General features: G+C 59.4%; 52 protein-coding genes and 4 tRNA genes (1 of these 56 running past the window's edge). 32 read left to right on the top strand and 24 right to left on the bottom strand.

All coding sequences use genetic code 11. From position 1 onward, the window contains the following. Window positions 1-67, bottom strand: the 5' portion of a protein-coding gene (sfsA, locus tag ACYZT6_RS01015) for a DNA/RNA nuclease SfsA (RefSeq protein ID WP_462025366.1). 647 nt of this gene lie to the left of the window's left edge; the window shows 67 of its 714 coding nt (coding positions 1-67); it begins with the start codon at window positions 65-67; the stop codon falls past the left edge of the window. Next, on the bottom strand, window positions 67-1,239 hold the full coding sequence (locus ACYZT6_RS01010) for a pyridoxal phosphate-dependent aminotransferase (protein ID WP_462025365.1): 1,173 nt from the start codon (window positions 1,237-1,239) through the stop codon (window positions 67-69). Before ACYZT6_RS01010 ends, sfsA begins: the two co-directional genes overlap by 1 nt. Before the next feature lie 334 nt (window positions 1,240-1,573). On the opposite strand from ACYZT6_RS01010, the gene dksA reads away from it, so the two are divergent. From dksA to ACYZT6_RS00930, 16 genes are all read left to right on the top strand, one after another. Then, window positions 1,574-2,014, top strand: coding sequence for an RNA polymerase-binding protein DksA (gene dksA / locus ACYZT6_RS01005; protein ID WP_109634884.1), 441 nt, complete (start codon window positions 1,574-1,576; stop codon window positions 2,012-2,014). A gap of 208 nt (window positions 2,015-2,222) precedes the next feature. After that, window positions 2,223-3,119 (top strand): tRNA glutamyl-Q(34) synthetase GluQRS, encoded by an 897-nt coding sequence (gluQRS, locus tag ACYZT6_RS01000; RefSeq protein WP_462025364.1) that lies wholly within the window; start codon window positions 2,223-2,225, stop codon window positions 3,117-3,119. 77 nt (window positions 3,120-3,196) lie between these two features. After that, a complete protein-coding gene (locus ACYZT6_RS00995; RefSeq protein WP_003176118.1) occupies window positions 3,197-3,373 on the top strand; it encodes a hypothetical protein in 177 nt (58 codons plus the stop codon). After that, entirely contained in the window at window positions 3,357-6,311 is a 2,955-nt protein-coding gene (locus tag ACYZT6_RS00990; RefSeq protein ID WP_162556248.1) for a sensor histidine kinase, read from the top strand. Before ACYZT6_RS00995 ends, ACYZT6_RS00990 begins: the two co-directional genes overlap by 17 nt. A 22-nt stretch (window positions 6,312-6,333) precedes the next feature. Further along, window positions 6,334-7,770 carry a sigma-54-dependent transcriptional regulator gene (locus tag ACYZT6_RS00985; RefSeq protein WP_462025363.1) on the top strand — a complete coding sequence of 479 codons (1,437 nt, stop codon included), beginning with the start codon at window positions 6,334-6,336 and terminating at the stop codon, window positions 7,768-7,770. 894 nt (window positions 7,771-8,664) lie between these two features. Next, on the top strand, window positions 8,665-10,065 hold the full coding sequence (locus tag ACYZT6_RS00980; protein ID WP_461976826.1) for a polynucleotide adenylyltransferase PcnB: 1,401 nt from the start codon (window positions 8,665-8,667) through the stop codon (window positions 10,063-10,065). Window positions 10,066-10,068: 3 nt separating this feature from the next. Next, window positions 10,069-10,548, top strand: coding sequence for a 2-amino-4-hydroxy-6-hydroxymethyldihydropteridine diphosphokinase (gene folK / locus ACYZT6_RS00975; protein WP_462025362.1), 480 nt, complete (start codon window positions 10,069-10,071; stop codon window positions 10,546-10,548). Window positions 10,549-10,917: 369 nt separating this feature from the next. Next, window positions 10,918-11,718, top strand: coding sequence for a 3-methyl-2-oxobutanoate hydroxymethyltransferase (gene panB, locus ACYZT6_RS00970; RefSeq protein WP_462025361.1), 801 nt, complete (start codon window positions 10,918-10,920; stop codon window positions 11,716-11,718). After that, window positions 11,715-12,575 (top strand): pantoate--beta-alanine ligase, encoded by an 861-nt coding sequence (panC, locus tag ACYZT6_RS00965; protein WP_462025360.1) that lies wholly within the window; start codon window positions 11,715-11,717, stop codon window positions 12,573-12,575. Before panB ends, panC begins: the two co-directional genes overlap by 4 nt. A gap of 193 nt (window positions 12,576-12,768) precedes the next feature. Further along, the gene (panD, locus tag ACYZT6_RS00960) at window positions 12,769-13,149 is read left to right on the top strand and encodes an aspartate 1-decarboxylase (protein ID WP_003228271.1); all 381 of its coding nucleotides are present in this window, start codon (window positions 12,769-12,771) and stop codon (window positions 13,147-13,149) included. Window positions 13,150-13,374: 225 nt separating this feature from the next. Continuing rightward, a complete protein-coding gene (pgi, locus tag ACYZT6_RS00955; protein ID WP_462025359.1) occupies window positions 13,375-15,039 on the top strand; it encodes a glucose-6-phosphate isomerase in 1,665 nt (554 codons plus the stop codon). 170 nt (window positions 15,040-15,209) lie between these two features. Next, window positions 15,210-17,147 carry an acetate--CoA ligase gene (gene acs, locus ACYZT6_RS00950; RefSeq protein ID WP_462025358.1) on the top strand — a complete coding sequence of 646 codons (1,938 nt, stop codon included), beginning with the start codon at window positions 15,210-15,212 and terminating at the stop codon, window positions 17,145-17,147. Window positions 17,148-17,198: 51 nt separating this feature from the next. Beyond that, entirely contained in the window at window positions 17,199-18,071 is an 873-nt protein-coding gene (locus ACYZT6_RS00945) for an oxygenase MpaB family protein (protein WP_462025357.1), read from the top strand. 184 nt (window positions 18,072-18,255) lie between these two features. After that, the gene (locus tag ACYZT6_RS00940) at window positions 18,256-19,272 is read left to right on the top strand and encodes a class I SAM-dependent rRNA methyltransferase (protein WP_462025356.1); all 1,017 of its coding nucleotides are present in this window, start codon (window positions 18,256-18,258) and stop codon (window positions 19,270-19,272) included. Window positions 19,273-19,376: 104 nt separating this feature from the next. Then, a complete protein-coding gene (locus ACYZT6_RS00935) occupies window positions 19,377-22,328 on the top strand; it encodes a DUF748 domain-containing protein (RefSeq protein ID WP_462025355.1) in 2,952 nt (983 codons plus the stop codon). Further along, window positions 22,328-22,624 carry a DUF2845 domain-containing protein gene (locus ACYZT6_RS00930; RefSeq protein ID WP_462025354.1) on the top strand — a complete coding sequence of 99 codons (297 nt, stop codon included), beginning with the start codon at window positions 22,328-22,330 and terminating at the stop codon, window positions 22,622-22,624. The genes ACYZT6_RS00935 and ACYZT6_RS00930 overlap by 1 nt, the downstream gene beginning before the upstream one ends. 259 nt (window positions 22,625-22,883) lie before the next feature. Here ACYZT6_RS00930 and ACYZT6_RS00925 read toward each other — a convergent pair whose 3' ends face one another. Continuing rightward, entirely contained in the window at window positions 22,884-23,237 is a 354-nt protein-coding gene (locus tag ACYZT6_RS00925) for a BON domain-containing protein (protein ID WP_438659568.1), read from the bottom strand. A gap of 314 nt (window positions 23,238-23,551) precedes the next feature. Continuing rightward, complete coding sequence (locus tag ACYZT6_RS00920; RefSeq protein WP_462025353.1) at window positions 23,552-23,965, bottom strand: pilin; 414 nt, start codon at window positions 23,963-23,965, stop codon at window positions 23,552-23,554. A gap of 225 nt (window positions 23,966-24,190) precedes the next feature. Here ACYZT6_RS00920 and pilB point away from each other — a divergent pair, with 225 nt between their 5' ends. The 5 genes from pilB to yacG are packed head-to-tail and all read left to right on the top strand — an operon-like array spanning window position 24,191 to window position 28,802. Then, a complete protein-coding gene (gene pilB, locus ACYZT6_RS00915) occupies window positions 24,191-25,891 on the top strand; it encodes a type IV-A pilus assembly ATPase PilB (protein WP_462025352.1) in 1,701 nt (566 codons plus the stop codon). A gap of 2 nt (window positions 25,892-25,893) precedes the next feature. Next, the gene (locus ACYZT6_RS00910; RefSeq protein WP_462025351.1) at window positions 25,894-27,111 is read left to right on the top strand and encodes a type II secretion system F family protein; all 1,218 of its coding nucleotides are present in this window, start codon (window positions 25,894-25,896) and stop codon (window positions 27,109-27,111) included. 1 nt (window position 27,112) lies between these two features. Further along, a complete protein-coding gene (locus ACYZT6_RS00905; RefSeq protein ID WP_462025350.1) occupies window positions 27,113-27,985 on the top strand; it encodes a prepilin peptidase in 873 nt (290 codons plus the stop codon). Further along, window positions 27,982-28,605, top strand: coding sequence for a dephospho-CoA kinase (gene coaE, locus ACYZT6_RS00900; protein ID WP_131061762.1), 624 nt, complete (start codon window positions 27,982-27,984; stop codon window positions 28,603-28,605). The genes ACYZT6_RS00905 and coaE overlap by 4 nt, the downstream gene beginning before the upstream one ends. After that, complete coding sequence (yacG, locus tag ACYZT6_RS00895; protein WP_462025349.1) at window positions 28,602-28,802, top strand: DNA gyrase inhibitor YacG; 201 nt, start codon at window positions 28,602-28,604, stop codon at window positions 28,800-28,802. The genes coaE and yacG overlap by 4 nt, the downstream gene beginning before the upstream one ends. A 3-nt stretch (window positions 28,803-28,805) precedes the next feature. Here yacG and ACYZT6_RS00890 read toward each other — a convergent pair whose 3' ends face one another. Then, the gene (locus ACYZT6_RS00890) at window positions 28,806-29,021 is read right to left on the bottom strand and encodes a hypothetical protein (RefSeq protein ID WP_131061760.1); all 216 of its coding nucleotides are present in this window, start codon (window positions 29,019-29,021) and stop codon (window positions 28,806-28,808) included. 63 nt (window positions 29,022-29,084) lie between these two features. After that, window positions 29,085-29,774, bottom strand: a complete 690-nt coding sequence (locus tag ACYZT6_RS00885) for an energy-coupling factor ABC transporter permease (protein ID WP_462025348.1) — start codon at window positions 29,772-29,774, stop codon at window positions 29,085-29,087. A 783-nt stretch (window positions 29,775-30,557) separates the two neighbouring features. On the opposite strand from ACYZT6_RS00885, the gene ACYZT6_RS00880 reads away from it, so the two are divergent. Further along, the gene (locus ACYZT6_RS00880) at window positions 30,558-30,800 is read left to right on the top strand and encodes a DUF2790 domain-containing protein (protein WP_462025347.1); all 243 of its coding nucleotides are present in this window, start codon (window positions 30,558-30,560) and stop codon (window positions 30,798-30,800) included. 8 nt (window positions 30,801-30,808) lie between these two features. Here the strand turns inward: ACYZT6_RS00880 and ACYZT6_RS00875 are convergent, their stop codons facing one another. The 3 genes from ACYZT6_RS00875 to ACYZT6_RS00865 are packed head-to-tail and all read right to left on the bottom strand — an operon-like array spanning window position 30,809 to window position 34,675. After that, window positions 30,809-32,077, bottom strand: coding sequence for an OprD family porin (locus ACYZT6_RS00875; RefSeq protein ID WP_462025346.1), 1,269 nt, complete (start codon window positions 32,075-32,077; stop codon window positions 30,809-30,811). A gap of 16 nt (window positions 32,078-32,093) precedes the next feature. After that, window positions 32,094-33,314: a benzoate/H(+) symporter BenE family transporter gene (locus ACYZT6_RS00870; RefSeq protein ID WP_462025345.1), complete on the bottom strand. Its 1,221-nt coding sequence runs from the start codon at window positions 33,312-33,314 to the stop codon at window positions 32,094-32,096. Next, complete coding sequence (locus tag ACYZT6_RS00865) at window positions 33,311-34,675, bottom strand: aromatic acid/H+ symport family MFS transporter (RefSeq protein ID WP_462025344.1); 1,365 nt, start codon at window positions 34,673-34,675, stop codon at window positions 33,311-33,313. The genes ACYZT6_RS00870 and ACYZT6_RS00865 overlap by 4 nt, the downstream gene beginning before the upstream one ends. A gap of 251 nt (window positions 34,676-34,926) precedes the next feature. Here ACYZT6_RS00865 and ACYZT6_RS00860 point away from each other — a divergent pair, with 251 nt between their 5' ends. From ACYZT6_RS00860 to ACYZT6_RS00840, 5 genes are all read left to right on the top strand, one after another. Next, window positions 34,927-35,553, top strand: coding sequence for a DUF1780 domain-containing protein (locus tag ACYZT6_RS00860; protein ID WP_109634930.1), 627 nt, complete (start codon window positions 34,927-34,929; stop codon window positions 35,551-35,553). Beyond that, complete coding sequence (locus ACYZT6_RS00855) at window positions 35,550-36,077, top strand: MOSC domain-containing protein (protein ID WP_462025343.1); 528 nt, start codon at window positions 35,550-35,552, stop codon at window positions 36,075-36,077. The genes ACYZT6_RS00860 and ACYZT6_RS00855 overlap by 4 nt, the downstream gene beginning before the upstream one ends. Window positions 36,078-36,129: 52 nt before the next feature. Beyond that, the gene (locus ACYZT6_RS00850; protein WP_032833555.1) at window positions 36,130-36,303 is read left to right on the top strand and encodes a DUF3094 domain-containing protein; all 174 of its coding nucleotides are present in this window, start codon (window positions 36,130-36,132) and stop codon (window positions 36,301-36,303) included. A 60-nt stretch (window positions 36,304-36,363) separates the two neighbouring features. Further along, complete coding sequence (locus ACYZT6_RS00845; RefSeq protein WP_462025342.1) at window positions 36,364-37,662, top strand: NAD(P)/FAD-dependent oxidoreductase; 1,299 nt, start codon at window positions 36,364-36,366, stop codon at window positions 37,660-37,662. Window positions 37,663-37,995: 333 nt separating this feature from the next. After that, complete coding sequence (locus ACYZT6_RS00840) at window positions 37,996-38,394, top strand: HvfA family oxazolone/thioamide-modified RiPP metallophore (RefSeq protein ID WP_438659586.1); 399 nt, start codon at window positions 37,996-37,998, stop codon at window positions 38,392-38,394. A gap of 267 nt (window positions 38,395-38,661) precedes the next feature. Here the strand turns inward: ACYZT6_RS00840 and ACYZT6_RS00835 are convergent. From ACYZT6_RS00835 to rluD, 7 genes are all read right to left on the bottom strand, one after another. Continuing rightward, window positions 38,662-38,738, bottom strand: a tRNA-Pro gene (locus tag ACYZT6_RS00835). Window positions 38,739-38,834: 96 nt separating this feature from the next. Continuing rightward, a tRNA-Lys gene (locus ACYZT6_RS00830) sits at window positions 38,835-38,910 on the bottom strand. Window positions 38,911-38,915: 5 nt separating this feature from the next. Continuing rightward, window positions 38,916-38,992, bottom strand: a tRNA-Pro gene (locus ACYZT6_RS00825). A gap of 9 nt (window positions 38,993-39,001) precedes the next feature. Then, a tRNA-Asn gene (locus ACYZT6_RS00820) sits at window positions 39,002-39,077 on the bottom strand. Window positions 39,078-39,375: 298 nt separating this feature from the next. Further along, window positions 39,376-41,940 (bottom strand): ATP-dependent chaperone ClpB, encoded by a 2,565-nt coding sequence (clpB, locus tag ACYZT6_RS00815; protein WP_462025341.1) that lies wholly within the window; start codon window positions 41,938-41,940, stop codon window positions 39,376-39,378. A 130-nt stretch (window positions 41,941-42,070) separates the two neighbouring features. Then, a complete protein-coding gene (gene pgeF, locus ACYZT6_RS00810; protein ID WP_462025340.1) occupies window positions 42,071-42,796 on the bottom strand; it encodes a peptidoglycan editing factor PgeF in 726 nt (241 codons plus the stop codon). After that, window positions 42,793-43,755, bottom strand: coding sequence for a 23S rRNA pseudouridine(1911/1915/1917) synthase RluD (rluD, locus tag ACYZT6_RS00805; protein WP_007942311.1), 963 nt, complete (start codon window positions 43,753-43,755; stop codon window positions 42,793-42,795). The genes pgeF and rluD overlap by 4 nt, the downstream gene beginning before the upstream one ends. Window positions 43,756-43,906: 151 nt before the next feature. On the opposite strand from rluD, the gene ACYZT6_RS00800 reads away from it, so the two are divergent. The 4 genes from ACYZT6_RS00800 (at window position 43,907) to ACYZT6_RS00785 (ending at window position 48,270) form a co-directional block, all read left to right on the top strand. After that, window positions 43,907-44,929 carry an outer membrane protein assembly factor BamD gene (locus tag ACYZT6_RS00800; RefSeq protein WP_462025339.1) on the top strand — a complete coding sequence of 341 codons (1,023 nt, stop codon included), beginning with the start codon at window positions 43,907-43,909 and terminating at the stop codon, window positions 44,927-44,929. Window positions 44,930-45,114: 185 nt separating this feature from the next. Beyond that, complete coding sequence (locus ACYZT6_RS00795; protein WP_131061749.1) at window positions 45,115-45,348, top strand: PP0621 family protein; 234 nt, start codon at window positions 45,115-45,117, stop codon at window positions 45,346-45,348. Then, the gene (locus ACYZT6_RS00790; RefSeq protein ID WP_462029894.1) at window positions 45,338-46,927 is read left to right on the top strand and encodes a sensor histidine kinase; all 1,590 of its coding nucleotides are present in this window, start codon (window positions 45,338-45,340) and stop codon (window positions 46,925-46,927) included. The genes ACYZT6_RS00795 and ACYZT6_RS00790 overlap by 11 nt, the downstream gene beginning before the upstream one ends. Window positions 46,928-46,929: 2 nt before the next feature. Beyond that, window positions 46,930-48,270 carry a sigma-54-dependent transcriptional regulator gene (locus tag ACYZT6_RS00785; RefSeq protein ID WP_462025338.1) on the top strand — a complete coding sequence of 447 codons (1,341 nt, stop codon included), beginning with the start codon at window positions 46,930-46,932 and terminating at the stop codon, window positions 48,268-48,270. Window positions 48,271-48,398: 128 nt separating this feature from the next. Here the strand turns inward: ACYZT6_RS00785 and thiO are convergent, their stop codons facing one another. From thiO to ACYZT6_RS00750, 7 genes are read right to left on the bottom strand one after another with little or no spacing between them, the layout of a single operon-like run. Beyond that, a complete protein-coding gene (gene thiO / locus ACYZT6_RS00780; RefSeq protein WP_462025337.1) occupies window positions 48,399-49,499 on the bottom strand; it encodes a glycine oxidase ThiO in 1,101 nt (366 codons plus the stop codon). A 56-nt stretch (window positions 49,500-49,555) separates the two neighbouring features. Beyond that, the gene (locus ACYZT6_RS00775; RefSeq protein WP_462025336.1) at window positions 49,556-49,957 is read right to left on the bottom strand and encodes a type IV pilin protein; all 402 of its coding nucleotides are present in this window, start codon (window positions 49,955-49,957) and stop codon (window positions 49,556-49,558) included. Between the two features lie 14 nt (window positions 49,958-49,971). After that, window positions 49,972-53,079, bottom strand: coding sequence for a pilus assembly protein (locus tag ACYZT6_RS00770; RefSeq protein ID WP_462025335.1), 3,108 nt, complete (start codon window positions 53,077-53,079; stop codon window positions 49,972-49,974). Next, entirely contained in the window at window positions 53,066-53,536 is a 471-nt protein-coding gene (locus tag ACYZT6_RS00765) for a pilus assembly PilX family protein (RefSeq protein ID WP_462025334.1), read from the bottom strand. Before ACYZT6_RS00765 ends, ACYZT6_RS00770 begins: the two co-directional genes overlap by 14 nt. Beyond that, window positions 53,533-54,246: a PilW family protein gene (locus ACYZT6_RS00760; RefSeq protein WP_462025333.1), complete on the bottom strand. Its 714-nt coding sequence runs from the start codon at window positions 54,244-54,246 to the stop codon at window positions 53,533-53,535. Before ACYZT6_RS00760 ends, ACYZT6_RS00765 begins: the two co-directional genes overlap by 4 nt. Next, complete coding sequence (pilV, locus tag ACYZT6_RS00755) at window positions 54,243-54,692, bottom strand: type IV pilus modification protein PilV (protein WP_462025332.1); 450 nt, start codon at window positions 54,690-54,692, stop codon at window positions 54,243-54,245. Before pilV ends, ACYZT6_RS00760 begins: the two co-directional genes overlap by 4 nt. Next, window positions 54,689-55,162, bottom strand: coding sequence for a GspH/FimT family pseudopilin (locus ACYZT6_RS00750; RefSeq protein ID WP_462025331.1), 474 nt, complete (start codon window positions 55,160-55,162; stop codon window positions 54,689-54,691). The genes pilV and ACYZT6_RS00750 overlap by 4 nt, the downstream gene beginning before the upstream one ends. 131 nt (window positions 55,163-55,293) lie before the next feature. On the opposite strand from ACYZT6_RS00750, the gene ACYZT6_RS00745 reads away from it, so the two are divergent. Then, window positions 55,294-55,851, top strand: coding sequence for a GspH/FimT family pseudopilin (locus ACYZT6_RS00745; protein ID WP_462025330.1), 558 nt, complete (start codon window positions 55,294-55,296; stop codon window positions 55,849-55,851). Here the strand turns inward: ACYZT6_RS00745 and ispH are convergent. Next, window positions 55,820-56,767, bottom strand: a complete 948-nt coding sequence (gene ispH / locus ACYZT6_RS00740; protein ID WP_461955777.1) for a 4-hydroxy-3-methylbut-2-enyl diphosphate reductase — start codon at window positions 56,765-56,767, stop codon at window positions 55,820-55,822. The two genes, ACYZT6_RS00745 and ispH, sit on opposite strands and share 32 nt — an antisense overlap. Window positions 56,768-56,813: the final 46 nt, after the last annotated feature.

The following is a 56,813-nucleotide window of genomic DNA, read 5'->3' as shown; positions in this document are numbered from 1 at the left end:
TATCGGCGAGAAAACGCTTGTAGCGGCGGATCAAGCGACCTTCTTCGAGGGGAGGATGAAAACGCATCAGCCTTGCCAACTCCGCAATCCACGAGCGATCCGTTCGACCGCTTCTTCCAGGCGCGGCAGGCTTTGGGTGTACGCAAAACGCACGTGATGCCCGGCCTGATAGCGCCCGAAGTCCAGTCCCGGGGTAATTGCCACGTACTCGGTTTCGAGGAAATGTCGGCAGAACGCGAAGGCATCGCCGCCGAACTTGCTGATATCGGCGTACAAGTAGAACGCGCCTTCGGGCTCGACGGCGATACCGAATCCCAGTTCTCGCAGGGCCGGCAACAGGAAATCCCGACGACGCCCGAATTCGGCGCGACGCTCTTCCAGAATGCTGATCGTGGCCGGTTCGAAGCAGGCCAGTGCGGCGTGTTGGGCCATGCTCGGGGCGCTGATGTAGAGGTTTTGCGCGAGTTTTTCCAGTTCGCCGACGGCTGCTTCAGGCGCGACCAGCCAACCCAACCGCCAACCGGTCATGCCGAAATACTTTGAAAAACTATTCAGGACGAAAGCGCTGTCATCGACTTCCAGAACACTGGCGGCATCAGTGCCGTAAGTCAGGCCATGGTAAATCTCGTCCACCACCAGATGACCATGGCGCTCCTTGATCGCAGCCGACAAGCCCGCCAGCTCGTCGCGGGTCAGAATCGTCCCGGTCGGGTTAGCTGGCGAGGCCACTAAAGCTCCGACGCTGTCTTGATCCCAATGGCGCGCCACCAGATCCGGCGTCAGCTGATAACGCACATCCGGGCCGACCGGCACCAGTTGAGCCGCGCCTTCGACCAACCGCAGGAAATGCCGATTGCAAGGGTAACCCGGGTCCGCCAGCAGCCAGTGTTTGCCCGGATCGACCAGCAAGGCGCTGGCCAGCAACAGCGCACCGGAACCGCCGGGCGTGATGAGGATTCGCTGCGGATCAATGTTCAAACTGTAACGTTGTTGATAGAAATTCGAGATCGCTTCGCGTAACTCAGGGATGCCGCGCGCAGCGGTGTAACGGGTCTTCCCCGCCGTCAGTGCCGCCTGGCCGGCCTGGATGATCGGCTCGGCGGTGGTGAAGTCCGGCTCGCCGATTTCCAGGTGGATCACATCGTGACCCGCAGCCTGCAATTCATTGGCCCGAGCCAGCAGCGCCATGACATGGAAAGGTTCGATTGCGCGACTGCGGGCACTGTAGGACTGAGCCATTAGCCTTCCTTACAACGGAGAAAAGAATCGATTCTACCCAAGCGCCGGAACGAGCGAGAACCTAAAGCGGTCAGAGCCGTTATATCCCTGGCCACAAACGACTCAAGCGTGTACCCCAGGTTTGACTAAAATCAATAATTGATCAGGCCTCCAACGCCGCCAGACAAGGCTTTGCAATCATTTGCAAGCCCCTTGGGCCACTACCTCGACATCCGGGAGTAGCGCGGTCCGATTTGATCTGGTAAGTTCGCCCGCTTGCAGCCGCAGGGCCGGCAGGTGTCGGTGATGGAGCAATCCTGCGCAATGGATTACAAGAGTAGAGGCGGTCCATTTCATGCCCACCCAAGCAAAGCAGCAAAATACGTCGATCAGCGGCTTCGAACCCTACAAAGAAGTAAAGGGCGAGGAGTACATGGGCAAGCCCATGCGCGCTCACTTCACCAAGATCCTGAATAAGTGGAAACAGGACTTGATGCAGGAAGTCGACCGTACGGTTGATCACATGAAAGACGAAGCGGCCAACTTCCCTGACCCGGCAGACCGTGCCAGCCAGGAAGAAGAATTCAGCCTTGAACTGCGTGCCCGCGACCGCGAGCGCAAGTTGATCAAAAAGATCGACAAAACGCTGCAGCTGATCGAAGACGAAGAATATGGCTGGTGCGAGTCCTGCGGCGTCGAGATCGGCGTCAAGCGACTGGAAGCCCGCCCTACCGCCGACATGTGCGTTGACTGCAAGACCCTGGCGGAAATCAAGGAAAAGCAAGTCGGCAAGTAATCTCGACTTGAATGAACAACGGAGCGTGCGAACGCTCCGTTTTTGTTTCTGAAATTTGTTGCGTCTTCGGAATTGCCTTCGTCGGATCGCCGCCCGGAGCAAGCTTCGCTCCTACAAGGGCTGGCGCAATCTACTGTAGGAGCGAAGCTTGCTCGCGAAGGCGGCTTCAAGCCATGCTCAAAACGATTGGACTGCCTGACATCGCCTTATGACCGCCATCGCCTCACCCACCTACATCGGACGCTTCGCCCCCACGCCCAGTGGCCATCTGCATTTCGGTTCGCTGGTCGCCGCGCTGGCCTCGTACCTCGACGCGCGCGCGGTGGGCGGGCGCTGGTTGATGCGCATGGAAGATCTCGACCCGCCACGGGAAGAGCCCGGAGCCCAGGCAGCCATCTTGAGGGCCCTGGAAAGCTACGGTTTCGAGTGGGACGACGAAATGGTCCGCCAGAGCGACCGCCACGAGGCTTACGCCGAAGTGCTCAACCGCCTGTTCAATCACGGCCTCGCTTACGCCTGCACCTGTTCGCGCAAACAATTGGAGCCGTATCACGGCATTTACCCGGGACTGTGTCGAAATGCCGGCCACGGCACTGAAGACGCCGCGATTCGCCTGCGCGTGCCAGAGCTCGACTACCACTTCATCGACCGCGTGCAAGGCGAGTTCCGCCAGCATCTGGGCCGGGAAGTCGGCGATTTCGTGATCCGCCGCCGCGACGGGCTCTACGCCTATCAATTGGCGGTGGTGCTGGACGATGCCTGGCAAGGCATCACAGACATTGTGCGGGGCGCTGATCTGCTGGACTCCACGCCGCGCCAGCTCTACCTGCAAGAACTGCTTGGCCTGCGGCAACCGCGCTACCTGCACATCCCGCTGATTACCCAGCCCGATGGCAACAAGCTGGGCAAATCCTATCGCTCGCCGCCGCTGACCGAAGACCAGGCCACGCCTTTGTTACTGCGTGCGTTGCGCGCACTCGGGCAAAACCCGGGCAAGGAACTGGCCTATGCGACACCACGGGAAGTGCTGGATTGGGGGATCGCCCATTGGGATGCGTTATTAATCCCGCGCACACTGACCCTGCCCGAAGCACAACTACAGTGATCACACTTGCAGTGGCGCGCCCATCCGTTACCATCGCCGCACGTTTTCGGGCACGCGCATAAAAAAGAGAGGCCGGGATGTACATCTATCGCTTGGTCCTGCTCCTGGTAGTGGGGATTTATCTGTTCTCCCCGGCCATCATGGATTGGTGGATCGACGCCACTGGCGCCTGGTATCGCCCTTATCTGCTCTGGCTGATTCTGATCGTCGTGACCTTCATCCTGCAGAGCCAAAAAGATGCCGATGAGCTTTAGCCTGACCCAGATGATCCTGATCAGCGCCGCGTACCTGGCGGTGCTGTTCGGCGTCGCCTGGATCAGCGAACGGGGCATGATCCCCCGGGCGATCATTCGCCACCCGCTGACTTACACCCTGTCGCTGGGCGTGTATGCCAGTGCCTGGGCGTTTTACGGCACGGTGGGCCTGGCCTATCAGTACGGCTACGGGTTTCTGTCCAGTTACCTCGGGGTCTCCGGGGCGTTTTTGCTCGCGCCGGTGTTGCTGTACCCGATCCTGAAAATCACCCGCACGTATCAACTGTCGTCCCTTGCCGACCTGTTTGCCTTCCGTTTCCGCAGTACGTGGGCCGGGGCGCTGACCACGATTTTCATGTTGATCGGCGTGCTGCCATTACTGGCGTTGCAGATTCAGGCGGTGGCCGACTCAATCGGCATCCTGACCCGCGAGCCGGTGCAGCATCGCGTGGCCCTGAGTTTCTGCGCACTGATTACGCTGTTCACGATTTTCTTCGGTTCTCGCCACATCGCCACCCGCGAGAAACATGAAGGCCTGGTGTTCGCGATTGCCTTCGAGTCAGTGATCAAGCTCATCGCCATTGGCGGCGTCGGCCTCTATGCCCTTTATGGCGTGTTCGACGGCCCGCAACAGTTGGAACTGTGGCTGCTGCAAAATCAGACCGCCCTCGCCGCGTTGCACACGCCGTTGCAGGAAGGCCCGTGGCGGACGCTGCTGCTGGTGTTCTTCGCCTCGGCGATCGTGATGCCGCACATGTATCACATGACCTTCACCGAAAACCTGAACCCGCGTTCGCTGGTCAGTGCGAGCTGGGGCCTGCCGCTGTTCCTGCTGCTGATGAGCCTGGCGGTGCCGCTGATTCTCTGGGCTGGCCTGAAACTTGGCGCCACCACCAACCCTGAATATTTCACGCTGGGCATCGGCATCGCAGCCAATAGCAAGGCCCTGGCACTATTGGCCTATATCGGCGGCTTGTCGGCAGCCAGCGGGCTGATCATCGTCACCACCCTGGCGCTGTCCGGGATGGCGCTGAACCATTTGGTGCTGCCGCTCTATCAACCACCGGCCGAAGGCAACATCTACCGCTGGCTGAAATGGACCCGCCGAGCGTTGATCGTTGCGATCATCATGGCCGGTTACGGTTTCTACCTGTTGCTGGGCGCCGAACAGGACCTGGCCAACCTCGGCATCGTCGCGTTTGTGGCCACGCTGCAATTTCTTCCGGGCGTGCTGTCGGTCCTGTACTGGCCGACCGCCAACCGTCGCGGCTTCATTGCCGGTTTGCTGGCGGGGATTCTGGTGTGGCTGGTGACCATGCTGTTGCCACTGGTCGGCAATCTGCAGGGCTTTTACATTCCGCTGCTGAACATGATCTACGTGCTGGACGACACCAGTTGGCACATGGCCGCGATCGCGTCCCTGGCCGCCAACGTGCTGATGTTCACCCTGATCTCGCTGTTCACCAACGCCAGTCCCGAAGAGGCCAGCGCCGCCGAAGCCTGCGCCGTGGACAACGTGCGCCGGCCGCAACGCCGGGAATTGCACGCTGCCTCGCCCCAGGAATTCGCCACACAACTGGCCAAGCCGTTAGGCGCCAAAGCTGCGCAGAAAGAAGTCGAGCAAGCCCTGCGCGATCTCTATTTGCCGTTCGACGAGCGCCGGCCTTATGCCTTGCGCCGCCTGCGCGACCGGATCGAAGCCAACCTCTCCGGCCTGATGGGGCCAAGCGTGGCTCAGGACATGGTCGAGACTTTCCTGCCGTACAAGGCCGGCGGCGAAAACTACGTCACTGAAGACATTCACTTCATCGAAAGCCGCCTCGAGGACTACCACTCACGCCTCACTGGGCTTGCCGCCGAACTCGATGCCCTGCGCCGCTATCACCGCCAGACCTTGCAGGAATTGCCGATGGGCGTTTGTTCGCTGGCCAAGGATCAGGAAATCCTCATGTGGAACAAAGCCATGGAGGAGCTGACCGGGATTGCCGCGCAGCGGGTGGTCGGTTCGCGCCTGAGCACCATTGCCGATCCGTGGAAAGAACTGCTGCAAGGCTTCATCAATCTGCCGGACGAGCATTTGCACAAACAGCACCTGGCCCTTGATGGCCAGACCCGGTGGCTGAACCTGCACAAAGCGGCGATCGATGAACCGCTCGCGCCGGGTAACAGTGGCTTGGTGTTGCTGGTGGAAGACCTGACCGAAACCCAGATGCTCGAAGACAAACTGGTGCACTCCGAGCGCCTGGCCAGCATCGGCCGACTCGCCGCCGGCGTGGCCCATGAAATCGGCAACCCGATCACCGGCATCGCGTGCCTGGCGCAAAACCTGCGCGAAGAACGCGAAGACGATGGCGAGCTTAAGGAAATCAGTGGGCAGATCCTCGAGCAGACCAAACGCGTGTCGCGCATCGTTCAGTCGCTGATGAGTTTCGCCCACGCCGGCAGTCATCAGCACAGCGACGAGCCCGTCTGTCTGGCCGAGGTGGCTCAGGATGCCATCGGTTTGCTAGCCCTGAACCGACGCAATTTCGAAGTGCAGTTCTATAATCTGTGCGACCCCGATCACTGGGTCGAAGGCGATCCGCAGCGCCTCGCCCAGGTGTTGATCAACCTGCTCTCAAACGCCCGTGACGCCTCGCCTCCCGGCAGTGCGGTGCGGGTCAAAAGCGAAGCCGGCGAACACACGGTCGACTTGATCGTGGAAGACGAAGGCAGCGGAATTCCGAAGAACATCATGGACAGATTGTTCGAACCTTTCTTCACCACCAAGGATCCTGGCGAAGGCACCGGTCTGGGCCTTGCACTGGTCTATTCCATCGTTGAAGAGCATTATGGACAAATCACCATCGACAGCCCGGCTGATGTACAAAGCCAACGCGGCACCCGTATCCGGGTGACCTTGCCGCGTCATGTCGAAGCGACGTCCGCTGTGAACTGAGACCGTCGAGAGTATCGAATCAATGCCGCACATTTTGATCGTCGAAGACGAAACAATTATCCGCTCCGCCTTGCGCCGCCTGCTGGAACGTAACCAGTACCAGGTCAGCGAAGCCGGTTCAGTGCAGGAAGCACAAGAACGCTTCACTATTCCCACGTTCGACCTGATCGTCAGCGACTTGCGTCTGCCGGGCGCTCCGGGCACCGAGTTGATCAAACTCGGCCAGGGCACTCCGGTGTTGATCATGACCAGCTACGCCAGCCTGCGTTCGGCCGTTGACTCGATGAAGATGGGCGCGGTGGACTACATCGCCAAGCCTTTCGATCACGACGAAATGCTCCAGGCCGTCGCCCGTATCCTGCGTGACCGCCAATCGCTGCCAGCCAGCGGCGAACCGGTCACCGGCAAAGCCGGCAATGGCGCGGCGAAACCGGGTGTCGATAACAGCAACGGCGAAATCGGCATCATCGGCTCGTGCCCGCCGATGCAGGACCTGTACAGCAAGATCCGCAAAGTCGCGCCGACCGATTCCAATGTCCTGATCCAGGGCGAATCCGGTACCGGTAAAGAACTGGTGGCCCGCGCCCTGCACAACCTGTCCAAACGCGCCAAGGCGCCGATGATTTCGGTGAACTGCGCAGCCATTCCGGAAAGCCTGATCGAGTCCGAACTGTTCGGCCACGAAAAAGGCGCGTTCACCGGTGCCAGCGCCGGGCGTGCCGGCCTGGTGGAAGCAGCGGATGGCGGCACCTTGTTCCTCGACGAAATCGGCGAACTGCCGCTGGAAGCCCAGGCCCGCTTGCTGCGCGTGTTGCAGGAAGGTGAAATTCGCCGGGTCGGTTCGGTCCAGTCACAGAAAGTCGATGTGCGCCTGATCGCCGCGACTCACCGGGACCTCAAGAGCCTGGCGAAGATCGGTCAGTTCCGTGAAGACTTGTACTACCGCCTCCACGTGATCGCTTTGAAACTGCCAGCTCTGCGTGAGCGCGGTGCCGACGTGAATGAAATCGCCAATGCCTTCCTGGCGCGACAGAGCGCGCGGGTCAACCGCACCGACCTGAAGTTCGCCGCGGATGCCGAACAGGCGATTCGTCATTACTCCTGGCCGGGTAACGTGCGTGAACTGGAAAACGCGGTAGAGCGCGCCGTCATCCTGTGCGAGAGCCCGGAGATTTCCGCCGAGCTGCTGGGGATCGACATCGAACTGAGCGATCTGGAAGACGACGACTTCATCGGCCTGCCCCCGCAACAGGGCAACAGTACCAGCAACAACAATCATGAGCCGACCGAAGACCTGTCACTGGAAGACTACTTCCAGCACTTCGTGCTTGAGCATCAGGACCACATGACGGAAACCGAACTGGCCCGCAAACTCGGGGTGAGTCGCAAATGCCTGTGGGAACGTCGTCAGCGCCTGGGTATTCCGCGGCGCAAGACCGGGGTGGCCAGCGAGAGCTGAACCGCGCCTGCCTGATGTGTGGGTAACACGAGACTTTGTGAAAAAACTGTTACCTCACCTATTCACGTAACAGAAGCCGGGGCTTACGGTAACGAAGCCCCGGTTTTTTTTGGCCTCGAAAAACCCCACCAACCAGCCTACCCCCTTGTTTTACTGGGCCTCGCAAAAGTTGGCACGCACCCTGCTATATGTTCGGTACAAGAACAATAACAAGCAATGCACAAGACAATAAAAATAAGACGAATCGACTCACGCACAATAAAAACAAGACGGCGAGAGGCGCAGCTAACTGATTCTTTTGGAGAGGCGTTGTATTTGGGGCTTGCCCCACGACCAGGCCGAGAATAATAAAAAACTGTCATAAGACAGTGCCTGAACTGGTTGGATCGAAAGATCACTGCAGCACAGCGACCAAAGCAATCCGTTTGCTCTTGGCTCCCGATTGGGAGGGTCATGAAGGAAAAACTTCATGGCGAGGGCACTTAACAAAAACAAAAAGCCCGAATCAAAAATAAAAATAGAGCATGCAACTACTTTCTTGGGGAGCTTCGGCTCCCCTTGTAGTTTCTGGTGTTTGGCCTGTGCACCTCGGCTTTTTGTAGCAGCTGCCGAGCAGCGCGAGGCTGCGTTCGGTTGCGCAGCAGCCGCTATCACAGGCATCTGGTTTCTTCTGACACACCGCAATCTCTGGTTTTACGACGGCTTCGCCGTCGAACGCAGCCTCGCGCTGCTCGGCAGCTGCTACAGAGGCCGCTACCCAACAGTGCCCTCCAGACATGCCCTTCAAGCGCTTGCGCAGCTTCCTACACCATCCCCCGACTAAATGCTAGAATCCCCGCCCATCATGCGGTCATTCTTCGTTATGGCCGAACATTCCTTCAAACAGTGCATCCCATGCTGAAGAAGTTGTTCCAGTCATTCCGTTCTCCCAAGCGTCATACGCAACACATTCGCAGTACGCCTGAAGTGCTCAACAGCGGCCAACATTCGCTGCAAAAGGCCCAATTCAGCCGTTATGCGGTGAACATCGTCGAACGCCTGCAGAACGCCGGTTACCAGGCTTATCTGGTTGGCGGCTGTGTGCGAGACATGCTCCTGGGCATCACGCCGAAAGATTTCGACGTCGCCACCAGTGCCACACCTGAACAGGTTCGAGCTGAATTCCGCAACGCGCGGATCATCGGTCGCCGCTTCAAACTGGTGCATATCCACTTTGGCCGCGAAATCATCGAAGTCGCGACCTTCCGCGCCAATCACCCGCAAAACGACGAGGAAGAAGACAGCAACCAGTCTTCCCGTAACGAGAGCGGGCGCATCCTGCGCGACAACGTCTACGGCACGCTGGAAGAAGACGCGCAACGCCGCGACTTCACCATCAACGCCCTGTATTACGACCCGGTCAGCGAGCGCATTCTCGATTACGCCAACGGCGTACACGACATCCGCAATCACCTGATCCGCCTGATCGGCGATCCGAAGCAGCGCTACCAGGAAGACCCGGTACGGATGCTGCGAGCCGTGCGCTTCGCCGCCAAGCTGAATTTCGGCATCGAAAAGCACAGCGCCGCGCCAATCCGCGACCTGGCGCCGATGCTGCGCGAGATTCCGTCAGCCCGCCTGTTCGAAGAAGTGCTCAAGCTGTTCCTATCCGGCCATGCCGCGGACACCTTCGAGATGCTGGTCGACCTGCAGCTGTTCGACCCGCTGTTCCCGGCCAGTGCTGAGGCGCTGGAATACAACCCGACGTACACCCACACCTTGATCAGCGAAGCCCTGATCAACACCGACCTGCGGATTAAACAGAACAAACCGGTGACCCCGGCGTTCCTGTTTGCAGCCCTGCTGTGGCCTGCGTTGCCGGCCCGTGTACTGCGCCTGCAAGAACGGGGCATGCCACCGATTCCGGCGATGCAGGAAGCGGCTCACGAACTGATTGCCGAACAGTGCCAGCGGATCGCGATTCCAAAACGTTTCACCATGCCGATCCGCGAGATCTGGGACATGCAGGAGCGTCTGCCACGGCGCAGCGGCAAACGTGCCGATCTGTTGCTGGACAACCCGCGGTTCCGCGCCGGTTACGACTTCCTGCTGCTGCGTGAAAGCGCTGGCGAGCAGACCGATGGCCTGGGTGAATGGTGGACCGACTATCAGGACGCCAACGACAGCGAACGTCGGGACATGATCCGCGACCTCAGCGGCAAGGATGAAGGCACCGGCGCTCCGCGCAAACGTCGCCGCAGCGGTGGCGCCAAGCGCAAACGCGCGGCTGGCGCACCGAGTGCCACGGGCGAGTAATCCATGGAGCGCATCTACATCGGCATGGGCAGCAATCTGGCTGACCCCGCCGAACAATTGCGCAGCGCCGTCGAGGCGCTGGCGCAGTTGCCGCAGACCGAACTGGTCGGGGTGTCCGGGTTTTATCAAAGCGACTCGCTCCTGCCGGGCCAACCGCGTTACACCAACGCGGTCGCCGCCCTCGACAGCACGCTCGCGCCGCTGGACTTGCTCGATGCGCTGCAAGCCATCGAGAACGAACAAGGCCGCGAGCGTCTTGAGCGTTGGGGGCCACGTACGCTGGACCTCGACATCGTGCTGTTTGGCGATCGGCTGATCGACGAACCGCGCCTCAAGGTGCCTCACTACCATCTGCAGGAACGGGCCTTCGTTCTGTATCCACTGGCCGAACTGGCGCCTGCGGATCTGCGCCTGGCCGATGGGCGCAGCCTGACGGAATTACTTGCCGCCTGCCCGTTCGTCGGCCTGGAACGCCTCCCCTGACTTACGCAATCCCTCTGTAGGAGCGAAGCTTGCTCGCGAAAGCGGACTGACATTCAATATTTATGTCGACTGTCACACCGCTTTCGCGAGCAAGCTTCGCTCCTACAAAAATCCAGCGCCCTGCTAGATTGCAGCTGCTGAAACGCATCAGTTACCCCGGTAACACCCCGCGCGTAACAATGCGGTAACACATGCAATTGACTTCCCGAGTTCTCCTCACGACTATAGGCGTCCCGCTGCCGCCAACATGGCGTTGAAGGGCGCAATTCAGGCCTTAAAAGCACGACACCAGAGCGTGCGCCTGTATTTAACGAAGAATCACGCGCGTTACTCGCAGTAGTTTCCAAGCGCCTGAATGAGGAACTTTTCATGCCAGCCATCACCCTGACCACTCTGCAAGGTCTCAAGCAAAAAGGTGAAAAAATCACCATGCTGACCTGCTATGACGCGACCTTCGCCCACGCCTGTAATCAGGCTGGCGTCGAAGTGCTGCTGGTGGGCGACTCCCTCGGCATGGTTCTGCAAGGTCACGACAGCACCTTGCCGGTGACCACCGCGGAAATGGCTTACCACGTGGCAGCCGTCAAACGCGGCAACGCCGATGCGCTGATCCTCGCCGACCTGCCGTTCATGGCCTACGCCACCACCGAACAAGCCATGACCAACAGCGCACTGTTGATGCAGGCCGGTGCACACATGGTCAAGGTTGAAGGGGCATTGTGGCTCGCGGACTCGATCCGCCTGCTGGCCGAACGTGGTGTACCTGTGTGCGCGCACATGGGGCTGACGCCGCAATCGGTGAACATTCTGGGCGGTTACAAAGTCCAGGGCCGCAGCGAGAACCAGGCGCGACAGATGCGTGCCGACGCCATCGCCCTGGAACAGGCTGGTGCATCCATGTTGCTGCTCGAGTGCGTACCGAGCGAACTGGCTCAGGAAATCACCCAGGCAGTGGGCATTCCAGTGATCGGCATCGGCGCCGGCAGTGGCACTGATGGCCAGGTCCTGGTTCTGCACGACATGCTGGGCCTGTCCATTACCGGGCGCGTACCAAAATTCGTAAAGAACTTCATGAATGGCCAGACCAGCATTCACGCTGCACTCAGCGCCTATGTCACTGAAGTCAAAGCAGCCACTTTCCCTGGGATCGAACACGGATTCTCTGCATGAACACCGTAAAAACCGTACGCGAACTGCGGGCCGCCGTGGCCCGTGCCCGCAGCGAAGGCAAGCGCATCGGCTTCGTGCCGACCATGGGCAACCTGCACAGCGGCCATGTCGCGCTGATTACCAAAGCGACCCAACGGGTGGATTTCGTGGTCGCGAGCATTTTCGTCAACCCGCTGCAATTCGGCGCCGGCGAAGACCTCGACAAGTACCCGCGCACCCTGGCCGCTGACCAGGAGAAACTGCTCGAGGCCGGCTGCCACTTGCTGTTCGCGCCAGCCGTCGAAGAAATGTACCCCGACGGCATGGCCGGCCAGACCCGAGTCAGCGTCCCGCAACTCTCCGAAGGTCTGTGCGGTGCCAGCCGTCCCGGGCATTTCGAAGGGGTGGCGACGGTGGTCAGCAAGCTGTTCAACATGGTCCAGCCTGACCTGGCGATCTTCGGCCAGAAAGACTTCCAGCAACTGGCGGTGATCAAATCCCTGGTCCATGACCTGAACATGCCGGTCCAGATCATTGGCGAACCGACCGTGCGTGCGGCCGATGGTCTGGCGCTGTCGTCGCGCAACGGTTTCCTCAGCGAAGAACAACGGGCCGTGGCGCCCGTGGTGTATCGCGTCCTGAGCCAGATGGCCGAGGCGATCAAACAGGGTGAGCGTGATTTTCCTGCGTTGATCGATTCACAGATCAAGCAGCTCGAAGCGGCGGGTTTGCGCACCGATTACCTGGAGATTCGTCACGCGCAAACCTTGCGCCCGGCGACCCCGGAGGATCGGGATCTGGTGATTCTGGTAGCGGCGTTCCTGGGCACTACGCGGTTGATCGACAACCTGCACCTGAACCTCGACGCCACCGCCTGATAACGCAAAACCCTGTAGGAGCGAAGCTTGCTCGCGAAGAGGCAGTCACATTCGACATTTGCGTCGACTGATACGACGCGTTCGCGAGCAAGCTTCGCTCCTACAGGGTACTGCGCGGCTTCGCCCCTTATTGCTGGCCTTTAAGCCTTCGGGCAAACTGCCCGCCGTTCGATTCCGACCTGGGAAAACACTCATGCACGCCATCATGCTCAAAGCCAAGCTGCATCGCGCCGAAGTCACTCACGCAGTACTCGATTACGAAGGTTCTTGCGCCATCGACGGCGAATGGCTGGACTTGTCCGGCATCCGTGAATACGAACAGATCCAGATTTATAACGTCGACAACGGCGAACGCTTCACCACCTACGCGATTCGTGGCGAAGAAGGCTCGCGCATGATTTCGGTCAACGGCGCGGCCGCGCACAAGGCCAAGGTCGGTGATCGGGTGATCATCTGCGCTTACGCGCATTACAGCGAAGCCGAGTTGCTCAACTTCAAGCCACGCATGCTCTACATGGCGCCGGGCAATGAACTGAGCCACACCAGCAATGCCATTCCGGTCCAGGTCGCCTGATCGAACCGCCGCCCCTCCCGCTTGTCGAAACGTTCCCTGCTTTGTGTATAAAAAAGTACCGGGAACGTGTTAGACAAAGTCAAGACAGATCGCAGCGCGAGGTTTACTGTATTCGCCCTGTGTCATTGAAATCGTGTCGACGCAGTTGACCGGATGCCTGCCCACGGCGCTCCGGGATTTTCAGTGTTCAAAAAAGCCGTTCAAGTAAAAAGGAAACCCGCAGCGATGGCGTACTACCGCACTCCTCACGACGTTACCGCTCTGCCCGCCTGGCAAGCGCTGAATGACCACCGCCAAGCCATGCAGGATTTCAGCATGCGCGAAGCCTTCAATGCCGATCCGCAGCGCTTTACTCAATTCACCCTCAGCAGCTGCGGCCTGTTTCTCGACTACTCGAAGAACCTTATCAACGCCGAGACCCGCAATCTGCTGGTGGGCCTGGCCAATGAAGTCGACCTCAAGGGCGCGATCAAGTCGCTGTTCGAAGGCGAAATCGTCAACGCTTCCGAAGGTCGTCCGGCCCTGCACACCGCTCTGCGCCGCCCGGTAGGCGACAAGCTGTCGGTCAATGGCGTCAACGTGATGCCTGAAGTGCACAAAGTGCTGAACCAGATCACAGACCTCGTTGGCCGCATCCACGACGGTTTGTGGCGCGGTTACTCCGAGAAGCCGATCACTGACGTGGTGAACATCGGCATCGGTGGCTCGTTCCTCGGCCCTGAGCTGGTGTCTGAAGCGCTGCTGTCCTACGCCCATAAAGGCGTGCGTTGCCATTACCTGGCGAACATCGATGGCAGTGAGTTCCACGAACTGACCATGAAGCTGCGCGCCGAAACCACGCTGTTCATCGTTTCGTCGAAATCCTTCAATACCCTCGAAACCTTGAAAAATGCTCAGGCCGCTCGCGCCTGGTACCTGGCCCAAGGTGGCTCGGAAGCCGAGCTGTATCGTCACTTCATCGCCGTCTCCAGCAACAATGCAGCGGCCGTGGCGTTCGGTATCCGCGAAGAAAACATCTTCCCGATGTGGGACTGGGTCGGCGGCCGTTATTCGCTGTGGTCGGCCATCGGTTTGCCAATCGCCCTGGCCATCGGCATGTCGAACTTCAAGGAACTGCTGTCCGGTGCCTACACCATGGACCAGCACTTCCAGAGCGCGCCATTCGACCAGAACATGCCGGTGCTGCTGGCCTTGCTCGGCGTCTGGTACGGCAACTTCTGGGGCGCGCAAAGCCACGCGATCCTGCCGTACGACCATTACTTGCGCAACATCACCAAGCACTTGCAACAGCTGGACATGGAATCCAACGGCAAGAGCGTGCGCCATGACGGCACGCCTGTGTCCACCGACACCGGCCCGGTAATCTGGGGTGGCGTGGGTTGCAACGGTCAACACGCGTATCACCAGTTGCTGCACCAGGGCACCCAACTGATTCCGGCCGACTTCATCGTGCCAATTGTCAGCTTCAACCCGGTCTCCGACCACCATCAGTGGCTGTACGCCAACTGCCTGTCCCAAAGCCAGGCATTGATGCTCGGCAAGACCCTTGCCGAAGCCGAAACCGAGCTGCGTGACAAAGGCATGAGCGAAGAAGAGGTGCATAAACTCGCGCCGCACAAGGTGATCCCGGGCAACCGTCCGAGCAACACCCTGGTGGTCGAGCGCATCAGCCCGCGTCGTCTCGGTGCGCTGGTGGCGATGTACGAACACAAAGTCTTCGTGCAAAGCGTGGTCTGGGGCATCAACGCCTTCGACCAGTGGGGCGTGGAGCTGGGCAAAGAACTGGGCAAAGGCGTCTACAACCGTTTGGTCGGCAGCGAAGAAACCCCGGCTGACGATGCTTCAACCCAAGGCCTGATCAACTACTTCCGCGGTCGTCACCGCGGGTAACCTGACGCCATTCCTGCGGGGTACTAACCTTGTAGGAGCCGGCTTGCTGGCGATGGCGGTGTGTCATTGGACGTTTTTAGTCGACTGATACGCCGCCATCGCCAGCAAGCCGGCTCCTACGAGGGTCGCGCAGCTCCCCTCTTGTCGCAAAACAAGAATAAGGAACCGTCATGTTCGATATCAGCACATTCCCCAAAGCCGATGCCGTCCGCCGGGCTGCAAACCTAAGTCAAGACGACTACCACCGCCTCTACCGCCAATCCATCGACCACCCCAGCACCTTCTGGGCCGAGCAGGCCACCCGCTTTCTCGACTGGAGCACGCCGTGGGAAACCGTCCAGCGCTATAACCTGAAAACCGGCGAGGCCAGCTGGTTTGCCGGTGGCAAACTGAACGTCAGTTACAACTGCATCGACCGTCACCTGGAAACACGCGGCGATCAGATCGCAATCCTCTGGGAAGGCGACGACCCCGCCGAATCCGTGCAGATCACCTACAAAAAACTCCATCACAGCGTCTGTCGCCTGGCCAACGTGCTCAAAAGCCGTGGCGTGAAAAAGGGTGACCGCGTGTGCATTTACATGCCGATGATTCCCGAAGCGGCCTACGCCATGCTCGCCTGCACGCGGATTGGCGCGGTGCATTCGGTGGTGTTCGGTGGCTTCTCGCCAGACTCTGTGCGCGACCGGATTCTCGACGCCGACTGCCGCACGGTAATCACCGCCGACGAAGGTGTGCGTGGCGGTAAATTCGTACCGCTCAAGCAGAAAGTCGACGAGGCGCTGAAAAGTTGCCCGAACGTCAGCACCGTCATCGTCGTCGAGCGCACCCAGGGCGAAGTGGACTGGGTCGAAGGCCGCGACCTCTGGTATCACCAGGCGCTGCGCGACGTCAGCGACGATTGCCCGCCGGAACCCATGGACGCCGAAGACCCGCTGTTCATCCTCTACACCTCCGGCAGCACCGGCAAACCCAAGGGCGTGCTGCACACCACCGGCGGCTATCTGCTGCAAGCGGCGATGACCTTCAAGTACGTGCTCGACTACCGCGATGGCGAAGTCTTCTGGTGCACCGCCGATGTCGGCTGGGTCACCGGCCACAGTTACATCGTCTACGGCCCGCTAGCCAACGGCGCGACCACGCTGATCTTCGAAGGCGTGCCGAGCTACCCGAGCAGTTCGCGCTTCTGGCAGGTGATCGACAAACACCACGTCAACATTTTCTACACCGCCCCGACTGCACTGCGCTCGCTGATGCGTGAAGGCCCGGAACCGTTGAAGGAAACGTCGCGCCAGAGCCTCAGATTACTCGGCAGTGTCGGTGAGCCGATCAACCCGGAAGCGTGGGATTGGTACTTCAATGTCGTCGGCGAGCAACGCTGCCCGATCGTCGACACCTGGTGGCAGACCGAAACCGGCGGCATCATGCTCAGCCCTCTGGTCAGCGCTCAAAGGATCAAACCCGGCTGCGCCACACAACCGATGTTCGGCGTGCAACCGGTGTTGCTGGACGAAACGGGCAAGGAAATAAAAGGCGCCGGTAGCGGCGTGCTGGCGATCAAATCCAGCTGGCCGGCGCAGATCCGCAGCGTCTATGGCGACCCGCAACGCATGGTCGACACCTACTTCAAGCCCTACCCCGGCTACTACTTCACTGGCGACGGCGCGCGGCGCGACGAGGATGGCGATTACTGGATCACCGGGCGCATCGACGACGTGATCAACGTCTCGGGGCACCGCATCGGTACTGCGGAAGTGGAAAGTGCACTGGTGCTGCACGACAGTATTGCCGAAGCGGCGGTGGTCGGTTATCCCCACGATCTCAAGGGCCAAGGCATTTACGCTTTCGTCACACCCATGAACGGCACCGAACCCAATGACGACCTGAAGAAAGAACTGCTGGCCCACGTCAGCAAGGAAATCGGCAGCTTCGCCAAACCGGACCTGATCCAGTGGGCCCCGGCCTTGCCGAAAACCCGTTCGGGCAAGATCATGCGGCGCATCCTGCGCAAGATCGCCTGCAACGAACTGGACAGTCTGGGAGACACCTCGACCCTGGCAGACCCGAGTGTTGTCCAGGAGTTGGTCGATAAACGCCTGAACCAATAAGCCCCCGCGCGGCCAGTAATGGCCGCGTTTTATTTTCGCCACTGAGTTGCCATGGAATTCATCCGTACCCGCATCGAAAGCCAGCTCATGAGCCTGACCGGTCTGTCATTGGGCAAGCTCGACCTGGAGAATCCCAAAGGCGATCCCGGTCTGTTCGGTCCCGATTCAGTGAGTTGGCAAGTCCATGGTGATTTCAGCAGCATGCTCATCGGCGGCATTAGCGCGCTGATGCTGCAAGCGCTACATCCACTGGCCCTGGCCGGGGTTTGGGATCACTCGAATTTTCGCGAAGACATGATCGGCCGATTGCGCCGCACCAGTCAGTTCATCTCCGGGACGACGTTCGGTTCGTGCAAGGACGCCGACTGGCTGATCGAGAAGGTTCGCACCATTCACCTGCAAGTGGTCGGCATTGCACCAGACGGCCGGCCTTACGCCGCCAGCGATCCCGACTTGCTGACCTGGGTGCACGTGGCCGAGGTCAGCAACTTCCTCGCCGCGCATCTGCGTTATCGCAATCCGCACCTTTCATTGATTGATCAGGACCGTTACTACGGCGAAATCGCACGTATTGCCGAACGCTTGGGCGCCCGCGATGTGCCGCGCAGCCGCGAGGAAATCGCTGATTACCTTGAACGAATCCGCCCGCAATTGCTGTGCGACCAACGCAGTCGCGAGGTGCTGCGACTGCTGTTGAATGCGCCCGCCCCCAGTCGCCTGGCCAAACCGTTTGGCGGCTTGATGATGCAGGCCGGGATCGATCTGCTGCCGGACTGGGCCAGTGACATGCTCGGCGTCAATCAGAACCCGTTGCAACGCCAACTGATCCGCGCCAGCGTCAAGCGCAGTGCGCCAATGCTGCGCTGGGCAATGCGTAATGGCTCGGTACAGCGGGCCAAGCGGCGCATGGGGTTGTTGACCTGACGCTCCGCACCCTATGCCGAAAAAACTCGTGGCGAGGGAGCTTGCTCCCGCTCGAGTGCGCAGCGCTCGCAAAATACTCCGACAAGGCTGAGATTTTGGGGCCGCTTCGCAGCCCAGCGGGAGCAAGCTCCCTCGCCACAGTGTTAAACTCCCGCGCCAAATTCCCTCCTGCAAGGCGCCCAGCATGTCTTCCTTGAATCAGGCGCTGCGCGCCGCCCTCGATCATCGCCAGGACCTGCTCGCCGAGCTGCATCAGCAAGGCACCGATTGCTATCGCCTGTTCCACGGCAGCCAGGAAGGCGCCGGTGGCCTGACCATCGACCGCTACGGCCCGCAACTGCTGGTGCAAAGCTTCCACCAGTCGCTGGAGCGTGAAGCGCTGGTGCAACTGCACGAAACCATCAATCAACACCTGGGCCTCGAAACGCTGCTGGTCTACAACGACCGCTCCCGGGGTAACTCGCGCATTGATCGCGAAGACACCGTTTACCGCGCCGACGAGGCTGCCCTGGAGGATCTGGTCGGCCACGAATGGGGCCTGAACTACCGGGTTCGCGGACGCCACGCCGGCCAGGATCCGTTGCTGTTCCTCGACCTGCGTAACACCCGCGGCTGGGTCAAGGAACACAGCAAAAACAAAAGCGTGCTCAACCTGTTCGCCTACACCTGTGGGGTCGGTTTAAGCGCTGCGGCCGGCGGGGCGAGCGAGGTGTGCAACCTGGATTTCGCCGAGGGCAATCTGGCGGTCGGCCGTGAGAACGGTTTGCTCAACCCGCAGCTGCCAGCGATGGAGTTCATCCAGTCCGATTACTTCCCGGCCATCCGCCAATTGGCGGGCCTGCCGATCAGTCAACGGCGCGGGCAGAAACTGCCGAGTTACCCACGTCTTGAACAGCGTCAGTACGACCTGGTGCTGCTCGATCCACCAGCCTGGGCCAAGAGTGCGTTTGGCACGGTCGACCTGCTGCGCGACTACCAGAGCCTGCTCAAACCCGCGCTGCTGACAACCGCCGACAACGGCGTGCTGATCTGCTGCAACAATCTGGCAAAGGTCAGCATGGACGAATGGCGCGAACAGGTTTTGCGTTGCGCGGAGAAGGCCGGGCGTCCGGTGCGTGAGTGGACCGTGATGAAACCGGGTGGCGATTTCCCGTCGATGGATCAACAGCCGCCGCTGAAAACGTTGATTCTGCAACTCTGATCACGCAGGAAATTTCCTACGCTGTTTTCTGAAAAAGCAGAACAGTGCGATCACTTCGGAACCGGAATCGCGTGCCATACTCCAACGCACTCCGATTCAGACAGATGAAGCCGCACATGCCCAAAGGATTGATTCGCGCTATTGGCGCATTGTTGACTGCTCTGGCCCTTTACAGCCTGCTGGGGTTTCTGATTTTACCGGGCATCGCGTTGCGGGTCGCCAACCAGCAATTGGCCAATTACGCCACGATGCCCGCCACGATTTCGCGGATTGAACTCAACCCTTTCAGCCTGGAAGTGACCCTCTGGGGCCTGATCATCGGCGAACCGGGCAAGGAACAGGTCGGTTTTGAACGCCTGTACGCCAACTTGCAACTCGACAGCCTGTGGACCAAGGCGCTGCACCTGTCCGATATCGAAATAGACAAACCCAAGACCGAAATCCTCTTTGGCAAGGACGGCAAACTCAATCTGCTGGGCCTGTTCAAAATCCCCGCCAGTGAACCGACCCCGGTCGACCCGGACGCCAAGCCGTTTCCGTTGCGCATCGAACGGATCAAGCTGGCTGACGGCTTTGTGCACTTCCAGGACGCGCGCCCCAGCGAGCCCATCGAATTTCTCTACGACAAACTCGACTTCGAGCTGAAGAACCTCAGCACGCTGCCGGAAGATAACGCCGACATGACCCTGGTGGCTGTCGGCCCGGCAGGCGGGCAGATCGACTGGACCGGCAATTTCAGCCTGATCCCGATTGCCTCCGAAGGTAAGTTGAAGATCACCGACGGCAAGATGAAAGCCTTTTGGCCCTATGTGCGTGACGCGTTGCCACTGGCGCTCAAAGAAGGCGTCATCAACCTCAGCACCGACTACAAACTCAACTTATCCAAAGAAACCGAACTGCTGCTGAGCAATGTCGCGGTCAGCATCGCGCCATTCGCCGTCAACGCACCGGACGGTCGTCCGCTGGCGAAGCTTGCGCGACTGGACGTCAGCGAAACCACCGTGGATCTGGCCAAGCAGCAAGTGATAGTCGGCAAGATCCGCAGCCAAAAGCTCGAAACCTGGGCCGCCCTCGAAGCCGACGGGCAACTCGACTGGCAAAAGCTGTTCGCCAGCCAACCGTCCAAAGCCGCCGTGAAGGCTAAAGCCGAACCGACCAGCACCCCGGCAGCCGCCGACTCACCGAAAGCTGAACCGGCCCCTCCAAGTAAACCTTGGCAAGTGCTGCTCAAAGACGTGCAACTGCGCGATTACCAGGTGCATCTGGCCGATCGCAAAGCGCAACCCGCCGTGACGCTGGACGTTGGCCCGCTGAACCTCGACTTGCAGAATTTCGACAGCCTCAACGGCTCGCCTTTCAACCTCAAGCTCGACACCGGCGTGGGCAAACAAGGCAAGCTCATGGCGGACGGCGTGGTCAATCTGGCACCGGTCAGCGCCAAATTGCACGTGCAGACCAAGGACATCGACCTGCGTGTCGCCCAGTCCTACATCAACCCGTTCATTCGCCTGGAACTGCGCAGCGGCATGCTCGGCAGTGATCTGGCGGTCGATCTGAAAAGCACCGAGCCATTGGCGTTCAGCGTCACCGGTAAAGCGCAGGTCGATCAACTGCATACCCTCGACACCCTCAAGACCCGCGACTTCCTCAAGTGGCAGCAGTTGGTGCTCGAAGGCCTGAACTACCAACACGGCGACAGCTTGACGATCGACAAGGTCAACCTGTTCCAGCCTTACGTGCGCTTCATGATCAACGATGACCGCACCACCAACATCGATGACCTGCTGATCCCGCAACCGGCCGACTCCGGCACCAAGACGACAGCGGCCAAACCCGCCAGCAAGGAAAAACCGCTGGGCATCCACGTTGGCGGCGTTGCCATCAATGACGGTTCGGCGAACTTCGCCGACTTCAGCCTGACCCCCAACTTCGCCACAGCCGTGCAACAGCTCAACGGGCAGATCGGCACCATCGACAGCCGCCAGGCGAAGCCGGCCACAGTCGATATCAAAGGCAAGGTCGACCGCTACGCGCCAGTGACCATCAAGGGGTCGGTCAACCCGTTCGACCCGATGGCCAGCCTCGACATTGCCACCAGTTTCAAACGCGTGGAACTGACCACGCTGACGCCCTACTCCGGCAAATTCGCCGGTTACCGCATCCGCAAGGGTCGGCTCAATCTCGACCTGCATTACATCATCACCAAGGGCCAGCTCAAGGCCGAAAACAAAGTGGTGGTCGAGCAACTGCAACTGGGTGAAAAAGTCGACAGCCCGGACGCGACAAGCCTGCCGCTGAAACTGGCGATCGCGCTGCTTAAAGACGTCGACGGCAAGATTTCCATCGAGCTGCCGGTGACTGGCGATTTGAACAATCCGCAGTTCAGCGTCATGCCGATCGTGTGGCAGACCCTGCGCAATCTGATCGTCAAGGCTGCCGCCGCACCGTTCAAAATGATTGGCGGGCTGGTCAGTGGCGGGGGTTCTGAAGATTTGGGCACCGTCTCGTTTGCACCGGGTTCAAGCGAGCTGAGCAAGGACGCCGAGGGTTCGTTGATCAAACTGTCCCAGGCGCTCAAGGAACGCCCTGCCCTGCGCCTGGAAATCGAAGGCACGGCGGCCGCCAAAAGCGACGGTCCGCTGATTGCCGAGCAACGGCTTGAGCGCGAATACCAATACAACTACTACAAGATGCTCCAGCGGCGCGGTGACAAGGTTCCGGCACAGGCTTCATTGCTGCAAGTGCCGGACGGCGAGAAAGGTCCGCTGCTGGAAGGGATCTACCGCACGCGCCTGAAGAACCAGCCACCCGCCGAATGGAAGGATCTGGGCAAGGAAGAACGCACCGCAAAAATGCGCGCAGACGTGATCAAGTTCTGGAGTTCCAGCGATGTGCTGCTGCGCCAGCTCGGTCAGGAGCGCGCCAGCAGCATCAAGGATTACCTGGTGGATAAGACGCAGATGGCCGATGACCGTGTCTACTTCATCGACGCCCAACTGGGCGAGGCAGAAAGTGACGGTCGGGTGGTGACGCCGATGCACCTGGATGCCGAGTGATGATCAGACGATTGCTGATCAGCCTGAGCCTGGCACTGACGGCCAGTCAGGCCTCGGCGGCGGATACCCTGCGTTGCGGCAGTCAATTGGTCAGTGTTGGCGACCGCTCCAGCGAAGTGCTGCAGAAGTGCGGCGAACCGGTCAGCCGCGATCTGCTGGGGTACAAGCGCAGCGCCAACCGACGGGAAGAGTTTCAGGTCGAGGAATGGACCTACGGGCCCAATGGCGGGATGTATCAGTATTTGCGGTTTGAAGGTAATCGGCTGAAACAGATCACCAGCAAACGCGGTAACTAAGATCAAAAGATCGCAGCCTCGTTTCACTCGACAGCTCCTACAGGTTTACTCGGATCCTTTGTAGGAGCTGTCGAGTGAAACGAGGCTGCGATCTTTCCGGGTCCACGCAATCCACAATAGAACAGGCCCCCGACACGAATGTCGGAGGCCTGTAATGGCCACATCCTTGTGGCCTTTCGCATGAACTCTCCAGAGACGACAAGCGTATTGCTCAGCCCGCTTGTCGCGCCTTCTCCCAGTCCAGGCGAGAAGTCTTGCCTTACTCGGCTTTCAGGCCGGCAGCGGATACGTCTTTAACGCCTTTGATTTTCTTGGCGATAGCCACTGCGACGTCTTTCTGAGATTCAGTCACGGCAGTGGTGGAAGACAGGGAAACAACACCTTTGTTGGTTTCAACTTTGATGTCAGTGCCAGGAATGCCTTTCTCGGTAACCAGGTCTGCTTTGACTTTGGTGGTGATCCAGGTATCGGAGACATCTGCTTTTGCTTCGGTGACTTCACCGGCAGCCAGGACCATTGGAGCCTGGGTCGCCTGGGTTTGAGCGAATGCAGCGTTGGCCATGGTCAGGGTCAGCGCGGTAGCAGTAGCGGCAGCGATAGCGAACTTCTTCATACGAGTAACTCCTGTTTTTCTAGAAAGTCTGCTGCGTGTCTTGTCAGCAGGGTTACTGGGTATATTGCGAACGCTGTGCCAACTTTGAGACAGCCAATAAATCCTTATAAAACAGCTACTTATGAAATAGGCCGATTTTCGGAATCATGCAAAATGCATGACTTCGAGATTCTCTACATGCAAGTTGCAGGTTTTGACGTGGGCCTAAGGCCATGAATTGTCGGGGTTTTCTTTCTTTGGCCTGGTTTTACTTTCTGACAGGCAAAAAAATGCCCCGTCTCTGCAGACAGGGCACTCATTAAACCGTCGAGAAACTATGTCCCGGTGGCGTTACAGCCTTTCGGCGCGTAATCAGGCGCAACGGTGGTGGCGCATGTCCAGCCAGTCAACGTGCGCGACAGGGTGATCGTTTTACTCAATACCGGACCGGGCGCATTGAGAATCGTGCAACCGATAGAGCCGGTACCATCAGTCGCGACACCCGCTGCCGTGGTTGTGCAGTTGGAGGTTGTGGCGGTTCCACCGACCTTCGTCAGATCCGGGTTGGTGCCGGAGTTCATAAGGTCCTCAAACGGGACTTTCAACGCGGTGATCTCTGCCAGGCCGGCCGTTACCTTGGCCCGCGCCTGATACTTCGAGTAAGCCGGCAACGCAAACGTCGCCAGAATCCCGATGATCGCCACCACGATCAGCAGTTCGATCAGGGTAAAACCTTTTTGAGTATTCATAGACAGGCTCCATGCATGAGTCGAAATCTCATGATCTGAAATAGCTTCAGCACAGCCCGTGCCAAGCACCCCGCCCCCTGTTGGCGGGGTGCGAAGCCAAGGCACAGACCTTTCCTACCCTCAGGATCCGCACTATCTGACACTAATTGTCACCTGACGGCCGCTGGTTTGGCTCAGCTCCTTGACTAGGCTATAAGTCATGAACTGTCTGCGTCCGGTATCCCAATGAATGACATCGCCCTTAGCGGTCTGGCCAAGCAATTGGTCCTGGCCGAACTGCTGACTGACCAAAGCGCGCAACAGGCGTATCAGCAAGCCCAACGCACCAAAATCTCCCTGGTCAGTTACCTGGTGCAGAACAAACTGGTGAAAAGCCGACAGGTTGCCGAGATTGCCTCGGAGCATTTCGGCATGGCGCTGCTTGACCTCACTTGCCTGGACAAGGACACCCAACCCCGAGGGCTGGTCAGCGAGAAACTGATTCGTCAGCACCACGCCCTGCCCCTCTGGCGACGCGGCAACAAGCTGTTCGTGGGGATCAGTGACCCGACCAATCACCAAGCCATCAATGACATCCAGTTCAGCACCGGGCTGAACACCGAAGCCATTCTGGTGGAGGACGATAAACTCAGCGATGCCATCGATAAATTCTTCGACAGCCAATCGACCGGCCTGGAAGACATGGCTGATGTTGACCTTGATGGGCTGGACATCGAGTCGGTCGATGACAACAAAAAGGATTCCATCCCGGGCCAGGATGCCGATGACGCGCCGGTGGTGCGCTTCGTCCACAAGATGTTGCTCGATGCGATCAAAAGCGGTTCGTCCGACCTGCATTTCGAGCCCTACGAAAAAACCTACCGCGTGCGGATGCGCACCGACGGCATGCTGCGAGAAGTCGCCAAGCCGCCGAGCCAACTGGCCAACCGCATCGCGGCGCGGCTGAAAGTCATGGCCAGCCTCGACATCTCCGAGCGGCGCAAACCCCAGGACGGGCGGATCAAGATGCGCCTGTCCAAGACCAAATCCATCGACTTCCGGGTCAACACCCTGCCAACCCTGTGGGGCGAAAAAGTGGTGATCCGGATCCTCGACCCGTCCAGCGCGCAAATGGGCATCGACGCCCTCGGCTACGAGCCTGAACAAAAAGACTTGTACATGGCCGCGCTGAAGCAGCCACAGGGCATGATCCTGGTCACCGGGCCCACCGGTTCAGGCAAGACCGTGTCGCTCTACACCGGGTTGAATATCCTCAACACCGTGGACATCAACATCTCCACCGCCGAGGACCCGGTGGAAATCAACATGGAAGGCATCAACCAGGTCAACGTCAATCCCAAGCAAGGGCTGGATTTCGCACAAGCGCTACGTTCGTTTCTGCGTCAGGACCCGGACGTGATCATGGTCGGTGAAATCCGCGACCTCGAAACCGCCGAGATCGCCATCAAGGCCGCCCAGACCGGGCACATGGTGCTTTCCACTCTGCACACCAACAGCGCGGCGCAAACCCTGACCCGCTTGCACAACATGGGCATTCAGGGCTTCAACATTGCGACGTCGATCACCCTGATTATCGCCCAGCGCCTGGCGCGCAAACTGTGCAACCACTGCAAGAAACCCATCGAGATTCCCCGCGAAGCGCTGATCAAGGAAGGCTTCCCCGAGGAACGCATCGGCTCTTTCACGATCTATGAGCCGGTCGGTTGCGATCAGTGCAACGGCGGTTACAAAGGGCGAGTGGGGATTTATGAGGTGGTCAAGAACACACCGGACCTGCAACGGCTGATCATGGCCGAAGGCAATTCGCTGGAAATCGACATCCAGATGCGCAAGGACGGTTTCAATGATTTGCGCACCTCGGGCTTGATCAAGGCCATGCAAGGCGTCACCAGCCTTGAAGAAATCAACCGGGTCACCAAGGACTGAACATGGCGGTCAAAGCAGCAAAAATCAGCGTCTACGCCTGGGAAGGCACGGACAGGAAAGGCACAAAGATGACCGGCGAGTTGAGCGGCCTCAACCCGGCGCTGATCAAGGCCCAGTTGCGCAAGCAAGGGGTCAACCCCGGCAAGGTGCGCAAGAAGTCCGCTTCGATTTTCAGCTTTGGCAAACGTATCAAGGCTCAGGAAATTGCCCTGTTTACCCGGCAGATGGCGACCATGATGAAAGCCGGCGTGCCACTGCTGCAGTCGTTCGACATCATCGGTGAAGGCTTCGATAACCCGTCCATGCGCAAGCTGGTGGACGAGGTGAAACAGGAAGTCGCGGCGGGTAACAGCTTCGCCGCGTCCCTGCGCAAAAAGCCGCAGTATTTCGATGAGCTGTACTGCAATCTGGTGGACGCCGGTGAACAGGCCGGCGCTCTGGACACCTTGCTCGAACGGGTGGCGACCTATAAGGAAAAGAGCGAAAGCCTCAAGGCCAAGATCAAGAAAGCCATGACTTACCCGCTGGCAGTGGTCTTCGTGGCGATCATTGTCACCGGGATTCTGCTGGTCAAGGTGGTGCCGCAGTTCGAGTCGGTGTTCAAAGGGTTTGGCGCCGAATTGCCGGCCTTCACCGTGATGGTCATCGGCTTGTCGGAGTTCATGCAGGCGTGGTGGTGGATGTTGCTTGGCGTGTTGATCGCCGCCTTCTTCGGTGTACGCCACGCCTTTAAAACATCTCAGGCCTTTCGGGACCGGATGGACACCTGGCTGCTGAAGCTGCCGCTGATCGGCACGCTGATGTACAAGTCTGCCGTGGCCCGTTACGCCCGTACCCTGTCGACCACGTTCGCCGCCGGCGTGCCACTGGTCGAGGCCCTGGAATCGGTGGCGGGCGCGACCGGCAACATCGTGTTCAAGCGTGCGGTGCTGCGCATCAAGCAGGACGTGTCGACCGGTATGCAGCTGAACTTCTCAATGCGCACCTCCGGCATCTTTCCCAGCATGGCGATTCAGCTGACGGCCATTGGCGAAGAATCCGGTGCACTGGACGACATGCTCGATAAGGTCGCAAGCTTCTACGAGGATGAAGTGGACAATATGGTCGACAACCTCACCAGCCTGATGGAGCCGTTCATCATGGTGGTGCTGGGTGTTATTGTCGGTGGCCTGGTGGTTGCGATGTACCTGCCCATCTTCCAACTCGGCGCAGCGATCTGACATGCCCTTGAACGAAATCCTGACCCTCTATCCGCTGGTCTTCGTGGTCATCGCATTGGCGCTCGGCCTGCTGATGGGCAGTTTTCTCAACGTGGTGGTCTGGCGCCTGCCGAAAATGCTCCACCGTGAATGGCGGCTGCAAGCCCATGACGTACTGGGCGTACCGCCCGAGGCTCCGGGCCCGGCCTACAACCTGATGCTGCCTCATTCCCAATGCCCGCATTGCGACCATCGCATCCGAGCCTGGGAAAACATTCCGCTGCTCAGTTATCTGTTTTTACGGGGTCGATGCTCGAACTGCGCGGCGCCGATCAGCAAGCGCTACCCGCTGACCGAACTGGCCTGTGGTCTGCTCTCGGCGTTTATCGCCTGGCATTTCGGTTTCGGCTGGCAAGCCTGCATGGTGCTGGTGCTGACCTGGGGCTTGCTGGCGATGAGTCTGATCGACGCCGAGCACCAACTGTTGCCGGATGTGCTGGTGCTGCCGCTGCTGTGGCTGGGATTGATCGTCAACAGTTTCGGGCTGTTCGTGTCATTGCATGACGCGCTGTGGGGCGCGGTAGCCGGTTATATGACGTTGTGGTCGGTGTTCTGGCTGTTCAAGCTGCTGACCGGCAAAGACGGCATCGGCCACGGCGATTTCAAGCTGCTGGCCATGCTCGGGGCCTGGGGCGGCTGGCAGATGTTGCCGCTGACAATCCTCTTGTCATCGCTCGTTGGGGCGATCATCGGGGTGATTTTGCTGCGCCTGCGCAACGCGAATACCTCGACGCCGATCCCCTTCGGACCCTTTCTGGCAATTGCCGGCTGGATTGCCTTGCTCTGGGGTGGTCAAATAACCGGCTTCTATTGGCAGTTTGTCGGTTTGAAATGAATACCCCTGTGGAAAAACCCTGGATTCTCGGCCTGACCGGCGGCATCGGCAGCGGCAAAAGCGCGGCGGCCCAGCACTTCATCGATCTGGGCGTGCACGCAGTGGACGCAGATCATGCGGCGCGCTGGGTGGTGGAACCGGGTCGCCCGGCACTGGCAACGATCGCCGAACATTTCGGCCCCGGCGTTTTGCAAGCCGATGGGCAGCTGGATCGCGCAGCGCTGCGCAAGCTGATCTTCGAAGTGCCGGAGGAACGCCGCTGGCTCGAAGCGTTGCTGCATCCGCTGATCGCCAAGGAAATCACCGACCACCTGGCCAAGGCACAATCGCCTTACGCGATTCTGGTTTCGCCGCTGTTGATCGAGTCCGGCCAGTACGCCATGACCCAGCGGGTCCTGGTGATCGATGCCCCGGAACAGCTACAGATCGAACGCACCTTGCAGCGTGACCAGACCAGCGAGCAACAGGTCCAGGCGATCCTCAAGGCGCAATCCAGCCGCCAGGACCGCGTGAGCCACGCCGACGATGTGGTGGTCAACGACCGCGACCTCGCCTGGCTGCACAGCGAGGTCGAACGCCTGCATCACTTTTACCTTACTTTGCGTGGAGGCCAGTCATGAGCCAGATCCCAACCGTCGAATGCCCAACTTGCGGCGCCCCCGTTGAATTTAGCCCGGAGAGTAAATTCCGGCCGTTCTGTTCGGACCGTTGCAAACTGATCGACCTGGGCGCCTGGGCGTCGGAAGAACACAAGATTCCGGTCAGCCCGGATGCCGAAGACGACCTGTTCAGCGAAGACTTCGAACCGCGCCACTGACTCTCAGGGCCGCATAAAGCCGTAGTCCTGGCCTTCATCGAGGTTTTCCGCGAGAAAACGCAACTCGTCGGCCAGGTCTTCGGCACTGCGCACAGCCTTGCTCTGCTGCACCACCGCACTGAGCAAGGCGCGCAAGCTCAATCCCGGATCAAATCCCACTTCCTGCGCGCCATCCAGACTCTGACGCAATTCCTGCCTTGCCCATTCGTAGACACTCATTTCGATGCTCCTGAAGGTTTTCCCGAGCATGGATTCGTGAGCGGTTTTTGCATTTGATGTGGATCAAGAGTTGGGATCGTCGTCCTTCCAGGGCGCCGAGAGGTAGCGTGTGCGATTGAAGGTCTCCAGCCATTCCGGACTGAACACCACCAGCGCGCTGACAATCATGCCGTTGATGAACGCCTCCGGAAAAATGATCAGCCACAGATAGCCGACAAAATCCTCGAGCCAATAAGGCATGGCAAAAACTCCGTCATACCAAAGCAACGTCAGCGCCAACACCAGGCACAACAATGCCGAGAGGGCTGCGGCGGAGAAACCGGAAACAAAGATGTACACAAAGGGATTACGCGGCTGCGCCCGCTCCACCAGGATCGCGCAACACTCGGTGACCAGCACCGGCAGCAGAATGAACAACGCGCCGTTGACCCCCATCGCCAGCAGATCCTGGCGCCCGAGCGCTACCAATCCCGCTTGCGCGACCAGCCCGCCGACAATCGCCAGTGGCCAGTCGAGCAACAGGGTCACGGCGGTCATGCCGATAAAGTGGTAGGACACGCCGGTATCGAAATCGCGTCGCACCAGCCAGAGCATGAACAGCGCGAACACCGTGCCGAACAACAGATGCTGGCGGCGCCTGTCGCTGAACAGTTCGACCCACGGCGCTCGGGCAACGGCCCAGATCAGCACCGGGACATAGATCAACCAGCCCGTAACGAGGGTTTCTGGTGACAGTAACTCGGCGCCGATCATGGCTGGGCACACTCCCTTGTCTTGCCGAAAGAGAACAGACCCTCAGTCTACACCGGGCTTTGAGTGCGCTTCGATTTCGAGAGGGGGCTCCATGATTGGGAGCGTGTCCGTTTCTGCGGTAACGGCTGCTATGGGTTCCGGCCTTCCGACGGGGCAGATCAAGATCAAAAGCAAGGTTGCCTGATAGCCGAGCTGTTGTCCGTCCCGGTCATCGGCAGTGAACACCCATGTCATGCCCGCCAAAAATCCCTGTGGGAGCTAGCCTGCTAGCGATGGATGTCCAGACACCGCGTTCATTCAGACCGCACGCATAATCGTTAACGTCCATCGCTAGCAGGCTAGCTCCCACAGGGGAAATGCATACGCCCGAAGAGCCAGGTCGGCCCGAAGGCCGCCTCGCGTTGCTGTGGCGGTAGTCGCACCCTCGAGAGGCTTCGTTCCGGTTCTGCGCAGTGGGCAACCCGGCAAGGATGCCGGGTTAGCCGCCCCCGGCCATGGATGGCCGATAGTGGCGGGCCCACGGAGCAGGACCGGAGCGAGGCACCGAACGAAAGGGGCAAGAGCACATTTGGTTACTTTGCGCCGGGCCGCGCAGGCTTTTTCGAAAGTGACTTGCTATAAAAGCGAAACCATAAGTCGCCATTACCGCAGAATCGGATATGCCCCCCATCAAACATCAGCGATTGTTACGTTCTACGTAAAGCTGAATCAAACCCAGCCCTCTTTATCACTCACTGCCAAAGACTAAACTTCAAGCATCCGAATCAACCCCGAGCGCACAAAATGAAAACCCTGATCAGCCTGTTTCTGACCGTTGTCGCCACCTCGGCCATGGCCGCCGGCAACGAGCCAGCGGCCACCCGTTACAACCCGGCACAGCCGCTGGACATCGCCGAAGTGGTGTCAGTGACAGACACCGCCACCGCCTGCGACGTCGTGCCAGCGACCATGGTCTACATCGATCACCAGGGCCAGACCCATCGCGTGACGTATCAAGTGATGGGTAATTGCGTCAGCAGCCTGTGATCTGCACCTCAGAGCAGCGTCCACGTATAGCTGAGGATCAGCCGGTTCTCATCAATATCGCTGCGGTAGTTGGAGCGCGCCATCACGTTGCGCACGCGAATCCCGAGGCCTTTGAGGCTGCCGCTTTGCAGCACATAGCCGAGATCGAGATCACGCTCTCGGTCCTTGCCCTCGAACCCTTGGCCGGTATCGACATTGTTGCCGCTGATATAGCGCACGGTGCTGGTCAGCCCCGGCACGCCGAGCGCCGCGAAATCGTAGTCATAACGCGCCTGCCAGGAACGCTCGTCGGTGTAGGCAAACTCGTAGGTCGGCACCTCGTTACCCAGCGGTGAGATGTTGGCAAAGACTCGCGGGAAGGCGCTGTCGCCGAACATCCCCTGATAGCCGAGATAAAACGTGTGGCCGCCGCGCTTGGCCGACAGCAAGGAGAAGAACGCCTGGTTGTCGATATTGCCCAGCAGCTTTTTGCCGTCTTCGCGCGAATCGTAATAGCCGAGGTTGGCGCCCAGGGTCCAGTTGCCCACCGGCTGGCTGTGCTTGAGGCCGAGAAAGCGCTGGTTGTAGATATCTTCCAGTTGCCCGAACCAGGCGCTGACCGAGCTGCGTTTATCGTTGAAGGCGTAATCGGCGCCGGCAAAGTTGAAGCCATCACTGCTGACCTGTCGCTGCGGTACATGACCGAGCATGGCTTGCATCTTTTCGTCGCCGGCCTCGTTGCGCAGGCTGGTCGAGTTCAAGTGCCCCCCTTGCAGCGTCAGACCATTGATCTCGTTCGAGCTGATGCTTGCGCCCTGATAGCTGGGCGGCAGCAAGCGGATATCACTGAAGGCCAGCACCGGCAGGTTGGGTTGCAGTTCGCCCACCTTCAGTTCGGTTTTGGAGACTCGCACCTTCAACGCGCCCTCCAGTCGGCTGTAATCATTCGCCGCACGCCCGTCATCCTGCACCGGCAGCAATCCGGTATTGACCCGGTCCGGGCTGCTGTCAAGTTTGAGGCCGAGCAGGCCAATGACGTCGACACCAAAACCGACAGGGCCCTGGGTATAACCGGATTTGACGTTGAGGATGAAGCCCTGCGCCCACTCTTCAGCCTTCGACTGTTTGTTCGCCCCGACGATGTCGGAAAAATCCCGGCTGAAGTAGTAATTGCGCACTTGCAAGGTCGCCGTGGTGTCCTCGATGAAGCCGCCCTCGGCTCCCATCGCTCCGGCGGAGAAACTCGAGACGACAGCCATGGACAACGCTGACCCGGTTGTTGGAAAAATCTGTTTCATGTTTTTTCTCTTATTTTTATTGATCGACAGGTTGAAGTGCTTCAGCCGCAGCGGATTCGCGGCGGGGAACGGGACGGCGGGCGTTTAACAACAGGTGCGTGACCATGCCGAAAATCAGCCCCCAAAAAGCGGCGGACAAACCCAACAACGACAGGCCCGACGCGGTGGTCAGAAAGGTCACCAACGCGGCTTCGCGATCACTCGGCACCGCCATTGCGCCAGCCAATGCCCCGGCAATCGCAGCGAACAGCGCCAGCCCCGCCAGGGCCGCGATCAGTTCTTTGGGGAACGCTGAAAACAGCGAAACAAGAGTGGCGCCGAAGATCCCCAGCACCAGGTAGCACAGCCCGCCCACAACCCCGGCCACATAGCGTTTGCCGGGATCTTCATGGGCCTCGCGTCCGGTACAAATCGCCGCGGTGATGGCCGCCAGATTCAGCCCGTGACAACCGAACGGCGCCAACAGCGCTGTGCCCAACGCACTGCTGGCGATGATCGGGCCGGCCGGCGTGGCGTAACCACTGGCGCGCAGCACCGTCATGCCGGGCACAAACTGGCCGGTCAGCGCCACCATCACCAACGGCAAGGCGATGTTCAGCGTCGCGCTGATGCTGAACACGGGGGTGATCCACACCGGCGTGGCCAAACCGATCACCAAGGCTTCGCTGTGCAAATCACCGGCGAGAAAAGCCATCGAGCAGCCCACCAGCAGCACCATCACCACCGCATAACGCGGCATCAGCCGTTTGCAGATCAGGTACGTGGCAAACATCGCCAGCACCAGCACCGGTTTGCCCTGCAGCGACACAAACAACCCGGTGCCGAAGCTGAACAGAATCCCCGCCAGCATCGCCGCCGCAATGGCCGCGGGCAGTTTGCCGATGATCCGGTCAAAGGCACCCGACACCCCGACCAGAAAAATGATCAGGCTGCTGACCAGATAGGCACCCACCGCCTCCGGCATGGAGATCCCCGGCAACAACGCCACCAGCAACGCCGAGCCCGGCGCCGACCACGCGATGATCACCGGGACGCGATAACGCAGGCTCAGACCGATGCCCAGCAAGGCGCTGCCGATGGAAATCGCCCAGACCCAGGACGACAACACTTCCCGCGAGAGATGCGCCGCCTCGGCCGCCTGAAAAATGATCACCAACGGCCCGGCGTAGGAAATCACCGTGGCGATGAAACCGGCGACGGCCGCTGACAGGGAAAAGTCCTGAAATAACCTTTTCATGAAGCTTCGCCGACCGCCCCGTCAGACGATCCGTGCAAACCCGGCAACGTCTGTTTGGCACGGCGTCGACTGCTGATGGCGAACACGGTCATGGCAATCGCGGCCACCGCACCGGGCAAGGCAAAGGCCATGAAGTTCAGTTGCAGCGGCAGGCTGATCCCCAGCAACGCACCGCCCAGCAGCGGACCGACGATGGCACCGTTGCGCCCGATACCCGACGCCCAGCCCAGACCGGTGGAGCGAATGGTCATGGAGTAGAACTGCGCGGCGCAGGCGTACAACAGAATCTGCGAGCCGATGGTGGTGGCGCCGGCGATGGCGATCAGCAAGTACAACACCGGCGTCGGGCTGTTGAATCCCAACAAGGTGATCGATACAGCAGCCACGGCGAAGAACACCGCCAACACCCGCGGCAGGTTGAGTTTATCCCCCAGCACACCGCCGCCGACCGCGCCAAAAATGGCGCCGAAGTTGAGCACCAGCAGGAACGACAGACTCGAGCCCAAACTGTAACCGGCGTTGGCCATCAGTTTCGGCAGCCAGGAACTCAGGGCGTAGACCATCAGCAGACAGCAGAAAAATGCCAGCCACAGCATCAATGTGCGTAGAGCCCGACCCTCGCGGAACAATTGCAGGACCGGGGTGCCGGTGCCCTTCACTTCGCTCATGTGCAACAGATCGCTCGCGTGGGCGACGTAAGCCGGATCAATCCGTTCCAGAATGTGGCGCGCCTCTTCATTGCGCCCCTGACGCAGCATGAAACCCACCGACTCGGGCAGGAAGTACATGATCAGCGGCAACAACAGCAACGGCAGCACCGCTACGTAAAACACCGATTGCCAGCCAAAACTGGGGATCAGCACGATGCCAAGCCCCGCCGAGAGCATGCCGCCCACCGAGTAGCCGCTGAACATGATCGCCACCAGCGTGCTGCGGATTTTCTTCGGCGCGTACTCGTTCATCAGCGCCACGACATTGGGCATCACCCCGCCAATGCCCAGGCCAGCGATGAACCGGCACAGGCCAAACTCGGTGGGGTTACGGGCAAAACCATTGAGCACGGTGAAACCGCTGAACAGAATCACGCAGATCGTGATGGCTTTTTTGCGGCCGATCTTGTCTGACAGCGGCCCGAAGAACAGCGCGCCAAACATCATGCCGAACAGTGCGTAACTGCCCAGTGCGCCCGCTTGCAGGGGACTGAGCCCCCACTCTTTCATCAGCATCGGCAGCACCACGCCGTAGATCACCAAATCGTAACCGTCGAAGATGATGATCAGGGCACACCAGAACAGCACCATCCAGTGAAAGCGGTTGAATCGTGCGTTGTCGATAACCTCATGTACGTCAATCTTGCGCATGGCATTTATCTCTTGTTGTTGTTTTTTTAGAGCGTCGGTAACGCGGCGAACGTCCGTACAGCCGAGGGTAGAGGCGCCAGGCACGGGGCAATATCCGCTTTGCGCAGATCGCTATCCGTTTTGTGCGTTGCCCTGAACCGGGCGCAAGATGAGGATTGGCGCAGGGATGGCGCGCCGCAGATCCGGCAGATCTGACCTTCTCCGATAAACTGACTTCTTTGCGATCGCATTTGAACGCTAAGCTTGGGCCTATGGATGACTCAGATTATTTACGCCTGCTGACCATCGCGGCCGAGCAAGCCAACGCGTTCCTGTCCAATGCCCGCAAATGGGAGCGTGAGCGTTGGGTCTGCCAGCGCCTGCTGCAAGGCCTGAATATTCCCTATCGCGCCGACGAGTTCGCCCCCGCCGGGGAGCCGCCGGACGTGCTGTTTCGTGACGCCAGTTTCGAGGTGTTCTTCGTCCTCGACGAAGGCCGGCGCCTCAACGACGAATGGCGCGATGAGCTGCAACGCCGGCGCAGCGCGTTTTCCCTGAGCCAGCTCGTGCGTCGTGAAGCCAAGCCCCGGCGCATTCCGGCCAACGAGTTTCTGCTGAGACTGGCGCCGACCTTGCGTAAAAAAGCGCACAACTACAAAGAACGCGGCATGGACCTGGGGGAACTCGACATCATCGCGTTCGCCAGCCTCAAGCGTGAGGTGCTGGACCTCAACAGCCATTTCCCGCCACCGACCGAATACTTGCGTCAGGGCTGGCGTTCGCTGTCGCTGGTCGGCCCCACGTTCGCCCGGGTGCTTTTCGCCCACCCGGACGCGCCGGATTTCCTGCGCAACAACCTGGGTCGCAGCATCGTCTTCGACGTCGGGATCAGCCTGTGAGTCCGTTGCAGGAATTAATCGCCGAAGTTCCGCAAATGGGCCGCGTGCGCTGGATCGGCGTGCGTCCGGAACCTCATGTGCCGATGATCGAACTGGATGCCGTGGAGGCGCGACTTGAAGCCGGCCTGACCGGCGACCGAGCCCGCCCCGGTATCCGTAACGCGCGGCAGGTGACATTGATCCAGTGGGAGCATCTGGCGGTGATCAGTTCGCTGATGGGCCGTGCGGACGACAAACCGGTCTTGCCTAATGATTTGCGGCGCAACCTCGTTATCAGCGGTATCAACCTGTTCAGCCTCAAGGGTCGTCGCTTTCGCATTGGCCAGGCGATGTTCGAAACCACCGGCTGGTGCCAGCCGTGCGCGCGTCTTCAGAACAACCTCGGCCCCGGGACGTTTCAGGCCGTTCGCGGACATGGCGGAATCACGGCCCGAGTGTTACAAGGTGGAATCATTCGCTTGGACGATACGGTGTGCGTCGAGCCTGTTCCAGCCAGCGGCTATGCTCCGTTCAACGTTCGTTAAATCAGCCTGTAGCTTCTACACATTCAGCAACGTCTACCTGACGAGGCCCAATATGACCAGCCGCCTGAACCCCGACGACCAGAAGCATGTCGAAGAGTACCTGCACCTGTCCCAGCACCAAGTCGAGCGCCGGCCTTTCCGGCCGTGGATGCTCCTGGTGGTGGTGTTGGCAGTGACCATTGGTTTAGGCCTGTTGAGCCGCTTTATCAGTTACCTGACGCTATGAGCAGCATTGCGCTCGCGAGGGTAATTGCACCGATTTCTTTTAGCCTTGCGAGATATCCCCATGACTCATCGTATTGTCATCGTTGGCGGCGGCGCCGGCGGTCTGGAGTTGGCTACCCGTCTGGGTAAGACTCTGGGCAAACGTGGCACAGCCAGTGTGATGCTGGTCGACGCGAACCTGACCCACATCTGGAAGCCGTTGTTGCACGAAGTGGCGGCCGGGTCGCTGAACTCTTCCGAAGACGAACTCAACTATGTTGCCCAGGCGAAATGGAACCACTTCGAGTTCCAGCTGGGGCGCATGAGCGGGCTCGATCGCACGCAGAAGAAAATCCAGCTGGCCGCCACCTACGACGAGGCCGGCCTGGAACTGGTCCCGGCGCGTGAAGTGGCTTACGACTCGCTGGTGATTGCCGTTGGCAGCACCACAAACGATTTCGGCACTCAAGGCGCCGCGCAGCATTGCCTGTTCCTTGACACGCGCAAGCAGGCTGAGCGTTTCCATCAGCAATTGCTCAATCACTACCTGCGCGCCCATGCCGGACAGACCGACAAGGTCGAGCAGATCAGCGTCGCCATCGTCGGCGCGGGTGCCACCGGGGTTGAACTAGCCGCTGAGCTGCATAACGCTGCGCACGAGCTGGCGGCCTATGGTCTGGACCGGATCAAACCGGAAAACATGCACATCACCCTGATCGAAGCCGGACCACGGGTGCTGCCAGCCCTGCCGGAACGCATCGGCGGGCCTGTGCATAAAACCCTGGAGAAACTCGGGGTCAACGTCATGACCAATTCGGCGGTCAGCGAAGTGACCGCCGACAGCTTGATCACCGCCGACGGCAAAGTGATCAACGCCAGCCTGAAAGTCTGGGCCGCCGGTATTCGTGCACCGGGTTTCCTCAAGGACATCGATGGCCTGGAAACCAACCGCATCAACCAACTGCAAGTGCTGTCGACCCTGCAAACCACCCGCGACGAAAACATCTTCGCCTTCGGTGACTGCGCGGCCTGCCCACAACCGGGCACCGACCGCAACGTACCGCCGCGCGCGCAGGCCGCGCATCAGCAGGCTTCGTTGCTGGCCAAATCGCTGAAACTGCGGATCGAAGGCAAGGCCTTGCCGGAGTACAAATACACCGACTACGGCTCGCTGATCTCGCTGTCGCGTTTTTCGGCTGTGGGTAACTTGATGGGCAACCTGACCGGCAGCGTGATGCTTGAAGGCTGGCTGGCGCGAATGTTTTACGTGTCGCTGTATCGCATGCACCAGATGGCGCTGTATGGCGCGTTTCGCACGGCGATGCTGATGCTGGGCAGCAAGATCGGGCGTGGGACTGAGCCGCGGTTGAAGCTGCATTAAGATCTTCAGCGTCCATTAGGGCCTCATCGCGGGCAAGCCGCGCTCCCACAGGTTATGTGTCGACCATGAAATCCGAGTCCGACACATAACCTGTGGGAGCGTGGCTTGCCCGCGATGCAGGCGCCTCGGTCAACACTTCTGTGTCTCACTGTATCTCCCCCCGCGATCCATCCCCTTCGCTTACAAACTCCCCCCTTGCGCGACACAGTAGCGATACACCCCGCCCTTTAAATGGCCACATCCGAGCAAGGCAACTCGCCCGCTACGGTTATCGCCGCACTCACGTGGCGTCCTTTATCGAACGGTTGTGTCGTGCAACCCAGGAGTATTGAAATGTCCCGTACTACCAAAAACACTATTGGTCTGCTCGGCGCTGTTCTGGCGGGTGGCATGATGTTGTCCGGTTCCGTATTCGCTGCGCAGCCTTTGACTCAGGGCTACCTGCTGGCCTCGGCTGAACAAGTGGTGAAAACCCCTGAAGGCAAATGCGGCGAAGGCAAGTGTGGCGATGCCTCGATGGCGAAGACCGATACGGATGGCGACGGCAAGGTATCCCGCGCCGAATTCCAGAAAGTCGCGCCGAAGTCCAACTTCGACAAGATCGACACCAACCATGATGGCTTCATCGACGAGCAAGAAGCCTTCGATAACGTGAAAGCCAACTACGAAGCCAACGGCAAGAAAATGCCAAAAGGTCTGTTCGAGCACTTGAAAGACCAAGACGGCGCCTAAGCTTCCAAGCATCAAACCGCGCTTTTCCTTCGGGAAGCGCGGTTTTTTTCGTCTGCGGATTTACACCTGGAAGCGCTGCACCATGGTGTGCAATGAAGCGGCCAGCTGAGAAAGCTTGTAGTGGCCTGGAAAAGGGGCGTTGTTTCGGCAGTACCCCGTCGCCTCGTTATCGTCAAGTTGTACGATGACTGAAAGTGTTATTTTTCGAAGACAAAAAATCGAGGGCAAAAAAAATCCCCGTATCTTTCGATACGAGGATTTTTAATATGGTCGGGGTAAGGGGATTCGAACTCCTGACATCCTGCTCCCAAAGCAGGCGCGCTACCGGACTGCGCTATACCCCGGTAAAAAAAAGGCGACCTTCACAAGTCGCCTTCTTCGATCAGTGCTTTTGGCCTCTGATCTTAAGATCTGATCCCAGCGTTAACTGGTTTCAAAAATGGTGGGTCGTGTGGGATTCGAACCTACGACCAATTGGTTAAAAGCCAACTGCTCTACCAACTGAGCTAACGACCCAAAAATGGTCGGGGTAAGGGGATTCGAACTCCTGACATCCTGCTCCCAAAGCAGGCGCGCTACCGGACTGCGCTATACCCCGGTTTGAAATTGGCTCCGTGACCAGGACTCGAACCTGGGACCCAATGATTAACAGTCATTTGCTCTACCGACTGAGCTATCACGGAACTACATATTTCAATTTACAACTGTGAAGCTTGCTTCACCTCTTCGACCCGTTCGCATCACTGCGTTCGTGTGTCTGAGGCGCGCTATTCTACAATCTTAAGCACCTCTGTCAACCCCTTAAATTGCATTCAAGTTAATGATTTGCAACTTATTTCAGATTCCTGCTTGGGGAGCAGAAACCCTTCCGGGTGACTTACTGCGGGGCGCACTTTACAAGCCTTTTCCTTTCAGTTCAACAACCTGACGAAAAAAAGGCCTCGCGATGCGAGGCCTTGTTTATTTCACTGCCGTAGCGGGTCAGGCAAATACGATTTCGTCGTTTTCCACCGTGCCGACAGCCGTGTCGCCGGGCATGAAACGACCGGACAGAATCAGCTGCGCCAACGGGTTCTCGATCCAGCGCTGAATCGCTCGTTTGAGCGGTCGTGCGCCGTACACCGGGTCGTAACCCACCGCGATCAGCTTGTCCATGGCCTCTGGGCTGAGCTCCAGTTTCAGCTCGCGCTCAGTCAGGCGACTGCGCAGACGACCCAGCTGGATCTCGGTAATGCCCGCGATCTGATCCCGCGCCAATGGCTCAAAGATCACCACTTCGTCGACCCGGTTGATGAACTCCGGCCGGAAGTGCGTGGAAATCGCATCCATCACCGCCGCACGTTGCGCTTCGCGATCACCGACCAGTTCCTGGATCTGCACCGAGCCCAGATTGGACGTCATGACGATCACGGTATTCTTGAAATCCACCGTGCGGCCATGGCTGTCGGTCAGGCGGCCATCTTCCAGCACTTGCAGCAAGATGTTGAACACATCCGGGTGGGCCTTCTCGACTTCGTCCAGGAGGATCACCGAGTAAGGCTTGCGACGCACCGCCTCGGTCAGGTAACCGCCCTCTTCATAGCCCACGTAGCCTGGTGGCGCACCAATCAGCCGGGCCACGGAGTGTTTCTCCATGAACTCGGACATGTCGATCCGCACCATCGCCTCTTCAGTATCAAAGAGGAACTCGGCCAGCGCCTTGCACAGCTCGGTTTTACCGACACCGGTCGGGCCGAGGAACATGAACGAGCCGCTCGGGCGATTCGGGTCGGACAACCCGGCTCGCGAGCGCCGCACCGCGTTGGAAACCGCGATCACCGCTTCGTCCTGACCGATCACGCGCTGGTGCAACAGGCTTTCCATTTTCATCAGCTTGTCGCGCTCGCCTTCGAGCATTTTCGACACCGGAATGCCGGTCCACTTCGAGACGACTTCGGCGATTTCTTCCTCAGTCACCTTGCTGCGCAGTAACTGGTTCTCGCTTTTGCCATGCTGATCGACCATTTGCAGGCTGCGCTCCAGATCCGGGATGACCCCGTATTGCAGCTCGGCCATGCGGTTCAGGTCGCCTTTACGGCGTGCTGCTTCCAGTTCCTGACGGGACTGTTCGATTTTCTGCTGGATCTGCGCAGAACCCTGGACTTCGGCTTTTTCCGAGTTCCAGATTTCTTCGAGGTCCGAATATTCACGCTCAAGACGAACGATTTCTTCCTTGAGTTTTTCCAGGCGCTTGATCGCAGCTTCGTCGCTCTCTTTCTTCAGCGCCTGGGATTCCACCTTCAGTTGAATCAGGCGGCGCTCCAGACGATCAAGCACTTCCGGCTTCGAGTCGATCTCCATGCGGATACGGCTGGCCGCTTCGTCGATCAGGTCGATGGCCTTGTCCGGCAATTGACGGTCGGTGATGTAGCGATGGCTGAGCTTGGCCGCGGCGATGATGGCGCCGTCGGTGATCGCCACTTTGTGATGAACCTCATAACGTTCTTTGAGGCCACGCAGAATCGCGATGGTGTCTTCTTCGCTCGGCTCGTCCACCAAGACTTTCTGGAAGCGCCGTTCGAGGGCCGCATCCTTCTCTATATATTGGCGGTACTCGTTGAGCGTGGTCGCGCCAACGCAGTGCAGCTCGCCGCGAGCCAACGCAGGCTTGAGCATGTTGCCCGCATCCATCGAGCCTTCGCCTTTACCGGCGCCGACCATGGTGTGCAGTTCGTCGATGAACAGAATGATCTGCCCTTCCTGCTTCGACAGTTCGTTGAGCAAGGATTTGAGGCGCTCTTCGAACTCACCGCGGTATTTGGCACCGGCAATCAGCGACCCCATGTCCAGGGACAACAGGCGCTTGCCCTTGAGGCCATCCGGCACTTCACCGTTGATGATGCGCTGGGCCAGGCCTTCGGCAATGGCGGTTTTACCCACACCAGGTTCGCCGATCAGCACCGGGTTATTCTTGGTGCGGCGTTGCAGGACCTGAATGGTCCGGCGAATTTCGTCGTCACGGCCGATCACCGGATCGAGCTTGCCTTCTTCAGCACGCTTGGTCAGGTCGACGGTGTACTTATCCAGCGCCTGGCGCGACTCTTCGTGGTTGGCGTCGTTGACGGCCTCACCACCGCGCAAGTTGTTGATGGCATTTTCCAGGGCTTTTTTGCTGACGCCCTGGCCGAGCAGCAACTTGCCGAGCTTGCTGTTCTCGTCCATCGCGGCGAGCAGCACCAATTCGCTGGAGATGAACTGATCGCCCTTCTGCTGGGCCAGGCGATCGGCCTGGTTGAGCAGGCGCGCCAAGTCCTGCGACATGTTCACGTCGCCGGTCGGGTTCTGGATTTTCGGTAGCTGGTCGAGCTCTTTGGTCAGCTCTTTACGCAAGCTGTTGACGTCGAAACCGACCTGCATCAGCAGGGGTTTGATCGAACCACCCTGCTGTTCAAGCATGGCCTGCATCAAGTGCGCCGGCTCGATGCCGGGATGGTCAAGGCCGACGGCCAGCGATTGGGCGTCGGATAGAGCTAACTGCAATTTGCTGGTTAAACGATCTATACGCATGGGTCACCTTCCTTTTGAGCAGGCCGGACCTATAAAACATCCTGAATGAAGAAACCTGCCAGATACCGTTATAGATGCGGTCGATTCTGGGAGTTTCAAGCGTCGATCAGTTGATGCAGATCAGAGAAGTCTAGTCTTCGAGCCAGATCAGGGAGGCAAACCGACCGGTGCGAGGGCTGCGGCGGTAAGAAAAGAAGCGAGGATCGGTCACGGTGCAGAAACCGCCACCATAAACAGCGGTGACACCGCGAGCGGCCAGACGTAGACGCGCCAGCTCGTAGATATCAGCCATGAACTTGCCTGCGTTTTGGCTAGGCACAAAGGCTTTGGCCGCTTCGGGCAGTTGCTGGACGAAGGTCTCGCGTACTTCGGGGCCGACTTCAAAAGCTTGCGGGCCAATGGCCGGGCCGAACCAGACCAGCACTTCTTCTGGTGGCACATCTAGACTGTCGAGGGTGGCTTCGAGCACACCCGCCGCCAATCCACGCCATCCGGCATGGGCCGCCGCAACGCGAGTCCCGGCGCGATCGCAAAACAAGGCCGGCAGGCAATCGGCGGTCATTGCCGCGCAGGCAATCCCGGGGGTTGCCGTCCAGCTGGCGTCAGCGGTAGCAACCAGACTCGGGTCGGCATGAGCCACGACAATGCCGTGAACCTGCTTTAACCAGGCCGGTTGAATAGAAAAAAGATCGGTGAGGCGCCGGCGGTTTTCGGCAACAGCTTCGGGGCTGTCGTCGACGTGATCGCCGAGGTTGAGGCTGTCGAACGGCGCCAGACTGACGCCGCCCGCACGGGTGGTCACACAGGCTTTCACCCCGGCAGGCGCAGGCCAGTCGGGAATCAGCCAGTCACTCATCCGATGAACGCCTCACGGTCTTGCTTGAGCAGGGTCAGCAACCAGACGAAGTCGTCCGGCAGTGGCGATTCCCAGCTCATGCGTTTACCGGTGGTCGGGTGATCCAGCTCCAGGAACCGCGCATGCAGCGCCTGACGCGGGAACGCCTTCAACGATTCGACCATGGTCACACTGGCTGCCGGCGGAATGCGGAAGCGACCGCCGTAGGCAGGATCTCCGACCAGCGGGTAGTTGATGTGAGCCATGTGCACACGAATCTGGTGCGTACGACCGGTTTCCAGCTTCACCCGCACGTGCGTGTGGGAGCGGAAACGCTCGAGCACGCGGTAATGGCTGACGGCTTGCTTGCCACCTTCCATCACAGCCATGCGCTGGCGTTGCTGGCCGTGACGACCGATCGGCGCGTTGATCTTGCCGCCGGCAGTCACCACACCGATCACAATGCATTCGTAGATCCGGCTTACGCTGCGGCTCTGCAATTGCGTGACCAGCTGTGTCTGCGCCTGAATGGTCTTGGCCACCACCATCAGACCGGTGGTGTCCTTGTCCAGACGATGCACGATACCGGCGCGGGGCACATTGATAATGTCCGGCACGTGGTGCAGCAAGGCGTTGAGCAAGGTGCCGTCCGCGTGACCGGCGGCAGGATGCACCACCAGGCCCGCAGGTTTGTTGATCACCAGGATGTCGTCGTCTTCATAGACGATGTCCAGCTCGATGTCTTGAGCGATCCATTCGCCCTGAGCTTCCTGCTCGGCAGTCAGTTCAAGAATGGCGCCACCATGAACGATGTCTCGCGGGCGGATAACCGCCCCATCCACAGTCAGGCGGCCGTCTTTGATCCAGGCGGAAAGGCGCGAGCGCGAGTGCTCAGCGAATAATTGTGCGGCGACTTGATCGAGGCGTTGGCCGCCCAATTCGGACGGCACCTCTGCGCGAAGTTCAATTTTATCGGACATGCTCAGACTAGGCGTCGGCACAGCCTTTGGTTTCGGCTGCGCGCTTGTGGTTAAATACGGCGTCTTTTGCCCCGAGGCTATTCAACGGGGCGCTCATCATAACAGGACGGCCTCGCCCAAGACAGCGGCCGTCATAGGGACGCAAGCCGCCATGCAAGTGAAACACCTGCTGCTGATCGCCATCCTCGCATTGACCGCTGCTTGCTCATCGAAGGAAGTCGTAGACGAAAACCTTAGCGAAGTCGAGCTGTACCAGCAGGCTCAGACCGACCTGGACAACAATAGCTACACCGCCGCCACAGCCAAGCTGAAGGCGCTGGAGTCGCGTTATCCGTTCGGGCGCTACGCCGATCAGGCTCAACTCGAGCTGATCTACGCCAACTACAAGAACGCCGAGCCTGAGGCTGCCAAGTCTGCCGCAGAGCGTTTCATTCGTTTGCACCCGCAGCATCCGAACGTGGATTATGCGTATTACCTCAAAGGTCTGACCTCCTTCGACCAGGACGTCGGCCTGCTGTCGCGCTTCCTGCCGTTGGACATGACCAAGCGTGACCCCGGTGCCGCTCGCGACTCGTACAACGAGTTCGCCCAGCTGACCAGCCGCTTCCCGAACAGCCGCTACTCGCCGGACGCCAAGCAGCGCATGATCTACCTGCGCAACCTGCTGGCGGCCTACGAGATTCACGTTGCCGACTACTACCTGACCCGTCAGGCCTATGTCGCCGCCGCGAACCGTGGTCGTTATGTCGTGGAGAACTTCCAGGAAACCCCATCGGTCGGTGACGGCCTGGCGGTGATGACCGAAGCCTACCAGCGTCTGCACCTGGACGACCTGGCAGCCACCAGCCTCGAAACCCTGAAGCTCAACTACCCGAACCACCCAACCCTGGTGGACGGTCAGTTCAAGCCTTCGGTCGACGAAGCCGATAACCGTTCGTGGCTGAGCAAGGCTACTTTGGGCCTGATCGAATCCCGTCCGCCGCTGCCGCCGGGCGAAACCCGCGCCAACCAGGACGTGCAGAAGCAGTTCCAGGATGCCAAGGACGCGATTCCGAACGATCTCAAGCCTAAAGACGCAGATGGCGACGTGATCGAAGAAGAGGAACACGAAGCGGAAGGCAACAACAGCGACCGCTCGTGGTTCAGCTACATGACCTTCGGCGTGTTCGACTGATAAACGGAGACTCTGTAGGAGCGAGGCTTGCCCGCGAAGAAGCCAATGCGGTGTTCCTGAAACACCGCGTTATCGTTCTTCGCGGGCAAGCCTCGCTCCTACAAGGTTACGTAGCGCTATAACGCTGTGCGCGGGTCAGGTCCTTGGCTAAACTGCCTGATCATTAGCTGATAAAGCCGCTCGCCATGCTTCGTTTATTGTTCTGGATTGCCCTGATTGCCGCTGCGGTATGGTTCTGGCGCAAGTACAAGGCTTCGACTTCCGCTCCAAAATCCTCCGCCGAGCTGGATGCGGCGCCCATGGTCCGCTGTGCTCATTGCGGCGTTCACCTGCCCCGCGACCGCGCGCTGAGCCTTCAACAACAGTGGTATTGCAGCCAGGCTCACCTTGAGCAAGGCCCAGGCTCAAGTGATCGCTGAGACCTCCAGTCCTGGCAGCAAACAGGCCCTGCGACTGCTGCGCCTTTATCATCTCTACCGTTTGAGCGTCGGCATCACCCTGGTGCTGTTGATCTCCAGCAACATGGACAATCAGTTGCTGGCCTTCGCCAAGGACGACCTGCTGCGCAGTGGCAGCTGGTTGTACCTGGTGCTGAATATCTTGCTGGTGGTCTTTTGGGAGAACACCCGACGACCGGCACAGCTTTTCAGCCTCGCGTTGATCGACGTCCTGCTGCTGTGCGGCTTGTTCTACGCCGCTGGCGGATTGGCCAGCGCCATCGGCAACCTGCTGATCGTGTCGGTGGCCATCAGCAACACCTTATTGCGTGGGCGTATCGGCCTGTTGATAGCGGCTGTCGCCGCCCTTGGCATCGTCGGTTTCAGTTTCCTCCTGAGCTTCAGTCACCCGATCAGTCCCAGCGAATACCTGCAAGTCGGCACTCTCGGCGCGCTGTGTTTTGCCGCGGCGTTACTGGTGCAAGGGCTGATCAGGCGTCTGGAAGACAGTGAAAGCCTGGCCGAACAGCGGGCCAGTGAAGTGGTTGGCCTGGAAGCCCTCAACGCGCTGATCCTGCATCGCATGCGCACGGGCATTCTGGTGCTGGACGATCAGCGGCGGGTGCAACTGGCCAATCACAGCGCCCTGATTTTGCTGGGGCAGAAAAACCTCGACGGGCGATTGATCGACGAGTATTCGCCGACATTGGTCGAACGCCTTCAACTGTGGTTCAACAATCCGTCGTTACGCCCGCAAAGCCTGAAAATCGCCAGCAGTGGCCTGGAACTGCAACCCAGCTTCATTGCCCTGGACCAAAGCCCGAATCATCAGACCCTGGTGTTTCTCGAGGACATTGCCCAGATCGCTCAACAAGCGCAGCAACTGAAACTCGCTGCACTCGGTCGCCTGACGGCCGGTATCGCCCATGAAATCCGCAATCCACTGGGCGCCATTAGTCATGCCGCGCAGCTATTGCAGGAATCCGAGGAACTGAACGGCGCGGATCGGCGTCTGACCCAGATTATCCAAGACCACTCTCAGCGAATGAATCGGGTTATCGAAAACGTCCTGCAACTGTCCCGCCGTCAGCAAACCGTGCCGCAAAGGCTCGATCTGAAGCCGTGGCTGGAGCACTTCGTCGCCGAAACCCGGGAGGGGGCGACCGAGCGCCAGCTCATTCACCTGCGCATCGGCTCGGGCGACTTCAAAACCCTGATGGACCCCAATCAGCTGACCCAGATTCTCGACAATCTGTTGCGCAATGCCTGGCGCCATAGTGCCCTGAATCACGACCTGGCGCAGGTCTGGCTCGAGCTGTTTGTCGACCCCGACAGCCAGTTGGCGACGCTCGAAGTCCTGGACAACGGCCCCGGCGTGGCGCTGGACCAACAGACGCATTTATTCGAACCCTTCTTCACCACCAGTAACCAGGGCACAGGCCTGGGGCTTTATCTGTCCCGTGAGCTGTGCGAAAGCAACCAGGCCCGCCTAGACTTCAAACCACGCCAAGGCGGCGGCTGCTTTCGCATCACTTTTGCTCACGGACGGAAACAAAGTTGAACATGAGCCCACGGCCAAAAGTCCTGATCGTCGACGACGAACCGGATATCCGCGAACTCCTGGAAATCACCCTGGGACGGATGAAACTCGATACCTACAGTGCCCGCAACCTTGGCGAAGCCCAGGCCTTGTTGACGCGGGAGACATTCGACCTGTGCCTGACCGACATGCGCCTGCCCGACGGCACCGGCCTTGAGCTGGTGCAGTACATCCAGCAGCGTTACCCACAAGTACCGGTGGCGATGATCACCGCTTATGGCAGTCTCGAAACGGCCATCAACGCCCTCAAGGCCGGCGCCTTCGATTTCCTGACCAAACCGGTCGACCTGACACGCCTGCGCGAACTGGTCACTAGCGCACTGCGCTTGCCGGCACCGGGCGGCGCCACTAGCGCCATCGATCGCCGGTTGTTGGGCGACTCACTGCCCATGCGCAACCTGCGCAAACAAATCGACAAACTCGCCCGCAGCCAGGCGCCGGTGTACATCAGCGGCGAATCCGGCAGCGGCAAGGAATTGGTCGCCCGGCTGATTCACGAACAAAGTCCGCGAGCGAATCAGCCGTTCGTGCCGGTCAACTGCGGGGCAATTCCCTCTGAGTTGATGGAAAGCGAGTTCTTCGGTCATCGCAAAGGCAGTTTCAGCGGCGCCATCGAAGACAAACCCGGGCTGTTTCAGGCTGCCCATGGCGGTACCCTGTTTCTCGACGAAGTGGCCGATTTGCCATTGGCGATGCAGGTCAAACTGCTTCGGGCCATTCAGGAGAAAGCCGTTCGCAGCGTCGGCGGGCAGCAAGAAATGGTGGTCGACGTCCGCATCCTTTGCGCCACCCACAAAGACCTCGACGCCGAGGTCACCGCCGAACGCTTTCGCCAGGATTTGTACTACCGGCTGAACGTGATCGAGCTACGCGTTCCCCCTTTGCGCGAGCGCCGCGACGACATCGAACCGCTGGCCAGCCATGTACTCAAGCGTCTGGCAGCCGGTAGCGGACAACCCGCCGCAAAACTCCACCCGCTCGCCCTGGATGCGCTGAAAAGTTACCGCTTTCCGGGCAACGTGCGGGAATTGGAGAACGTGCTGGAACGGGCTTATACCCTGTGCGAGAACAAACAGATCGAGGCCAGCGACCTGCGGCTGGCCGAAGGGAACTGCGCGGCAGAGAGCGGTGTGGCGGACCTGACGCAGATCGACAACCTGGAAGACTATCTGGAAAACGTCGAACGTAAACTCATCCTCCAGGCTTTGGAGGAAACCCGCTGGAACCGCACGGCGGCGGCTCAGCGGTTGAATTTGTCGTTCAGGTCGATGCGTTATCGACTGAAGAAATTGGGGTTGGATTGAGGGCCCCTTCGCGGGCAAGCCTCGCTCCTACAGGGGTTGTGTCGTTCGCAAATGTATTGATCGACTCAAATCTGTAGGAGCGAGGCTTGCCCGCGAAGGCGATCTGACAGGCAATAAAAATCGTGCAGTCAGATCCGCCCGGTCGGCGCATACGGCGCCGGATCAATAATCGGCGCCCTCCCCAACATCACATCCACAAACAACTGACACGACGCCGGCGCCAGCACCAGCCCATTACGGTAATGCCCGCAATTGAGCCATAGCCCGTCGAACCCCGGCACTCGGCCAATATAGGGAATCCCCTCCGGCGAACCCGGGCGCAATCCGGCCCAATGCCCCACGACTTCGGCATCCGCCAGCGCAGGGATCAAGTCCACCGCCGATGCCTTCAGACTCTCCAGCGCCGAGTTGGTCGGCGTCTTGTCGTAGCCTTCATGCTCCAGCGTGCTGCCAATCAGAATGTGCCCGTCGCGCCGGGGAATCGCATAGCGTCCCTTGGCCAGCACCATACTCGGCAGAAAGTCCGCCGCGCACTTATACAGAATCATCTGTCCTTTGACCGGTTCGACCGGCAGTTCCAGGCCCAGACTCTTGAGCAAGTCACCACTCCAGGCGCCCGCCGTGAGGACCACCTGATCAGCGTGAACAGGGCCCGACGAGGTCTGCACGCCGACCACCGTATCGCCTTCACGAATAAACCCGCTGACTTCGCACTGCTCACGGATCGTCACGTTCGGCAGCGCAAGCAACGCAGCCTTGAGGGATTTCACCAGCCGCGGATTGCGCACGTTGGCCACGTCGGCCATGAAGATCGCCCGGGAAAACCCGCCACCCAACACCGGTACGGCGTCGTGTGCCGCGGAGATATCCACAGCCCGCAGCGGACGGTTTTCCCGTTCGGCCCAGGCCAGCGCCTCGGCCTCGTCATCCAGATCCAGCCAGTACAGGCCGGTGGTGTGCACTTCGGGATCAACCCCGGTCGCTGCAAACAGCCGCTCACCGAGCTGTGGATAAAAATCCTGGGACCAATGCGCCAGCGCGGTGACTGCCGGGCTGTAGCGCCACGGATAGAGCGGCGAAACAATCCCGCCACCGGCCCATGACGATTCCTGGCCGACGTTCGAACGATCCAGCAGCACAACACTTTGCACTTCGGACGCGAGATTGAATGCCGTCAGCAACCCAATCACGCCGCCGCCGACAATCACCACTTGCTGTTGCCTGCTCATGTTCAGATCCAACCGATAAATAGACAGAGGGCGCAAAAGGCGCCCGAAAAAGGAACTCAGCGACCCCAGCAATCTTTGGTGGCAAGCCCGGACGTTGCATTGACCATGCTTCTGACCCCGGTGTTGGTGAGGGTGAAATCCCCACATTTGTCGGTCGCCATCGCAGCTCCGGTCCTGCGCGCGGCCGTCAGCAGGAAGGTCTGGTCGGTCAGGGTCGGGGTGATGGTGTAAAAGTCATTGCCAGCGCTCAGTCCGGTGGCAGCGGTGTAGACATTGTTCTTCGAGTAGAACCGCTCAAGGATTTGCGCCTGCTCGGAGAGCAGCCCGGCTATTTCGGTGCGGCGGCCCTTTTTCACGTACTCGGTGAGGCTTGGGGCGGCAATGGTCATGACGATCCCGATGATCGCAATCACGATCATGATTTCGATCAGGGTGAAACCTCGGTTGGATCTGTGCATTCCTCAACTCTCGCTTACTGTATTTGTCGCCACATGATGCGACGGCTGCCGCCGCCGGATTTTTCCACCAGTGTGCTGATGCCGCCACTGGAATCGTTCACGATCTTGCGGGTCGCGCCGTTGACGATGGCATTCAGGGTCGGGATGCCGCCGGTGAAAATCACTCCGCTGGACACTGTGTCCCTGCTGTCGACCGTCCCATCGTTGTTGGTATCGAGCACCGCGTAGTTGAGCATCTTACCGCTGAACGCATCCAGTTCGACCAGTTTGCCGGTGCCGAAGCTGGCACATGGGTCTGTGGTGTCCACACTCGCCGTAGTAAAGATGATCCGTCCCAGCACCAGATTGGCCTGATTGATCACCCGCTCCCCTGTCAGCACGTTGTTGTACACCAGCGGCAAGTACCAGCCCTTCTCCGCCGGATAGGTCACTTCGTTCTGACTGGTGGTGATGAATTGACCGGTGCTGCCCGAGAACACACCGGTCACCGCTTGCGCCTGCAAACTGGACACGGTGATCTGACCCGCACCGCCTTCCGCATCCCACACGGCGTAGAACGCCTGTAAATCCTTGTTGGTCTTGTCGGCAGTCTCGTTGAATTTGCCGGTGCCGAAAAACACTTCCTTGCCACCCAGTGAATTGTCCGCCAGCAATGGCTGCACGGTAATGGGCTGAGTGGCGCCACCCGCGGTGGTAAACAGCGGCTTGCCGGAAAATGCCACGCCCCAGGTGTCGGGGGCGGTAGCGCTCAAATCGAACTTCCATAACCGCCCTTTCAAGTCGCCACCATAGGCGGCCTGCACCACATTCTGCGAGTTGACCCTGAGCTTCACCGACGACAGCCCATTGGTGGTGTCGGTGCTGTCGACCACGATTTTCTTGATCAACGAGCCGTCACGAATGTCCACCACGTACAACGCGGCCACCCCGGAGTTGCTGCCATAACCGTTGGAAATGAACGCGGCCCATCGACCGTCGGCCAAGCGTGCCACTTCAGGTCGTGCATAGGCATAACCCAGATCATTGAAAACGTTCGCGGTACTGGCGGTGGCCGGCGCGCTGATCTCCCACAGTGCCTTGAACACGTTACCCGCTGACGCATCGAACAACTGCAATGCATAAAAAGTCCTGCCGCCCGCCCCGGTTCCGCCAATGGCCAGGGTTTTCCAGGCACCACTGAACTGGGCGTCGAACACCCCGACCTGACCGTCGACCAGAAACTTGTGGTTCACACCGTTGATGTAGGTCGGGTCGGCGATGTAGCGCAGCGATGGCAACACGCTGGAAGGCATGTAGGCATAACGCCGGACGCCATTGGCCGAGTTGATGACATTCACGAACCCGTCGTTGGCATTCACCACCAGGCTGGGACTCATGGTGGTGGATTTTGTGGTCAGGTAGGTGCTGTAGGTGGTATCGCCCACCAAGTCGGACGCGGTTTTATCCGTGGGCGAAGCCAGTACGAGGGGCGAGTTGATGATGTCGCCGAGCAGCACGCTGCGCACCTTCAGCCCGGTTTTGTTGGTGCCTTTGCTCCACTCCACCAGATCGCTGCCGGTGATGCCGGTGGGCAGGCCTTGGCTGAGGGAGGTCTGTTGCGCCGGGGAGAAACTGGCATAAGCCAAGGTGACGGCGGCGTTGGTCAGGGTGTTCCAGGACTGGTAAGTCGGCGCTGTGGCACCGGGGACGATGGTGGTGTCGGTGGTCCATAGCGCTGCGGCGGTGTTCACGATGCCCGCCGAGGTGAAGCCAAAGGATTTGATCGTGCCGCGCCAGTCCTTCGGGTCATAACTGGTCTGGAAGTAACTTGAATTGCTGGCCAGGGTGGTACCGCTGGTGACGCCACTACCACCGGAACCGGCCTTCGAGGTGATGTCACTCAGCGCCGAGGACAATGCGCTGTTGAGCCCGGCGCTGTCGGTCGCCTGATAGTACTTGCCCTGTCCGTAGCTGGCCGCATCCGACAACATCTGGTTCGCGGCGGTAAAACCCACGGTGTAGGTGTTCATGTTCTGCTTGGGAAAATCCGCAGCATTCCAGCTTTTTCCTGCCAGATCATTACCTGTGGAGCGCATGTCGATGTCGAAGGAGAACTTGGCGATATCGTCCAGATACAGCGTGTCGCCTTCTCCGTCACCACTCAGGTTGTCACCATCGTTATTCACGCCATCCCAGTTGGGCAAGCGAGTACCACCCAGTGGATCGGTAGTCGGAAACGTCCGGTCATAGGTCGGCAAGCCATCGGTGATCACGACGCCATAGTTTTTCTGACAGCGATACTGGATCGGGCTGGTGTAAGTGGTTGGCGTCGAGTTGTAGTACGGCGCCATGCCGCGCATGTACCGCGTGATCTCGTAATAAGTTTCCGCCAACGGGGTATTGGCGATTGCACTCAAACCATCGATCGATGAAATCAGGTTGTTGAAGTTGGTTTGCGCCTGACCCTGGGTGATGCTCCCGCCAGCAGACAGATCACTGACAGCGCGGGGGATAAACCCGCCGGGGCCGGAATTATTGCCCGTGGGCGGGTTGAATGTCGCAAGCCCGATACGCAGCTCGCGATTACTGGTGACCAGATTCGTAGAAACATCCTTTGCTACGTTCATGCGGTAATCGTTGGGGATGGCACCGGTGCCCGTGGTGAAATCCCTGTTCGAACCATTGGCCAGGCTCACCAGATAAGACAGATAGTTAGCCGTATAACGCGTGTTTTCATTACCCACAGGGTCGGGTAGCTTCAGGCATATCGATGACAATCCCAAAAACCCCCGATAAAAACCGTACCAGTTACCGTTGTTGGAGCAGTTTCCACGGTTAAGGCTCGACAAGGCGATATTGGTATCTTCCATGTCCAGGTTCTGTCCGTTCAAACATGAGCCGTTTGAATTGCAGTTCGCAATTTGCGCGCGGCTGACAGTCGGATCGAAACCCGGCGCCCAGATGATGTTGTTCATGCTCCCCGAGTCGTCGATCAGTAGCATGACGTTCGGGGCGACGGCCGCAGCGCTCAACAGCGGAGAGTCCGAGGGCGTGAAAGCGTATGCCGGAGCCGACAGGTAAAGCCCCAATACCACGCCGCAAATCAGCTGCCATACGCCACCGCGCCTTTCAGTATTTCGCATAAATACTCTCCACGACGCTGCGCGAGTTGCCCGCGATGCCGACGGCGGTCACCCGGTAAAGCGTCGCCGAGGTGTTGCTCGGCACATTCACGGCGTTGACCGTGGTGCCGATATTCTGCACCCCGTAAAACCCCCTGCCGGAGGCAATCCAGGTTACCCCGGAGGTGGAACTGGCGCCGGCGGCGGTGATCGTCGACGCGTCGGCCGGTGGTGCGCACTGGCTACAGACAGGCAATGAATAGCTGTCCAGCTGCACCGCGCTTTCACCCACGCGTAACGCCGCTTCGGCACCCTGGAACGACTGGTTGCGCAAACTTACGCTGCCGGCCATTTTTTCCTGCAGGGTCGCGTTCTGCATCGATGACAGGCCGATCAAGGTCAGCAACAGCAGAAACACCAGGCTGACCAGCAGCGCCATGCCCCGCTGGGTGTGAACAGTCATGGAGGCCTTCCTCATGGCAACCTGTTGCGCAAGGCTGCAACCACGTTGAAGGTTTGATTGCGCACACGGTTGTTGGGGTCGGTGAGGGTCAAGCTCAGGCGTACGCTGCGAATTCGTGCAGGGTCGGACGGATTAAGGCTGTAACTGGTAGCGGCTACATCAGTGGCGGAGCTGGCGAGGCCAAAGCTCACGCTGAAGGCACTGACGTTATCGACCAGCACGAACTGGGCCGGCGTGCCGGTACCGGAGCCCATCATGATTTTGTTATTGCTGAAACTGTAGATCAGCCGCCGGATCGGAAACGCAAGAAACCCCGAGGCCGGAACTCGCGCGCCAGTGTAGGCCGTCGCCGTGTTTCGACAGTCGGAGATCACCGTCCAGGCCGGCACCCCGCCACTGCTGCCGACATCGGCGGTTACCAGCGTCAACTTGAGGTTGGTGTTATCCCAATTGACGGGCGTTATCTGGCTGGTGTTGAAATCACCGGCAGTGCTTGAGTCGGTGATCATGCCCAGGCAGCCAAACATACCGACCATGCGAATTTCCTGAATCATCTTGCTCAGCACGAATCGCGCGTCTTCCTGCATGGCGGCAGCGGTGTTCTGGCTGATGTAGGTATTTTTAGCGGCGATGAAAACCTGCACCACGCCCAGCACCACAATCAGGCTCAACGCGAGGGCGATCAACAACTCGATCAGCCCGAAACCTCTGCTGGACCGCCTCATGGCGTCGCCACCGGGTCGACTGTGGCACGACTGGTCAGGACAAAACTGCGACGCGAGTTGGCGGTATTGGCAGCGCGCGAGTCATCCCAGGTGATGGTGATGGTGTACACCCGCTGGTTCAACGCAACGGTGCCGGTGGCTGTCGCACCGCCGAAATTGACGATGTTGGTGGTGAAATCGTAGAGGTCCTGATCGCGGGCGACGTTCAGGTTGCCTGAGGTCGGTGGCGTCACGGTGTAATCGGCGCCGGAGTTGGCGCGGATACGGTCCATCATGTCGTAGGCGATAAAACTCGCCTGGCTGGTCATCCGCGAGCTGTCGGTGTATTTCAGCGCGTTTAGCTGGATAGCCGCCGCGCCCAGCAGGCCCACGGTCAGAATCACCAACGCGACCAGAACTTCGATCAGCGTCATGCCCTCCTGTGCATGTTTACTCCGTTCCCTCATCCGCAACTTCCACCCAATAGAATTCGTCCGTTCAAACACACATTCAGCGTCCTGCTTTGCGCCCCCAGCACGTAGCTGATCACCAAGGGTGTGGATGGCGCCGACAAACCACCGAGGTTGTTGAAATCGATGGCGGTCACTCCTGAGGTTAGCGTCAGAGTCGCCCCGCTGCTCATCGCTGGAACAACCCGCAATACATTGGCCGGATTGCCAGTACCGTCATAGACCGCTAACTCACCGGTCCAGACGCTGCCACCCGCCGTCGGACGAACCCGAGTGGCGACGCCCCGGTCGATGGCCTGAAGTCGTGCGAAATTGAGTCCGCGTTGCAGGTCACCGATTTCGGTGTCGGCCTTGGTGCCTTGCACCGACCGGGTAAACGCCGGCACGGCCAGGGTGATCAGGATCAGAAATACCGCGAGCGAGACCAGCAGCTCGATCAGCGTGAAACCTTTTGTACGATGATCCATCGATGCCCTCCGTTGCCGTCGGCTATACCTGCTTCTACACGCTAGAACATTCGACCGACCGGTGTACGGTTGATTTGCCAATACTCGCGCACGGATTGCGCGGGCCGCAGCACTCCACGGAGGGAGATGACATGCATCAACGAGGTTTCAGTCTGATCGAACTGCTCATGGGACTGACAATTGCCGGGATTGTTCTGCTGTTGGTCAGTCCGGCGTTCGCATCACTAACAGAGTCGAATCATCGCGAGGAGGCAGCGAAGTCTCTTGCCAGCGGTATTCGCAGCGCCAGAAGCGAAGCTCTCGCGCGCAATCAGACCGTCGTCATTCATGGCATCAACGACGACTGGGGTCAGGGCTGGCGAATCATTCTGGATATCAGCGGCAAAGGGCCGGAGGACAGCAGCAATCCGCTGCTTGTTGAACACGCGAGTAGCGCTGGGGTGCCCGTCGTCGGCAATTGGCCAGTCAAGCGATATGTGCGTTTCAGCCGTATCGGCGAACCACAGATGCCTGGCCGGGCCTTTCAAGCGGGAACGCTGCACATATGCGCTGCCCGTGAACCGGTCAGCCAGCTCCAGGTGGTGCTGGCCGCGACCGGTCGTGTCAGCCTGCGCAGCGAGAAGGCTGAGCAGGCGCTGTGTCCGGGAGGGAAAACAGTTAAAGCAGGGAGCGCACGCGCAACTCTTTAGGCATGGAGAACGTGATGTTCTCCTCGCGACCGGCCAATTCATCGGCACCGGTGGCACCCCAGGCCTGCAACTGCTGGATCACGCCACGCACCAGCACTTCCGGAGCAGAGGCGCCAGCGGTGATGCCGATACGCTCGACACCGTCGAACCAACTCTTTTGCAGGTCTTCGGCGCCGTCGATCAGGTAGGCCGGAGTGGCCATGCGTTCGGCGAGTTCACGCAAGCGGTTGGAGTTGGAGCTGTTCGGGCTGCCGACCACCAGCACCACGTCGCATTCGTCGGCCAGTTGCTTCACGGCGTCCTGACGGTTTTGCGTGGCGTAGCAGATGTCGTCCTTGCGCGGACCACCGATCGCCGGGAAACGTGCACGCAGGGCGTCGATCACGCGGCTGGTGTCGTCCATGGACAAGGTGGTCTGAGTCACGAACGCCAGTTTTTCGGGGTTGACCACCTGCAACGAGGCGACGTCTTTCTCGTCTTCAACCAGATAGATCGCACCACCATTGCTGCCGTCGTACTGGCCCATGGTGCCTTCGACTTCCGGGTGACCGGCGTGGCCAATGAGGATGCATTCACGACCGTCGCGGCTGTAACGCGCGACTTCGATGTGCACCTTGGTCACCAGTGGGCAGGTCGCGTCGAACACTTTCAGGCCACGGCCAGCGGCTTCGGTACGCACAGCCTGGGAAACGCCGTGGGCACTGAAGATCACGATGACATCGTCCGGCACCTGATCCAGCTCCTCGACGAAGATCGCCCCGCGAGCACGCAGGTCTTCGACGACGAATTTGTTGTGAACCACTTCGTGGCGCACATAGATCGGCGGCCCGAAAACTTCCAGGGCGCGGTTGACGATTTCGATCGCCCGGTCCACACCAGCGCAGAAGCCACGGGGGTTGGCGAGTTTGATTTGCATGCTGTGCCTCGTGTCTTGCGCGTAAGAAGTTAGAACATTACATCCC

This window comes from Pseudomonas sp. RT6P73 (assembly GCF_054897715.1).
Note: the sequence above shows the minus strand (reverse complement) of the source record. Positions and strands in the feature narration are given on the sequence as shown.

What these genes read in the sequence shown, in the direction of transcription:
- ACYZT6_RS00765 (WP_462025334.1), bottom strand. Translation starts at nt 53,536, where the DNA reads ATGAGGAAGGCCTCCATGACTGTTCACACCCAGCGGGGCATGGCGCTG.
- ACYZT6_RS00875 (WP_462025346.1), bottom strand. Translation starts at nt 32,077, where the DNA reads ATGAAACAGATTTTTCCAACAACCGGGTCAGCGTTGTCCATGGCTGTC.
- ACYZT6_RS00880 (WP_462025347.1), top strand. Translation starts at nt 30,558, where the DNA reads ATGAAAACCCTGATCAGCCTGTTTCTGACCGTTGTCGCCACCTCGGCC.
- ACYZT6_RS00910 (WP_462025351.1), top strand. Translation starts at nt 25,894, where the DNA reads ATGGCGGTCAAAGCAGCAAAAATCAGCGTCTACGCCTGGGAAGGCACG.
- ACYZT6_RS00990 (WP_162556248.1), top strand. Translation starts at nt 3,357, where the DNA reads ATGCCGATGAGCTTTAGCCTGACCCAGATGATCCTGATCAGCGCCGCG.
- ACYZT6_RS00785 (WP_462025338.1), top strand. Translation starts at nt 46,930, where the DNA reads ATGAGCCCACGGCCAAAAGTCCTGATCGTCGACGACGAACCGGATATC.
- clpB (WP_462025341.1), bottom strand. Translation starts at nt 41,940, where the DNA reads ATGCGTATAGATCGTTTAACCAGCAAATTGCAGTTAGCTCTATCCGAC.
- ACYZT6_RS00930 (WP_462025354.1), top strand. Translation starts at nt 22,328, where the DNA reads ATGATCAGACGATTGCTGATCAGCCTGAGCCTGGCACTGACGGCCAGT.
- ACYZT6_RS00745 (WP_462025330.1), top strand. Translation starts at nt 55,294, where the DNA reads ATGCATCAACGAGGTTTCAGTCTGATCGAACTGCTCATGGGACTGACA.
- ACYZT6_RS00940 (WP_462025356.1), top strand. Translation starts at nt 18,256, where the DNA reads ATGTCTTCCTTGAATCAGGCGCTGCGCGCCGCCCTCGATCATCGCCAG.
- ACYZT6_RS00760 (WP_462025333.1), bottom strand. Translation starts at nt 54,246, where the DNA reads ATGAGGCGGTCCAGCAGAGGTTTCGGGCTGATCGAGTTGTTGATCGCC.
- ispH (WP_461955777.1), bottom strand. Translation starts at nt 56,767, where the DNA reads ATGCAAATCAAACTCGCCAACCCCCGTGGCTTCTGCGCTGGTGTGGAC.
- panB (WP_462025361.1), top strand. Translation starts at nt 10,918, where the DNA reads ATGCCAGCCATCACCCTGACCACTCTGCAAGGTCTCAAGCAAAAAGGT.
- ACYZT6_RS00995 (WP_003176118.1), top strand. Translation starts at nt 3,197, where the DNA reads ATGTACATCTATCGCTTGGTCCTGCTCCTGGTAGTGGGGATTTATCTG.
- ACYZT6_RS00750 (WP_462025331.1), bottom strand. Translation starts at nt 55,162, where the DNA reads ATGGATCATCGTACAAAAGGTTTCACGCTGATCGAGCTGCTGGTCTCG.
- ACYZT6_RS00865 (WP_462025344.1), bottom strand. Translation starts at nt 34,675, where the DNA reads ATGCGCAAGATTGACGTACATGAGGTTATCGACAACGCACGATTCAAC.
- ACYZT6_RS00935 (WP_462025355.1), top strand. Translation starts at nt 19,377, where the DNA reads ATGAAGCCGCACATGCCCAAAGGATTGATTCGCGCTATTGGCGCATTG.
- ACYZT6_RS00925 (WP_438659568.1), bottom strand. Translation starts at nt 23,237, where the DNA reads ATGAAGAAGTTCGCTATCGCTGCCGCTACTGCTACCGCGCTGACCCTG.
- ACYZT6_RS00920 (WP_462025353.1), bottom strand. Translation starts at nt 23,965, where the DNA reads ATGAATACTCAAAAAGGTTTTACCCTGATCGAACTGCTGATCGTGGTG.
- yacG (WP_462025349.1), top strand. Translation starts at nt 28,602, where the DNA reads ATGAGCCAGATCCCAACCGTCGAATGCCCAACTTGCGGCGCCCCCGTT.
- pilV (WP_462025332.1), bottom strand. Translation starts at nt 54,692, where the DNA reads ATGAGGGAACGGAGTAAACATGCACAGGAGGGCATGACGCTGATCGAA.
- ACYZT6_RS00890 (WP_131061760.1), bottom strand. Translation starts at nt 29,021, where the DNA reads ATGAGTGTCTACGAATGGGCAAGGCAGGAATTGCGTCAGAGTCTGGAT.
- ACYZT6_RS00945 (WP_462025357.1), top strand. Translation starts at nt 17,199, where the DNA reads ATGGAATTCATCCGTACCCGCATCGAAAGCCAGCTCATGAGCCTGACC.
- ACYZT6_RS00770 (WP_462025335.1), bottom strand. Translation starts at nt 53,079, where the DNA reads ATGCGAAATACTGAAAGGCGCGGTGGCGTATGGCAGCTGATTTGCGGC.
- ACYZT6_RS00905 (WP_462025350.1), top strand. Translation starts at nt 27,113, where the DNA reads ATGCCCTTGAACGAAATCCTGACCCTCTATCCGCTGGTCTTCGTGGTC.
- coaE (WP_131061762.1), top strand. Translation starts at nt 27,982, where the DNA reads ATGAATACCCCTGTGGAAAAACCCTGGATTCTCGGCCTGACCGGCGGC.
- panC (WP_462025360.1), top strand. Translation starts at nt 11,715, where the DNA reads ATGAACACCGTAAAAACCGTACGCGAACTGCGGGCCGCCGTGGCCCGT.
- ACYZT6_RS00850 (WP_032833555.1), top strand. Translation starts at nt 36,130, where the DNA reads ATGACCAGCCGCCTGAACCCCGACGACCAGAAGCATGTCGAAGAGTAC.
- pilB (WP_462025352.1), top strand. Translation starts at nt 24,191, where the DNA reads ATGAATGACATCGCCCTTAGCGGTCTGGCCAAGCAATTGGTCCTGGCC.
- pgi (WP_462025359.1), top strand. Translation starts at nt 13,375, where the DNA reads ATGGCGTACTACCGCACTCCTCACGACGTTACCGCTCTGCCCGCCTGG.
- rluD (WP_007942311.1), bottom strand. Translation starts at nt 43,755, where the DNA reads ATGTCCGATAAAATTGAACTTCGCGCAGAGGTGCCGTCCGAATTGGGC.
- panD (WP_003228271.1), top strand. Translation starts at nt 12,769, where the DNA reads ATGCACGCCATCATGCTCAAAGCCAAGCTGCATCGCGCCGAAGTCACT.
- ACYZT6_RS00860 (WP_109634930.1), top strand. Translation starts at nt 34,927, where the DNA reads ATGGATGACTCAGATTATTTACGCCTGCTGACCATCGCGGCCGAGCAA.
- ACYZT6_RS01010 (WP_462025365.1), bottom strand. Translation starts at nt 1,239, where the DNA reads ATGGCTCAGTCCTACAGTGCCCGCAGTCGCGCAATCGAACCTTTCCAT.
- ACYZT6_RS00845 (WP_462025342.1), top strand. Translation starts at nt 36,364, where the DNA reads ATGACTCATCGTATTGTCATCGTTGGCGGCGGCGCCGGCGGTCTGGAG.
- dksA (WP_109634884.1), top strand. Translation starts at nt 1,574, where the DNA reads ATGCCCACCCAAGCAAAGCAGCAAAATACGTCGATCAGCGGCTTCGAA.
- ACYZT6_RS00980 (WP_461976826.1), top strand. Translation starts at nt 8,665, where the DNA reads ATGCTGAAGAAGTTGTTCCAGTCATTCCGTTCTCCCAAGCGTCATACG.
- ACYZT6_RS00800 (WP_462025339.1), top strand. Translation starts at nt 43,907, where the DNA reads ATGCAAGTGAAACACCTGCTGCTGATCGCCATCCTCGCATTGACCGCT.
- gluQRS (WP_462025364.1), top strand. Translation starts at nt 2,223, where the DNA reads ATGACCGCCATCGCCTCACCCACCTACATCGGACGCTTCGCCCCCACG.
- ACYZT6_RS00985 (WP_462025363.1), top strand. Translation starts at nt 6,334, where the DNA reads ATGCCGCACATTTTGATCGTCGAAGACGAAACAATTATCCGCTCCGCC.
- ACYZT6_RS00840 (WP_438659586.1), top strand. Translation starts at nt 37,996, where the DNA reads ATGTCCCGTACTACCAAAAACACTATTGGTCTGCTCGGCGCTGTTCTG.
- pgeF (WP_462025340.1), bottom strand. Translation starts at nt 42,796, where the DNA reads ATGAGTGACTGGCTGATTCCCGACTGGCCTGCGCCTGCCGGGGTGAAA.
- thiO (WP_462025337.1), bottom strand. Translation starts at nt 49,499, where the DNA reads ATGAGCAGGCAACAGCAAGTGGTGATTGTCGGCGGCGGCGTGATTGGG.
- folK (WP_462025362.1), top strand. Translation starts at nt 10,069, where the DNA reads ATGGAGCGCATCTACATCGGCATGGGCAGCAATCTGGCTGACCCCGCC.
- ACYZT6_RS00870 (WP_462025345.1), bottom strand. Translation starts at nt 33,314, where the DNA reads ATGAAAAGGTTATTTCAGGACTTTTCCCTGTCAGCGGCCGTCGCCGGT.
- acs (WP_462025358.1), top strand. Translation starts at nt 15,210, where the DNA reads ATGTTCGATATCAGCACATTCCCCAAAGCCGATGCCGTCCGCCGGGCT.
- ACYZT6_RS00795 (WP_131061749.1), top strand. Translation starts at nt 45,115, where the DNA reads ATGCTTCGTTTATTGTTCTGGATTGCCCTGATTGCCGCTGCGGTATGG.
- ACYZT6_RS00885 (WP_462025348.1), bottom strand. Translation starts at nt 29,774, where the DNA reads ATGATCGGCGCCGAGTTACTGTCACCAGAAACCCTCGTTACGGGCTGG.
- ACYZT6_RS00775 (WP_462025336.1), bottom strand. Translation starts at nt 49,957, where the DNA reads ATGCACAGATCCAACCGAGGTTTCACCCTGATCGAAATCATGATCGTG.